Source organism: Pseudopontixanthobacter vadosimaris (assembly GCF_012979275.1).
Taxonomy (GTDB): Bacteria; Pseudomonadota; Alphaproteobacteria; order Sphingomonadales; family Sphingomonadaceae; genus Pseudopontixanthobacter; species Pseudopontixanthobacter vadosimaris.
Map to the genome: position 1 here is coordinate 1 of NZ_JABASZ010000011.1, position 42,285 is coordinate 42,285.

The window sequence follows — 42,285 nt, forward strand, 5'->3', positions numbered from 1 at the left end:
AACCGCCGCCGCCGAAGCCGCCATCCCGGCCCGAATTGGCCGCCGCATTGAGCGCGCTCCACAGCACGACCTGGCCGATGCCGGACGCCATGCCGCCGCGATAGCGCCTGCGGCTGCCCCGAGCGCCGCCGCCGCCGAACAGGAACATGAAAGCGACGATCAGCACGATCCAGAAGAAGACTCCGCCGATGTTCGCTTCATCCGAACTTCCGCCGCCCTGCGCCTCGGCTGCGGCGGCAGCTTCGGCGATGGCTTCCGCCGTGGCCGGCTCGGCATCGAGTATCTCGCGTATCTGCGTGACCGCCGCCACTATTCCGCCGGTGAAATCGCCTTCACGAAACGCCGGCACCATCGTGTCGCGGATGATCCGCCCCGACAGAGCATCGGTCAGTCGCCCCTGTACGCCGCGAGCGGTCGCAATGCGGATTTCCCGTTCCTGCTGCGCCACCAGCAGCAGCACGCCTTCCTCGGTTTCGGCCCCGCCGATGTCCCATGTCTCGACCAGCGTCTGAGCGTAATTTTCGATGGGCTGCCCGCCGAGGCTGGGGACGGTGACAACGATGATCGCCCGCCCGGTCGCCTGGTTATAGGCGCGTAACTCGCCTTCCAGCGCCGCCTGCTGCGCCGGGTCGATGATGTTCGCCGCGTCGAGCACCGGTCCTTCGGGGCGTGCGGGGATGTCCTGGGCCGCTACTTGCCCGATCGCCAGAATACAGGCCGCACAGGCGGCGAGCACCAGCTGAAGCAGAAGCGAGTATCTTCGCGCTGCAGGGCAGGCATTCGGATGGATCGCGTTCAGCGCGGTCAGTTCCCGGCTCCCGCTGTGCCGCCCATGCCGTCGAAGTTGACCGTTGGCGCATCCTGCGCGCCCGGCGCGGCGGAAAACGGCTCCATCCGTTCCGCGCCGTGGATGATATTGGCCCCGATTGAGGAGGGAAAGGTGCGGATTTCCGTATTATAGGCCTGCACGGATTCATTGTAGCGCGTGCGGGCGACGTCGATCCGGTTCTCGGTGCCTTCAAGCTGCGTCATCAGATCGGCGAAGCGCGCCTGGCTCTGCAATTGGGGGTAGTTTTCCACCACCGTCCGCAATTGGCCCAGCGCCTGGGTCAACTGATTCTGCGCATCCTGAAAGCGCTGGAACTCGGCCGGGTCGGACAGATCGTCGCTGGTGATGTTGATGCTGGTGGCGCGGGCGCGCGCGTTGGTGACATTGCTCAGGATCTCGCTTTCCGAACCGGCGGCAGCGCGGACCGTAGCGACAAGATTGGGCACGAGATCGGCACGGCGCTGATAGGCGCTTTCCACATCGCCCCAATCGGCCAGCGCCGCTTCTTCCAGCGTCGGAACGGAATTGATCCCGCAGGCCGACAGCGCGAGCGATGCGCCGATCAGGCAGGCGGTGCGGCGAATTGTCTTCATCTTCATGACCATGTCCTTGCTCTGGCCAGCCGTTGCCAGCCCTGTGCGGCGGCCCGTCAGAACGCCGCAGATATCTGTATTGCCGGATTAGCACACCTTGGCAGCGAGGCAACAGGGGGAAAGCGCATGCCGCACGCCCTTGCACCCTTGCTGCGGCGATGGCATCGGTGCGATGAGCGGCCCGCTTCCGGCGCGGCGCTTTCGGCATCTATTGGCGGGACGATCGTGTGACGTTTCTGGACGAATTCAAGAAATTCATCGCACGCGGCAATGTCCTCGACCTGGCCGTCGGCGTGGTGATCGGGGCAGCCTTCGGCAAGATCACCACCTCGCTCACCGAAAGCATCCTGATGCCGCTGATCGGCTGGATCTTCGGCGATGTCGATTTTTCCAACTGGTTCATCCGGCTGAGCGAAATTCCCGCCGGTTACACTGGTGCCGCGGACAATTACGCGCAATTGAAGGAAGCCGGGGTGGCGATGATCGGCTATGGCGATTTCCTGACTCAGATCACCAATTTCCTCATCCTCGCTTTTGCGTTGTTCCTGATCGTCCGCATGGCCAACCGGATCATGGATTCGGCCGAGGAAAAGAAGAAGGAAGCCGAAAACACGTCGGATGTGCAGGAGGTCGCGACCGATCCGCAGCTCGACGTGCTGAACGAGATCCTGGCCCAACTGAAGCAGGACGGCAGGGCGGCTCCGCCAGACACTTCACATTAAGGAAATATCGCCTATATGGGTGCTGTCGGTTTCGGCCGGCTATGGCGATAAATTGCGGTGTGCAATAAGCACAACGGACCCGGGGGCAGTACCCGGCGGCTCCACCACAAATCGCGCGAAAGCGTGGTTTCTGACGGGGCCGAACTAGGATCGACGTGTGCCCAAAAGCACTGTTTTCGCCCGGGTTGAGAATCCCCGTTAAAAGCTCGCAACACACAAGTGCCAATGACAATGAAGCACTCGCAATCGCCGCGTAATTTTAAGGCCTAGCGGCCTGAATTTACAAAGCTAAGCGCGGTTGGACTCACCGGGCAACAGAAGAGTTACGGGGCTCCGGGGGTAGCTAGCAACAGAAACCCCCACCTTGGATTCCAGTGCAGATGTACCGCAGGAAAGCCGCCTTTTCACGCCCCTGTAGCCATCGCGCGCTATTTCGCAGGCGCATCTTCCCCCGCGCGCTGCTCATTCTCCAGTCGCACACAGTCGAGGATCTTGGCGCCGCCCAGGAACACCGCGCCCGTGCAGGCGAGGAACAGCAGCACGCCGCCCATACCGGGAAATTCGACCAGATACGCCTTTCCACGCTCCACCGCGCCCAGCGCCAGGGCGAAGATGATCATGAACGCTTCCCAGCGTGTCTTGATCGTGAACAGTCGCTTTATCCTGGGCAGCACATCGAACCTTTCGTTAACGACCTGCAACGCAAACACCGTGCCATTGCCCGCATGCCGTGCGATGCGATGGTTAACACCGCCCGCGACGTTAACGCATTGTAAACCACGCCGGCACTCTGTCCATACTCCGCGCCCGATCAGGCGAGGTCGCCAAGATCCAGAAGGTCGAGAAGCGCGGCGCGGGCGGCGACCACCTGCTGTGCAAGTGCGGGATTGCCGACCGCCGATGGTTCGATGCATTCGGGCCAGTGCCTCTCGACGACGCGTGCGATGGCGTCGGCCTTGCCTTCATCGAGCAGGAAGCGCGGATCGACCGTGGCGGGGTCGCAGGCGACGCGCAGCCGCAGGCAGGCGGGCCCGCCGCCATTGGCCATGCTCTGCGTGACGTCGACGGGGGTGACCCTGCGGATCGGTCCATTTCCTGCCTCCATCCGGTCGAGAAAACGGCGGACCGCCGCGCTGTTCCAGCTTTCCATCGGCACCACCAGCGCCATGTTCCCATCCGGCAAGGTCACCAGCTGTGCGTTGAACAGATAGGTCGCGATGGCTTCGGCAAGGCTGACGTCGCTTGATGGAACCTCCACCACCTGCAGTTCGGGAAACGCTGCGCGGATCGCCTCATAGGCACCTTCCCGCTCGGCGAAGGCTTCTTCATGCGTGAACAGCACGCGCCCGTTGGCGACGGAAACGACGTCGTTGTGAAACGCCCCTGCTTCGATAGCGGCAGGGTTCTGTTCGATGAAGATCGTGCGCTCCGGCGAAAGGCCGTGCAGCCGGGCGACCGCGCGGCTGGCCTGAAGGCTCTGCCGCGCCGGAAAAGCGCCGCCGGGGCGGCCATAGACGAAGACTTCGACGCCGGGAGCCGCATGTTCGGTGCAAAGCCGCATGTGATTGGCGGCGCCCTCGTCGCCGAAGAACGGGGGCACGGCATCATGCAGGGCAAAGGCGGAGTCGTCGGCGAAAGCCACGGCAAGCTGCGCCTTCGTGTCCCGCCATTCCTGCGCCCGGTGCGGCATGGTGGCGAGGTTGGCCGGGGTGAGGTGGCAACGCCCGTCCGCCGTATCGGGCGCGGGGCTTACCGTCGCCGCATTCGCCGTCCACATGGCGCTGGCCGACCATGCCGCGGCAACGAGCGGCCGGTTCTCGCGCTCTGCCGCATCGCTTTGCGTCAGTCCCAATCGGGCGAGGAAACTCTCGTTCGGGCGGGGCAGGGGCAGGAGAAAGCCCTGCGGCAAACCCAATGCCATGTTGGCGCGCATCTTCGCCAGCCCCTGCAGCGCCGCCGCACGGGGGTGCGATATGTCGCCTGCATGGCTGGTCGCGGCGAGGTTGCCGAGGCTGAGACCGGCATAATTATGCGAAGGGCCGACGATGCCGTCGAAATTGATCTCTCGCAGTCTGGCGTGATTCATCGTGCAACGCTCCAGATCGTGTCGCCGGGTTTCACATCCAGCAGGTCGGCCGCGCTGGCATCGATGGCGATGGTGCCGTCCTCCTGCATTTCGCGCGCGCCGTAGCAGGCGCGGAACCCGGTCAGCCGGCCTGTGGCCAGCAGGGCTTTCTCACCCTTCGCCAGCCGGACTGCGGAGATCTCCGCCCCATTTGCCTCGCGCACGCTCTTCACGGCATCGGTACGGGCGATCATGCTGGGGCCGCCATCGAAAATGTCGACATATCCTTCGTAGGAGAATCCCTCGTTCTCCAGCATCCGCATGGCCGCGCGGCCCGATGGATGCGGTATGCCGATGGCGCTGCGGGCAGCCTTCGACAACATGGCGACATAGATCGGGTGCTTGGGCATCAGATCGGCAATGAACTGGTTGCCCGTGACCGAATTGAAATGATCCGCCTCCTGGAAGGTCATTCCGAAGAACCGGCCCGCCACCCCGTCCCAGAACGGCGATCCGCCCCCTTCGTCGATGATGCCGCGCAATTCGGCCAGAATACGATCCGCGAACCGAGCGCGGTGCATGGCAATGAACAGGTAGCGGCTGCGCGCCAGCAGCAGGCCCAGACCACCCGCGCGCTCGCCGGGGTGCAGGAACAATCCGCCAACCTCGGCGCAGCCTTCGAGGTCCGTTGTCAGGCTGAGCAGCTCGGCCCGTACCGTGCGGTCCAGTTCCTGGCTGTGCTGGGTGATCGTGTTCAGGCGATAGGAATAGAACGGCCAGCGCTGGCCCACCTGGCTGAAGATCTGGCAGGTGCCGCGCACTTCGCCCGATTCGGCATTTTCCAGCACCAGCACGAATTGTTCGTCGGCAAGGGTATCTTCCTGCCTCTGGAATGCCGTCGCTGCGCGGGCCAGCTTTCCGCTCAGCGAATCGCGGTCAGGCGGCAGGTTGGTGAAGCCGCCGCCGGTCAGTTTCGCCATTTCGTAAACGGGTTCGAGGTCGTCCGCCCGCGCGGCCCGCAGGCGGAAGGTCACAATCTGTCTCCCGATGCGATTTCCCGCAGGACCAGCGCCGAGAGAGCCGCCCTTTCGCGCAAAGAGGATACGATCATGAATTCATCCGACGAATGGATCTTCCCCCCGCGCACGCCCATGGTGTCGACCACCGGCACCCCGCAGGACGCGATATTGTTGCCGTCACAGACGCCGCCGGTGGCTTGCCAGCCGATGTCCTGCCCCAGCATCCGCCCGCAATCGTGGACGATATCGAACAGCTTCTGCGCGCGCCCGTCGACTGGCTTGGGCGGACGGGTCACGCCGCCATGCAGTTCCACGCCGACGTCATGCGCCTGCCGAACCCGGCCCATCAGTTCCTGTAGTTGCGCTTCGAAGCGTTCCCCGGCGCTGGGTTCGCGGGGGCGGATGTTGAAGCGCAGGACGGCGATATCGGGCACGACATTGTTGGCCGCGCCGCCGTCGATCTTCGCGGGGTTTACCGGGCAGTCCTGCGTTTGCGCTTCCTTCAGTCCCACGGCAAGGGCGGCTGCGGCGACCAGCGCATTGCGCCCGTCCTGCGGGTTGCGCCCGGCATGGGCGCTGCGCCCGCGCACGATCAGCGAATAATTGCCGGTGCCGCCGCGGGCATGAGCCAGCGTGCCATCGGGCAGCGCGCTGGGTTCATAGGTCAGCGCCGCCGCCTTGCCCTGCGCCAGCGTCTCGATCAGGCTGCGCGACGACAGCGATCCCGTCTCCTCGTCCGAATTGACGAGAACGTCGTAGCCGACCTTCGCCGCGGCGTCAGAACCCTCGAACGCCAGCAAGGCGTGCAGCATGACGGCGAGCCCGCCCTTCATGTCGGCAGTGCCCGGGCCGTTGATGATGTCCTCATCCGTGCGGGTCAGCGACTGGAAGGGATGATCCGCCGGAAAGACGGTATCCATATGGCCGGTGAGCACGAAGCGCCGTTCGGCGTCAGGGCGCACGCGCAGCACAAGATGCTTGCCGTGTTGCTTTGCAAACTCCTTTCCGTCCGCGTCTATCGCCGTGACCTCGGCCGGTTCGACAAGCTCGACCTCGCCGGGGAGAGCGGAAAACGCATTCGCCAGCCGGTCCGCCATCGCCGCCAGCCCCTCCAGATTGGCGGTGCCGCTGTTGATCGCGGCCCAGTCCTCCACCTGTTGCAGCATGGCGGAATGGTCAATCATCTCGAACAGCGGAGCGGCGGCGGGGTCGATCTTTGTCATGCCCGGCGTCTAGCCCCAGGGCGGCGCGCGGCCAACCCCGTTGCAAATATCTGCGCACCTGTTCATAAGTCCGGCCGTTCCTCCCCGGAAAGTCAGATCGCCGACCAGACTGCCCGCCTTCACCGGCGGCGCTGCGGCCATGAATCTTGGGCAAGGAACGATTGCATGACCAAATATACGAACCGCGCAGGCCTGAAGGTCGATCCGCAACTGGCCTCCTTCATCGAGGACGAGGTGCTGGCGGCCACCGGCAGGGACGCGGAAGAGTTCTGGAGCGGCTTTGCCAGGCTGCTGGAGAATTTCGCACCCCGTAACCGGAAGTTGCTGGCCACGCGAGAGGATTTGCAGGCGAGGATCGACGAATGGCACCGGCAGCGCCGGGGCCAGCGCCACGATGCGGACGCCTATCGCGCCTTCCTGACCGAGATTGGCTATCTCGTGCCGGAACCCGGCGCTTTCACCATCGGCACGAAGGCCGTGGACGCCGAGATCGCGACCATGGCCGGGCCGCAGCTGGTGGTCCCGGTGCTGAATGCGCGCTTCCTGCTGAATGCCGCCAATGCGCGCTGGGGCAGTCTCTACGACGCCTTTTATGGCACCGACGCACTGGATGCCGAACCTGCAAGACCGGGCGGATATGACGAAGCACGCGGTGCTGCGGTCATCGCCAGAGGGCGCAATTTCCTGGACGAGGCGCTGCCTCTCGCCTCCGGAAGCTGGTCCGATGTGACGGATGTGGCGAAAGCGGAACTGGCGGACCCTGCACGCTTCGTGGGCCGGACGCAGCGCGGCTTTCTTTACCGCAACAACGGCCTGCATATCGAGATCGTAGTGGATCCCGGCAATCCGATCGGTTCAGGCGACAGGGCCAGCATCGCCGATATCGTCCTCGAAGCGGCGCTGACCACCATCGTCGACCTGGAAGATTCGGTCGCGGCCGTCGATGCCGAGGACAAGCTGGTCGCCTATCGCAACTGGCTCGGCGTCATCCGCGGCGATCTCGAGGAACGCTTCGAGAAGGGCGGCAGGAGTGTCACCCGCGCCCTGGCGGAGGACCGGCAGGTGACCTTGCCCGATGACAGCACCGAAAACCTGCCCGGACGCAGCCTGCTGTTCGTGCGCAATGTCGGCCACCTGATGACCAATCCGGCGATCCTCACCAGCGACGACGCAGAAGTGCCCGAAGGAATCATGGACGCGGTGGTCACCAGCGCGATCGGTGCCATCGACGTCGCCGGAAAGGGGCGCTTCGCCAACAGCCGCGAAGGCAATATCTACATCGTGAAGCCCAAGATGCACGGGCCTGCGGAATGCGCCTTCACCAATGATCTGTTCGACGCAGCGGAAGATCTGCTGGGCCTGCCGCGCCACACGATCAAGGTCGGCATCATGGACGAGGAACGGCGCACCAGTGCCAATCTGGCCGCCTGCATCCACGCGGTGAAGGACCGGATCGTCTTCATCAATACCGGTTTCCTCGACCGCACCGGCGATGAAATCCACACCTCGATGCAGGCCGGGCCGATGGTGCGCAAGGGGGCGATGAAGAACAGCGCCTGGCTGCGCGCCTACGAGGCTCGCAATGTCGCCATCGGCCTGGCGCACGGCCTGTCCGGCAAGGCGCAGATCGGCAAGGGCATGTGGGCCGCGCCCGACCGGATGGGCGCGATGATGGAGGAGAAGATCGCCCATCTGCAGGCCGGCGCCAACACCGCCTGGGTGCCGTCGCCCACCGCCGCGACGCTGCATGCGCTGCATTACCACGCGCTCGATGTGTTCGCACTGCAGGAGCGGTTGACCGCCATTCCCGGTCTGCATGAATTGCTGACCATTCCGCTGGCGGAAGGCACGAACTGGAGCGAGGAAGAAATTCGCGACGAACTCGATAATAATGCGCAAGGATTACTCGGCTATGTGGTGCGCTGGGTGGGGCAGGGCATCGGCTGTTCCAAGGTGCCCGATATCGACGACATAGGCCTGATGGAAGATCGCGCCACGCTGCGTATTTCCAGTCAGCACATGGCCAATTGGCTGCTGCACGGTGTCTGCACGCGCGAACAGGTAATGGATTCGCTGAAACGCATGGCGGCAAAGGTGGACGCGCAGAACGAGGGCGATCCCGGCTATGTCAGAATGGCGCCCGATTTCGACGGAGTGGCGTTCAGGGCGGCCTGCGACCTGATGTTCGAAGGCGTTTCGCAGCCCAGCGGCTATACCGAACCGCTGCTTCACGAATGGCGGGCGAGGGCGAAGGCGGTCTGCTGAAGGTTCAGGACAGCTGACGCGCCAGCGCCACGAATTCGGCGATGGTCAGGGTTTCGGCGCGGCGCTGCGGGTCGATCCCATTTTCCTCCAGCGCTGCCAGCGCGCCGGGCACGCCTTTCAGGCTCTGCCGCAGCATCTTGCGGCGCTGGCCGAAGGCGGCTGCGGTGACTCGTTCCAGAACACCTGCCGACACGCCCTGCGGCATGTCCGCCGGCGTGACATGGACGATGGCGCTCATCACCTTGGGCGGCGGGGTGAAGGCGCTGCGATGCACCTTCAGCGCAAGCCTCGCGCCGGATCGCCACCGTGCCAGCACCGACAGCCGGCCATATTCCGAACTGCCCGGGGCCGCGACGATGCGCTTTGCCACTTCCTGCTGGAACATCAGCGTGAGCGAGCGCCATGCAGGCGGCCATGCCTCACCCCCCATCCATCCGGTGAACAGGGCCGTGCCGACATTGTAGGGCAGATTGGCGACGATGTCGTATTCGCCTTCGATCAGGCTGGCGGGCGTGATCTTCATCGCATCGCCCTGGATCACCCGCAGGCGACCGGGATAGGCCTGCTCGAGTTCCGCCAGGGCGGGCAGGCAGCGGGCGTCCATCTCGATGGCGGTAACAGCCGCCCCTGCGCGCAACAGCGCACGGGTCAGCCCGCCGGGGCCGGGGCCGATCTCCAGCACTTGCCGTCCCGACAGATCGCCCGGAATGGCGGCGATCCGGTCGAGCAATTGCGCGTCGAACAGGAAGTTCTGGCCGAGCGCCTTGGACGCGCTGAGGCCGTGGCGCGCAATCACCTCACGAAGGGGCGGCAGGTCGCTCACAAGTCCTTCTGTTCTGCCAGACGGCGTGCTGCACATTCGCCCGCCATGCGGATCGCGGCGATGGTCGCCCCCGCATCGGCCAGACCCTTGCCCGCGATGCCGAAGGCGGTGCCGTGATCGGCTGAGGTGCGGATGATCGGCAGGCCGAGCGTGACGTTCACGCCCGCATCGAAATCCAGCGCCTTCAACGGGATCAGCGCCTGATCGTGATACATGCAGACCGCCACATCGTAACTGGCGCGCTGCCGGGCCGCGAACAGCGCATCGGCGGGATGCGGGCCGCTGACATCGAACCCTTCGGCGCGCAGACGGGCGATGGCCGGGGCGATGATCCGTTTTTCCTCGTCTCCGAATTTTCCGCCTTCGCCCGCATGGGGGTTGAGACCCGCCAGCGCGATGCGCGGGCTGTCGATGCCGAAATCGCGGGTCAGCGCGCGGGCGGCGATGGCGGTGCGGCGGTGGATAAGCTCCGCCGTCAGCAGGCGCGGCACCTCCGCCAGCGGGCAATGCACGGTCAGCGGGATGGTGCGCAGCGTCGGCCCGGCCAGCATCATGACCGCATCCTGCGGCGCGATGCCGCAGGCATGGGCGAGATATTCGGTCTGGCCGGGATGGCCGAAGCCGATCCCGGCAAGGGCATGTTTGGCGACCGGGCCGGTGACCAGCGCGGCAGCGGCACCGGACAGAGCGAGACCGCAGGCTTGCTCCAGCGATGCGAGAGCGAGCGCTGCGCCTTCAGTGAATGGCTTGCCCGGTTGCCATTTGACATCGTGATGGCTGGCAAGAGGCAGGACGGGCAAACCTTCGTTGAAAGCGTCAGCTGCGTCGCCCGCATCCGAAATGCAGACGATGGGCACGTCGATACCGGCATGGCGCGCCGCCGCCGCCAGCAGACCGGCACCGCCTGCAACGAAGAAGGGGGGCAGCCCGCAGGCCTCGCGACCTGCCCATGCCGCCGCAATCAGTTCCGGGCCGATGCCCGAAGGATCGCCGAGCGACAGGACGAGCGGCGGGGCAATGATGGCGGCGCTCTCCGTCCGGTCAGTTATACTGGATCAGCGCATCGTTGCGCAGATCGCGCAGATAACGCTGGGCGCGCTTGTTCACCCGTTCGTCCTCGAGCTGCGACATCAGCGTGTTGAAATCCGGCCCGGCCTGTTCCTGCGGATCGTCCCGGCCGCACAGCAGCAGCACGCGCACGCCGTCCTCCACCGAACCGAAGGCCGGGCTGGCCTGCCCGATCTGAAGGTCGAGCATCGTCTGCTGCAATTGTTCCGGCAGTGCGCGAACGCGAATCTGGTTTTCGACCACCTCGGCCCCGATCGATTCGGCGGCACGTTCGGCATCGCCGCAACCACGGATCGACTGCACCGCACCGGCAAATTCCGCTACCCGCCCCGATGCCTGTTCCTGCGTGCTGCCGGGTGCGAAAGTGATCGAGATCTGCTTCAGCGACAGCAGCGCATCGCGCGGGTCGGCCATCAGCACCTGCCTGCGGTCGATCAGGTAAAGGATCGACAAACCGCCCGGAATGGCGATCGGGCCGACCAGCTGGCCGGGCTGCATTTCCTTTGCCACCGTGGCGAGTTCGCCCGGCAATTGGCCGAGCCGCACGAATCCCAGATCGCCGCCGACCGCCGCCGTCGATGCTTCGGAAAACTGCCGAGCATAAGCGACGAAGCTGCCGCCCTGACGCAATTGTTCGATGATCCGCAGCGCATTCTGTTCGACCGCCTCGGCATTTTCCGCCGTGGCGGAAAGGAAAATCTCGCCCAACCGGTATTCCTCGGTGCCGCGCGAGGCTTCCAGCCGCTGCAGCATCTCGTTCACCTCTTCTTCGGCGACATTGATGAAGGGTGAGACATTCCGGCCGATCAGCCGCTGCCAGGCCAGTTCGCCGCGAATCTGCCGCTTGAGCGAGGCGGCGGAGGAACCGATGGAGGCGAGATATTCATCCATCGCTTCGGGCCGGGTGCCGAAATTCTGCGCCGCCAGACGATTGTAACGCTGGTTCACCTCATCCTCGGTAATCGGCATTTCCTGTGCCGCCGCTTCCTGGATCTGCAGCGTCTCGTCGATCAGATTGCGCAGGATCTGCTGGCGCAGGCGCTGCAATTCGGCTTCGGGGATCTCGCCCTCGGACGTCGATGCCACCAGCGCGACGCGGTGGTCCACATCGGTGCCGGTAATGACGGCGCCGTTCACCATGGCGGTCGCCTTTCGCAGATCGGGATCGTTCTGCGACAGCATCGTGACATTCGCGGGCAGGTCCAGCGAGTTGCCCGACACCGCATTGGATGCAGACCCCGCAACTTGCGCGGAGGCGGCCAGGGGGGCTGCCACCAGGCCGAAGGCCGAGAGGCCGGCCAGCGCACGGCCAAGGCCGCATTCAGTCTTGAAGAAGGTTCTGATCACGTAAATCCATCCATTTGCCGCGCCGGGCATGGGCGCCGGCCTTGCTTGCCGCCAAGTGCCGCCGAGCGGCTTAACCGAAGCTGAGTGCAGCGCCGGATAGCGTGTTTGCCACTCTCTGCCAACTCGCGCGGCCAGGCGGTAAGCGGCCAGGCGGTAAGCGATGTGTCCCGCCCATGGCCAGCCGCATCAGCGGAAACCGAGGTTACGCAGCGCGAAATAGAGCTGGAACGTATCGCCTCGCCTTGCATCTCCCTGATCTACATAGTCGCGGCGCCAGGTAAGGCCGAGTTCCAGGCAATCGTCCTGATAGGCGAAGCCGAGCCTTGTGCGGATCGGCTGGAACCCGTCCGACCCGGAAAGCGGGTCTTCATCGCTATTCGTCAGATTGACCACGCCCGACCCGAAGACCGACCAGTAATTGGCAAAGGCGACGCGGGCCGCGACACGGGCTTCCTCGCGGTCCTGCAGATCCTCGATCTCGCGGGCGATGTCCCGGTCGAGCCGGAGATAACCCACCTCGACATAGGTGCGGGCGCTGCCCAGGGCCGCGTCGAATTCGTTGCGACGCACGTTCAGGCTGTCCTTGTCGAGGCGGAAGCGATGCGTCAGCTTCACAAGGTCGCGGTACCGTAATTCGGTCCGGCCGACGACGTCCGAAACCCGGTCGGATAATCCCGTGCCGTCCGGCAGGATGTTCCTGTCGGCATCGAGCCGGTAGGATTGACCCAGGGTGGACCTCGCCCGCCAGCCGGGGCGGGTGAACTGCCAGTCGAAGCCATAGGCGACGCGCGCACCATCCTCGAACCGGTCGTAACCCGGAAAGCGGTTGAGCGAGAAGAGATTGGTATCCTCGAGATCAATGGCACGCGAATCCTCGTTCGGGATCGCCAGATTGCGGATCGGCGGGGTGGCGACGAGCTGCACGCGCGGGGTCAGCACCTGGGTTCCGCCGAAGATCGTGCCGATCAGGGGATATTGCACATCCACCGCGCCCAGCGCAACGGCGCGGCCCTGCCATCCGGGCCTGCCGCGATAGAGGGCGGTCTGCGTCAGGGCATTCTCGTCCGAATGGTACAAATCGCCCCGGGCGAGCGCGGTGAAGGTGACCGCCTGTCCGAAGCGCGTAAGACGGCGCAAGTCCCACCGGCCACCTGCAAAGGCGCGCTGCGTATCCTGTCCGTCGTCGCGGAAGATGGCCAGCGTGTTCGCATGCAGTTCGATCTGCCCGCCGAGCAGCGGGTCGGCGAGCCGGCGACGGTAATCCACGACCGGCAGGGCGAGGGGCACCTGCCCCTGCCGCGCATCCAGTCGCAGGGTCTGCGTGCCCCATCCTGCCGCCTGGAAATAGGAATCCTCGTCCACCCGTTCGAGCGAGAAGGTGGAGCGCAGGCGATCCTCGCGGCTGATGTCGTAGCGGCGCAGGAAAGTGCGGTCGCTGGCGATACGCACGACGCTGTCGAAGCTCCAGTTCTCGTCAAGCTGGAACCGGCCGTTGGCGAAGAAATAGCCGCGCAGATCATCTTCGGTAATCTCCTCCTCGACGGCCGGATCGAAAGCGGCGATCCGGCGGCTTTGCGTCAGATAGCCGGTGATCTGATAGGCGCCGCGGTCCGTCAGATGGCGATATTGCGCCGACGCCATCGGCGGGGCATCGGTAAACAGATAGGCGCTGCCGGTAAGATCCCGGTCATCCGCCAGCCGCCAGTAATAGCTTCCGCTGATCTCGAAACCGTTGGATTGCGACAGGCGCACGTCCGGAATGAGGAAGCCGGAGGCACCGCCGCCATCGGTCCGCAGGGCAAGGCCGGGCAGGGGCAGCAGCCTGGCACCGAAGATTTCCAGATAGGCGCCGGTGAAACGCACGCGGTTCCGGTCCGGATCGTAGGCCGCCTGAGTCGCGGTGATCCGCCAGGACGGTGTCTTGTCGCAGCCCTCCGGCCCCGTTACGGCGCAGGCGCTGTAGGCCGCATCGGTCAGCACGATATTGCCATTGTCCAGCCGCTCGCCCTGCCGCGCCGCCAGCCTGCCGCCCTCCACCAGGGCGAGCAGCAGATTTTCCATCGCACCCGTCTCGAAACGGTCGGTCATCTCGAGGCGGTCGGTAAAGATGCGGTTGCCGCTTGCATCCTGGAAGCGGACATTGCCCTGCGCCGTGACGATCCCGCTTTCCAGGTTCCAGCTGACATTGTCGGACAGCACCGTTCCATCGGCGCTGCGCACGAAGATATTGCCGCTGCCGCTGATCTGGCCGGAGGCACGATCATAGACGATCCTGTCGGCGCGGACATAGCGCCCCTCCGCCGTCAGGACGACATTGCCGGTCGCGACGACGGTGTCGAGAGTGTTGTCGTAGCTGATTTCGGCGGCGGAAAAATCCACGCTTTCCGGTGGTTCGAGAGCGCCGGGCGACAGGGTAGGCACTTCGGGCAGGGGAACCCCGTCATCCGCGTCTTCCGGATCGGGCAATTCGGGGCCGACCGGCTGCGGCAGGCCGGCATTTTCCTCTCCCGCATAGATCGGATCGCGCGGATCGGGCAGCTCCACCGGCTCGATCGCGGTGTCTGTGCCGGGGGCCGCGCCTTCCTGCGCGGCGAGCGGCGCGGCGGAACAAAACGCCAGCAGGACCGCTGCACCTGTAAAGGGAAAAAGGGTGACGGAACGCCGCGCCTGCCCGTTGATCGAGCTGCCCGCGAGGGCTGGCAGAACGGACGGCGGCGGCGTGGGCATGGCTTGCCTATGTCACCGCCGCGCCTTAATCGCAATCGCCATTGCAGGCTCGATCACGGGCCCCTGAAAACAGAGATATACCGGAGACCTTGATGAAATTCGAAATTCAGAGCGATGCCTCGGCAAATGCCGCTGCAAATGCCGACGTGATCGCATACGTCGTCCATAAGGGCGACATGCCTGCCGATGCCGAAGGTGTGCTGCGCGAAGGGGCGGAGGCCGCACGGTTCAAGGGCACTGCCGGGCAGATTTTCGAAACTTTCGTGGAGCGGGGCGGCAAGACGCGCCGCGTGGCGCTGGCAGGATCGGGCAAGGCCGATGCCGATGCCGACGACCGCATGGCGAAGCTGGAGAAAGCGGGCGGTTCCATCGCAGCGCGCTATAATTGCAGCGGCGTGAAGGTGATCGAACTGAACTTCGCCGGCAGCGGCCTCGATGCTGCCGGTGCGGCGGCGGTGATGCTGGGCCTGCGCCTGCGCGGCTGGCGTTACGATGTCTATCGCACCACGCAGAAAGACGACCAGAAGGTTACGCTGGAAAAGGTGGTGGTGACCGGCGCGCCGGACGGCCTCGACGCCGCCTGGCAGGATGCCGGTGCCGTGGCGACCGGCGTCGAATTCGCCCGCGAACTGGTGTTCGAACCTGCCAACGTCGTCTACCCGGTCAGCTTCGTCGAACGCTGCCGGAGCCGCTTCGAGGGCACCGGCGCGGAACTGACCGTACTGGACGAGGAGGCGATGGAGAAGCTGGGCATGAAGGCCCTGCTCGGCGTCGGCCAGGGCAGTGCGCAGCCCTCGCGCGTGCTGGCGATCCGCTGGAACGGCGGTGCCGAAGGCGATGCGCCCACGGCTTTCGTCGGCAAGGGCGTGACCTTCGACTCGGGCGGTATCTCGATCAAGCCCGGTGCTGGCATGGAAGACATGAAATGGGACATGGGCGGTTCCGCCGCCGTGGCCGGGTCGATGCTGGCCATGGTGAAGCGCAAGGCGAAGGCGAATCTGGTCGGCGTCGTCGGTCTCGCTGAAAACATGCCCGACGGTGCGGCCCAGCGCCCGAGCGACGTGGTGAAATCCATGTCGGGACAGACGATCGAGATCGTCAATACCGATGCCGAAGGGCGGCTGGTGCTGTGCGATGCGCTGCACTGGACGCAGCAGACCTTCAAGCCGAAGCGGATCGTCGACCTGGCGACTCTGACCGGCGCGATGATCATCTCGCTCGGCTCCGAACATGGCGGCGTCTTTTCCAATGACGACACGCTGGCGGAGGAACTGCTGGCGGCGGGGAAGGAAAGTGGCGACAGATTGTGGCGCTTCCCGCTCTCGCCTGCTTACGACAAGCTGATCGACTCCCACATCGCCGACATGAAGAACACCGGCCCGCGCGGGGCAGGTTCCATCACGGCGGCGCAGTTCCTGCAGCGGTTCATCGCCAAGGACACGCCCTGGGCGCATTGCGACATCGCCGGAATGGTCTGGGCGGACAAGGCCGGTGCCACCCATGACAAGGGTGCGACCGGTTACGGCGTGCGCCTGATCGACCGCTTCGTCCGCGACAGCGTCGAGGGCTGAATGAAGCGTGGCCCGCATGCGGAAGAAGGGCGATCTGCCGAGCAGGATCTGCGCCGCATGCGGGCTGCCGTTCACCTGGCGCAGGAAATGGGCACGCGACTGGGAGAATGTCCGCTATTGTTCCGACCGCTGCCGGGGCAAGGGGTCGAAACCGGGTTGATGCGTGTCGGGGCGGCGAACGGCGCGAAAGCGTGGCATGCGCGTTGATTTCTACCAATTGAGCCGCGATCCGGCGGAGAAAGTCGTGCCGCTGCTCGCCCGCGCCACGTTCAAGGCCGGGGAACGCCTTCTGGTGGTGTCCGGCGACGCGGCGCAATTGCAGGGCATCAGCGATGCGCTGTGGGATCAGGGCGGCGGCAGCTTCCTCGCCAATGGGCTGGCCGGGGCAGGGCAGGAGGAGCGGCAGCCCGCGCTGCTGTCCCGCACCATGGAAGCGAGAAACGGCGCGAGATATTGCGCCCTTGCCGACGGGCAGTGGCGCGAGGGCGCCGACGATTTCGCCCGCGTGTTCCTGCTGTTCGGCGATGCGCATCTGAAGGAGGCCCGCGCCTGCTGGCGGATGCTGGACGGGCGCGACGGACTGGAGCGCAATTTCTGGAAGCAGGAGGGCGGAAAATGGACGAGGGCGGCATGATCTGCGCAAGGATCCTGCCAGTGCGCCTCGCCGCCACGATGGCGGTGGCCCTGACGCTCGGCGCGTGTGACGAATCGCCCGAAGAGGCGGCGGAGGACGTGGTGGGTGATCGCGGTTTCTTCACCGTCAATCCCGAAACCCGTGAAACGATGTCGGCCATCCCCCTCGACGGGCAACCCGACACGGTGATGGTCTCGGGCGGAGAACTGGCCGGGCCGCTACCCTTGGGCTTCACCATGCCTGAAGGCGCGAGAGTGCTCGATTCCACTTTCGTCTCGCGCGGCGAGAAACGGAGCGCGCTGGTGATCTTCGAGATTGCCGCCACGCCGGAAGAACTGGCTGCGTTCTACCGCAAGCAGGCGGCATCGGCGGGCATCGAAACCGATGTCACGCTGGATGGCGAGGCTGGCCGCCTCGTCGCAGGGCGGCAGGGGACATCGCGATTCTCGCTGAACGCGGCGCGCGAGGGCGATGTCACGGCGGCGCAACTGATGATCAGCGACGGGCTGGATTGATCGGGATACTTGCCGTCAGCGCCGCAGGTCGCTAGGGGCGCGCGCAATCTCCACCCGTTCATTCAAGACAGGAAATCTACCATGGCGGTTACCCGCACCTTTTCGATCATCAAGCCCGATGCCACCCGCCGCAACCTGACAGGCGGCGTCACCAAGATGCTGGAAGATGCCGGCCTGCGCATCGTCGCATCCAGGCGCATCCGCATGAGCGAGGACCAGGCGAAGAGCTTCTACGAAGTGCACAAGGACCGCCCCTTCTACGGCGAACTGGTCGATTTCATGACGAGCGGCCCGGTCGTCGTGCAGGTTCTGGAAGGCGAGGATGCCGTGAAGCGCAACCGCGACATCATGGGCGCGACCAACCCGGCCGAAGCCGAGGAAGGCACGATCCGCAAGACCTATGCCGAAAGCATCGAAGCCAATTCGGTGCATGGGTCCGACAGCGACGAGAATGCGGCGAAGGAGATCAGCTTCTTCTTTACGGAGGACGAAATCGTCGGCTGAACGGCCTGAGTTCCGGGTGCCGGCGAAAAGCGGATCGCGACTTTTTGCCGGTATTTCCGCGTTTTAACATTTGAATATTCACGCATTGTTCCGGGGGCGCTATGTCGGAAACATGGCACCGGGGAATTCATTGCATCGGCCGCGAGGGCCCGGGCTGCGCCGCGCATTTCATTGCGCGTATCGACGCGCGTGGGGCGGGCTTTCGTCATGATGCGCTTCCGTCAGAAGCGAGTCGCCCGTGATTTCATCCAGGCGTTGAACGACAGGGACGGCGATCGGGCGATCGGGATGCTCGATCCTGCCATCACCTACATAGACAGTCGCGGTGTCACATTGATCGGGCGCGACGATGTCGCCGAACTGATCCGCAGGCTTCTGGATGTTCCGAGCCGGTATATCCAGACGATCGAGGATATCAGCATGCGCAAAGGCGAATTGCTGATCAGTGCCAGCGTAACCGCGGACGATGCGGAATTTACCGGCAAGGTCCTGATCCGCATGGTTCAGGATGCCGGGAAGATCGCGGTTTACCAGAGCTATCGGTCCAGCCCGCCGGTGTCCATGGCGATGCTGCTGGTGCCGGAACTCGCCAGGCGTGGACCGGATGGCGACGAAACCGCAATTCCGGTGTAGAAATCTAGCTGGTAATTTCGCCGGATCGGGCCAGCTGGTGCCGGTGCGCGTGATGCGTGCCTCGCCCGGCGAGCCGCTGCTCCTGTTTCATGGCATTCATCGCCGCCGGTGACAGCTGCATGCCGAGTTCGGCATAGATCCGCCGGACCGCACTGCGCCAATCGGCCGAAATCGCGCTGAAATCGACTTCCGCGACCGGCCCGTCATGGCGCGCCAGCGCAGAGCGCATCCTCTCGCGGCGCAGCGCGATCTTGCCGGCCCATTCATCTTCGATCCACGCAAGGTCCACCGTATCGGACTGGATGGTCATCTGGTTGGCCACCAGCGAAGCGGCACTACGCGCCACGTCCGCATCCTCGCGCCGGGCGATCACCAGCCGGGCGCCGGGGAATTGCCGCAGCAATTCGGGCAGGTCCTCGGCAAATTGCGGCACCTTCATCACGCGCGGTCGGTCGGCATTGCCGTGGAAGGCGGCGTCGGTCCGCAGGATGCGCGCGAATTCGGTATAGATGGACCCGGCATCGCGCCCTTCGCTGAAACGGCTGTAGGACGGGATGCGCCATTGCGCTTCATAGGCAGCGGCGTCGAGGGCTGATGCGAGCCAGCCGAGTTCCTCATCCACCCGGCCCGCGCCGAAGGGGTGGATCGTATCGATCCACGGGTTCAGCCTGCGGCCGCAGAACAGCGCGAAGCCGCTCCGCAGCGGGCGCAGGTCGAACCGCGACGGCACGGGGTTCCAGCTGTCGCAAAACCGGGTGGCGGCATGGGCCGGGTCGGCGGCCAGCAGCCGGTGAATGCGCGTGGTGCCCGCGCGCATCTGGCCGATGATGATGATGGGATCGGCAAGCGGAGTGTTCGCCCGCGCGGGTTCGTCGCGCCACAGCCGCCCCAGGCCATGGCGTTGCCGAACGACCCGCGCCAGCTGGCCATGGGCGATGGCGCGGCCCAGATTGTTGAGGCGGGCCTCGGCCTTCAGCGCGGCACACAGCCGCTCCAGCCGCAGCCGGAAATCGGCCGCCTCCGCTGCACTCCGCCCGCCGCTCTCGTCACTTGCCAAAAAATTGCCGCGCCCGGCTTGCAGGATCGCCTCGGCATCGAGCGACGGGCGGCTGAGCAGCCCGCCCTCCCAGGCGCGGCCCAGCCAGCGGTCCAGCCTGTCCACGAGGGGCGTTCGGGCGAGCAGATGGGAGCGCGGCGGCGGCATCAGCCCTTATCGGCCATTCCGGATCGCATCCGTGCAGCCAGCCGGTTGACGACATGGGGATAAAGCTGGTGTTCGGCGATCAGCACCCGCGCCGCCAGGCTGTCTGCCGTATCTTCAGGCAGGATCCTGACCTTGAGGCATCCCAGGATCTCGCCCGCATCGAGTTCGGCGGTGACGAGGTGTACGGATACGCCCGCTTCGCTGTCGCCTGCCGCAAGCGCGCGTTCGTGGGTGTGCAGCCCGCGATATTTCGGCAGCAGCGACGGGTGAATGTTGATCAGCCGTCCGGGGAAGCGTTCGACGAAAGCTTCGGTCAGGATACGCATGTATCCGGCCAGCACGACGAGTTCGGCTCCCGACCGCTCGATCGTCGCGGCCATGGCGGCATCATGCGCCGCCCGTTCCTGCCCGCAATGGGACAATGCGAATGTCGGCACATCCTCCCCGTCGGCGAAGCGCAGGCCCGGCGCGTCGGGATCGTTGCTGGCGACCAGGACGATCTCGTAAGCGGCCCCCGGCAAGCGGCTGGCGTGCAGCAGCGCCGCCATATTCGTGCCGCTGCCCGAGATCAGCACGGCGACTTTCACCTTGTGCGATCCCGGCGCGGCATCGCCGCCTGCGTCAGCCCTCATGCGTGGCTTCCCAGTCCGACCTTGCCGCCCATGTGCCCTGGCTGCCGCGCACCGTGCAGCCGCGCTGGCCCGCCTCGATCATCCCTATACGCGAGACATCCTCGCCGCAGGCGGTGAGCGCCGCAGCGACTTCGTCCACGAGGTCGGGCGCTACCGCCAGCACCATGCCGATGCCGCAATTGAAGGTGCGGGCCATCTCGGCCGGTTCGATCCGGCCCTGCGCCTGAAGGAAGGCCATCAGGCGGGGCTGGTCCCAGCTATCCGCATCGACCACGGCACGCGCGCCTTCGGGCAGGATGCGCGGGATGTTCTCCAGCAGGCCGCCGCCGGTGACATGGGCCAGCGCGTCCACCTTCCCCGCCTTCAGCAGCGGCAGAAGCGAAGCCACATAGATGCGCGTGGGTTCGATCAAGGCGTCGATCAGCAGTTGTTCCTGGTCGAACAGCGCGGGGCGGTCGAGCTTCCAGGACAGATCCGCCGCCAGCCTCCGGACCAGCGAATAGCCGTTGGAATGCACGCCGGAACTTGCGAGGCCGAGCAGGACATGGCCGGGCGCGACCTCTTCCCCGGTAATCTGTTCGCCGCGCTCCACCGCGCCGACGCAGAAACCGGCCAGATCGTAATCGCCCGGACCATACATGCCGGGCATTTCGGCGGTTTCCCCGCCGATCAGCGCGCAACGGGCGATACGGCAGCCTTCGGCGATGCCGGCAACGACGCGGGTCGCGACATCATTGTTCAATTTGCCGGTGGCAAAATAGTCGAGGAAGAACAGGGGTTCCGCGCCTTGCACGATCAGATCGTTCACGCACATGGCGACGAGGTCGATGCCTACGCTGTCATGCCGGTCATATTCGATTGCCAGCTTCAGCTTGGTGCCCACGCCGTCATTGGCCGCGACCAGCAGCGGATCGGCATAGCCGGCGGCGCGGGGGTCGAAAAACCCGCCGAAACCGCCAAGCTCCGATGTCGCGCCGGGGCGGGCGGTGGCGCGGGCAAGCGGCGCGATGGCCCTGACCAGCGCGTTGCCCGCGGCAATGGACACGCCTGCCTCTGCATAGGTATAGCCGCTTTCGCCGGCGGGTGCGCCGCCTGAATCACTGGTTCCTTCGTCTGTCATAATGGCGGGCATAGACTTTCACGCTTGGATTTCCACGCTTCATTCGGCAAAAGGCGGTCAGTTTTCCCCGATGAGCGATTCCAGCCACTCCACCCGGCCCCAGCGCGGCACAGGTTCCCTGCGGACCATGAAGCGCGCGGCGATGCCTTTCCTGCTCGGGCTGACGGTGCTTGCCGGTGCCGCATTGGTCGCGCAGGTCGGCGGCGATCGCGGTATCGCGCCCGTCGCCAGCAGCAGCGACATCAGTATCGGGGGGGTCGAGGTCGATACCAGCGGCGACACCGCGGAAGAGGCGCGCGCCGCCGGTTGGCAGGAAGCGGCGAAGCTGGCCTGGGAACGTATCGACGGGCCGGAAATCTCCGACTCGCAGCTTGAAGGGCTGGTCTCGGCCATCGTGGTCGAACGCGAACGGATCGGGCCACGGCGCTATATCGCGACACTTGGCGTCATCTTCGACCGGCAGCGGGCCGGGCAGTTCCTCGGCGCGGGCGGGCAGGCGGAGCGGTCGGCACCGATGCTGCTGGTTCCGGTGACGATTTCGGGCGGGGTCGAGCTGGTGTATGAAATGCGGAACCCATGGCAGCGGGCCTGGGCGGAATACCAGACCGGCGGCAGCCGTATCGATTACGTGCGCCCCTCCGGCGCAGGCGGCGATTCGCTGCTGATAAGCGCGGGGCAGGTGAGCCGCCGCAGCCGCACGTGGTGGCGTGTCGTGCTTGACCAGATGGGCGCATCCGACGTGCTCGTGCCCATCGCACAGCTTCGCTACAAATATCCGGGCGGTCCAGTCGAAGGCACTTTCACCGCGCGTTACGGCCCCGACAGCCGCTTCCTCGAGACCTTTACCATGACGGCGGACAGTTCGGCCCAGCTCGATGCCATGCTCGCCCGCGCAGTGGTCCAGTTCGACCGCATTTTCCAGCGGGCGCTGGCGCGGGGCACGCTGGCCCCCGATCCGACGCTCAATCTCGATACGCCGGAACTGGACCCGGCGCTGCAGCGGCTGATCGAAATGGGCCGGCAGGCAGGCGAGCAGGAACGCGCTGCCGCCGCCGCCGAGGCGCAGGCCCGCCGCGAAAGGGCGAATGCCGCAGCAGCGCGGGAAGCGCGCGAGGAAGCACCGACCATCACTTTGCCCGAAATACCCGCGCAAACCAGCAGCCATACCGTGCAGTTCAGCACGCCGGATGCGGGCGCGGTGGATGCGACGCTGGCCGCGGTGCGCAGCGCAGCGGGCGTGCGCGGTGTTTCCACCACCAGCCTGGCCCTCGGCGGCACATCCGTCATGTCGGTCAGCTTCGCCGGCGACCTGTCGGCGCTTGCGGCGGCCTTGCGGGCGCGGGGCTTCACCGTCTCGCAAGGGGCGAACTCGCTCTTGATCAGTCGCTGAGAAGCCGCGCCGGTGTCGCAATTCGCGCTTCCGCTGACGCAAAAGCCGGGCCGCGAACCGGCGCGGATCGTGATCGGCAATGCCAATGAAGCTGCTATCGAGGCACTATCCAGCCCGTCCGGCTGGCCATACCGCACCGCGATCCTGTCCGGCCCGCCGCGTTCGGGCCGGTCGCTGCTGGCACGCTGGTTCGCCGCGCAGCCGGGCAACGAAGCGGTGGACGATGCCGATGCGCTGGATGAAACCGCATTGTTCCACCGCTGGAACCGGGCGCAGGAGAGCGGCGATGCGCTGCTGCTGGTGACGGGCGCGGAACGCTGGGACATTGCGCTTCCCGATCTGCGGTCGCGCATGGGCGCGGCGCTGCCTTTGCAGATCGGGGTGCCCGACGATGCGATGGTTGCCGCACTGATCGAAAGCCATGCCGCGCAGGCGGGTCTTGCGCTGGGCGAAGGCGCGCTTACCTATCTCGTGCCGCGTGTCATGCGCAGCTTTGCCGGAGTCGAGACCCTCGTGGCCGCGATCGACAGGCTGAGCCTGGAACGCAAGAGCGCGGCCACCATGTCGCTTTGGCGTGAGGCGCTGGAAGCGGTAAGCGACGCAGAAGCAGGGGCGGAACGGCAGCCACGCTTGATCTGACGGTTATTAGGTGAGAGACTTGCCCCGTGTTCGACCATCTCGTCTCCTATCTGGACTCGATCCGCGCGCGCGACCCCGCGCCGCGTTCCCGCTGGGAAATCCTGCTCTATCCCGGCGTATGGGCCATGGCGCTGCACCGCGTCGCGCATTGGCTGTTCGAGGCCGACCTGTTCTTCCTGGCGCGGCTGGTGAACCATTTTTCGCGCATGATTACCGCCATCGACATTCACCCTGGCGCGGTGATCGGGCGCAATCTGTTCATCGATCACGGGTTTACCGTTATTGGCGAGACTGCCGAAATCGGTGATAATGTCACCATCTATCAATGCGTCACCCTGGGCGGAACCAACCCGACCAACGGCGTTCCGGGCAAGCGTCATCCCACCCTGCGCGACAATGTCATCATCGGGTCGGGTGCGCAGGTGATCGGCCCGATCGAGGTGGGGGAGCGCGCCCGCATCGGCGCCAATGCGGTGGTCACCGACGACGTGCCCGAAGGGGCGACGATGATCGGGATGAAGGCCCGTTCCACGCTGGTGCCGGTGGAAACCTGGATGCGCGGCTTCATGCCCTATGGCACGCCCTGCGATGAAAATACCGCTCCCCGGCCGGAGGACAAGCGGTTGATCGCGCTCGAGGTGCAGGTGAAGGCGCTGCATGACGAGCTGGAGCGGCTGAAAGCGGTTGACGAGGATGCGGCGCGGCGCAGCGGGACGGACAGTTGATGACCGGTCTTACAGGCACGGTGCTCCCGTTTCCGGGGCAGCCAGCCGCGCAAATCGCCTTTGGCCGTGACGAATTGCAGCGCATCCTCGACCTGTACGGGCGAATGGTGGCGGCGGGCCAATGGCGCGATTACGCCATGGATTTCACGCGCGACGCTGCCCTGTTCGATGCCTTCCGCAGGGCCGCCGAACGCCCGCAGACCCGGATCGAGAAGCGTCCGTCGCTGCGGGGTAAGCAAGGCATGTGGACACTGTATGGCGAACAGGGGCAGGTCCTGAAACGCGGCCATGAACTCGGCGGCATTCTCGCGCCGGTGGAACGCCGCCTGTTGAAAGCTGTCGATGCCTGACTGCGGCGCGCCGTGACGATAAAAAACCCTCGCGCCAAACCCGGCGCGAGGGTCTTATCCTGCGAGTTGTAAAGCTCAGCCGCGCGCGGAGGAGGGCGCCGCGTCCTTGCCCAGCACGTCCTGCATCGCCTTCAGGATCGCGCCCGACTGTTCGGCACCCGATTGCGGGGCATGCAGATTGTTCTTTTCGGAAATCTTTTCCCAATTCGCCGCAAAGCCTTCGACGGTGCGCTCGTCATCCTTGAGCCAGACGGCATCGTTCATCATCACCCAGGCGGAATGGAACCCGCCCGCGCCCGCACCGACGATGGCATTGGTCGGCGCATCCTCGCTGACGAGGAACAGGGCGGCCGGCACGACATTTTCAGGGCCGAACAGCTTGAAGGCTTCTTCGGGGAAGAGATCTTCGGTCATCCGCGTTCCGGCGACCGGCGACAGGGAATTGACCTTGATGTCGTATTTCGCGCCTTCGAGATGCAGCGTCTTGGTCAGGCCCGCGAGGCCCAGCTTCGCCGCGCCGTAATTGGCCTGGCCGAAATTGCCGAACAGGCCGGTGGAGCTGCTGGTCATCAGGATGCGGCCATAGGCCTGGTCGCGCATCGTGTCCCATACCGCCTTGGTGGCATAGGCGCTGCCGAGCAGGTGGACGCGGACGACGAATTCGAAATCATCGGGGCTCATCTTGGCGAAGCTCTTGTCGCGCAGCACGCCGGCATTGTTGATCAGGACGTGGACGCCGCCCCATTTCTGCTTCGCATCGGCGACCATCTCTTCCATCTGGTCATATTCTGTCACCGAAGCGCCGTTGGCGATGGCTTCGCCGCCGGCCTTCTCGATTTCCTCGACTACCTGCGCGGCGGCGTCCGACGTGCCGGTGCCATCGCGCGATCCGCCGAGGTCGTTCACCACGACCTTCGCACCGCGGCGGGCGAGTTCCAGGGCATATTCCTTGCCCAGGCCGCCGCCTGCTCCGGTAACGATGGCGACGCGGTCCTTGAAGGAAATGCTCATGTGATCGGTCCTCTTGGTCTGAAAAATTGAAGTTCCGCGCCGGAATGCCACCCTTTCCGGTCCGCTTCAACCATGCTCGCCGTGGTCCGCCATGCCGTAGGGGCAGGGCGTTGCAGACGCGAGGCAGCTCAGCTGCGGAGCGATTCCAGCGCGGCAATACAGTCGGCCATCGTGTCGATGACCGCATCCGCGCCCAGATCCTGCGCGGGCCGGTCGCAATAGCCATAGGCAGCAGCAATCACCGGCACACCGGCAGCGCGGGCCGAACCGATATCATAGCTGCTGTCGCCCACGAAAGCGGCGCGCGCGGTGCCGGCATCCGCGCCGGCCAGGCGGCGGATTATCTCGAAGATCGGGTCCGGCGCGGGCTTCGCGCGGCCCTTGCCCATGGTGTCGCCGCCGATCACCGCCCCGAAATGATGGTCGAGCGACAGTTTCCGCAGGATGTCGGCGGCGAAGCTTTCGAACTTGTTGGTGACCACGGCCAGCTTCACGCCGCGCCGCGCCAGTTCTTCCAGCGTGTCCACCACGCCCGGATAGGGCCGGGACAAATCGGCATTATGCTCGCCGTAATAGGCGAGCAGCGCCTTGTACAAGGGGCGGAAATCCTCGTCGGATATGCCGCCCGTCTCCTCCAGCGCGCGGCGCAGCATCAGCTTGGCCCCGCCGCCGATCAGGCTCTCGATCCGCTCCACCGGGACTGCCGGGCGGTTCGCCAGCTGCAAGGCATGGTTTACCGCCGCGCCCAAGTCCTGATGGGTGTCGAGCAGGGTGCCATCAAGGTCGAAACCGACGATATCGAAGAGAAAATCAGCCATCGCGGCACCGCGTGACGCAAGCGGCTTCAAACCGCAAGAAAATGATGGCAATGCACCCACCATGACCAGACACGCCAATATCGCCGCCATCATCCTCGCCGCCGGCAAGGGAACCCGGATGAAATCCGCCACGCACAAGGTACTGCACCCCATCGCGGGCAGGCCGATGATCGACCATCTGCTGGCATCGGTAAATTTGCTTTCGCCGGAGGAAACTGTCGTGGTGGTCGGTTCGGGCCGCGACCAGATGGAAAGGGCGCTGGAGGGACGCGCGAAAACCGCTTTGCAGGAACCGCAGGAAGGCACCGGCCATGCGGTGCAGCAGGCAAGGGACGCCCTGCGCGATTTCGATGGCGACGTGCTGGTGCTCTACGGCGATGTGCCTTTCGTCCGTCCGGAAACCATGGCGGCCATGCTCGACCGCCTGCATGCGGGCGATGCGCCGGCAGTCGTCGTGCTGGGCTTCGAACCGGCGGATGCGCTGCAATATGGCCGCGTCATCGCCGATGATGCCGGACGGATTGCAAAGATGGTGGAATATAAGGACGCCAGCGAGGACGAACGCGCCTGCGCCCTGTGCAATTCGGGCCTCATGGCCGCGCGCAGCGCCGATATGTTCGACCTGCTGGACCGCGTCGGCAATGAGAATGCCCAGGGCGAATATTACCTGGTCGACATCGTCAATGTCGCCAATGCGGACGGGCGGCATTGCGCCGTGGTGAAGACCGACGATCCCGGTGAGGTGGCGGGCATCAACAGCCGCGCCGAATTGGCGGCGGCAGAGGCGCAGTGGCAGGAATACCGGCGCGAGGAAGCCATGGCCGAAGGGGCCAGCCTGAAGGCACCCGAAACCGTCTTCTTCAGCTGGGACACGCAGCTGGGCCGGGACGTCACCATCGAACCCAATGTTGTCTTCGGGCCGGGAGTCAGGGTCGCGGATGGCGCGACGATCCGCGCCTTCACCCACCTGGAAGGAGCCACCCTGGGCGAAGGCGTCACGGTCGGCCCCTATGCGCGCCTGCGGCCCGGTACGGTGCTTGGGAAAGGCGCCAAGATCGGCAATTTCGTCGAGATCAAGAACGCCACGCTCGGCGAAGGAGCGAAGGCGAGCCATCTCACCTATCTCGGCGATGCCGACATAGGCGCGGGCGCGAATATCGGGGCGGGTACGATCACCTGCAATTACGACGGCTATTTCAAGCATCGGACCGAAATCGGCGACCGTGCCTTCATCGGCTCCAACTCCTCGCTGATCGCGCCGCTGCGAATCGGGGCGGATGCCATCGTGGCTGCCGGGAGCGCGGTGAGCCGCGATGTGGCCGAAGGCGAATTGCGGATGGTCCGCAGCGACCAGCTGGTGAAGCCAGGCTGGGCCGACCGCTTCCACGACACGATGAAGAAGCGGAAGGAACAGCAGAAGAAGTGATTCGCTCCTGATGCCAGACGATAGCGACTCTGCCGGGCAGGACGCGCTTACCTGCTGGCTCTGCGGCCGCCCGTTCGCCACGCGTATCCAGCAGCATCATACCGTGCCCAAGGCGAAGAAGGGCCGCGACACGGTGCCGGTACACCCAATCTGTCACCGGGCGATCCACGCGAATTACAGCAATGCCGAACTCGCCCGCATCGGCAGCGATCGCTCCCGCCTGATGGAAAGCGAACGGATCATGAAATTCGTGAGCTGGGTGCAGGACAAGCCGCCCGACTTCCACGCGCCTACCCGCTGATCCTCAGCTGCGTGCGGGCCGCGCATTGGCGATGGCCAGCGCCGAGCCGATGGAGAGCGCATCTTCGACAATGCCAGTCGCGGTCTGGCCCCAGCGGCGCATCGCCCATTTGCGCGCAGCCAGCCCGACATGCGAAGAAATCAGCGCCGTGCCGATGCCCACCGCAGCACCCACCAGCCTCTGCCTGGGCGGCGCAAGCGTCGCCCCGGAGAAACCGCTGGTGATGGTCCGCGCCAGCAGGCCGAGGAAGACAGTGCGATCAGGCGCGCTCTCCATCTTGTCGCCCGCCATTTCGGCCGCGGCCATTGCCACGCCGCCGGCGGCGATGACCGGATGTTCGAGCAGCCGCGCCTCGGCATTGTCGTAAGGAAGTCTGCCCTGGCGCGCGGCACCTGCCAGCGCAGCCAGCGGCGACATCGATCGTTGCCCGGCGACAAGGCCCATCAGAAGAGAACGCAGCATAAATTATCCTTTCCTTTTGCGCTGCCAACGGGCGAACGGCGGTATTCGATCCGGCGGCTGAACCGAAATCCTTGCAAATTCATCGTGGCCGGCAGATGCTGCGCCCAGAAACCGGGCCTACGGATCACGGCGCGATGAAGCATGAACCGGCGGCTGACATCACCGGAGAAGGACACCGCCATGCCCGATCTTTCGCGCCGCCATCTGCTCGCCGGAACCGCCGCCGTGGGCGTGCTTGCCGCCACGCCTGCAATTGCGCAGCGGCCCGCGCCGGGCACACCGCGCGACCTGTCGGGCAAGTCCATCCTCATAACCGGCACGTCGTCCGGCTTTGGGCGGCTCGGGGCAGAACATTACGCCCGGCGCGGGGCAAAAGTGTTCGCCACCATGCGGAACCTGCCACGGGTCGAGGCGGCACAGCTGGCTGACCTCGCCCGCGCCGAGAGACTCGACATCCACATCATCGAAATCGATGTCCTGTCCGATGAACAGGCCGCGCGCGGCGTCGCCGAGGCCGAGCGGATCAATGGCGGACCGGTGGATGTGCTGGTGAACAACGCCGGTATCGGCATCACCGGCCCGGTCGAGGTGCAGGACATGCAAGCTACGAAGCTGATCTTCGACACCAATGTGTTCGGCGCGCACCGCATGGCACGGGCGGTGCTGCCCGGCATGCGGCAGCGCGGCAGCGGGCAGATCATCCAGATCAGCTCGCAGCTTGGCCGGGTGATCATGCCCCATGGCGGGCATTATTCGGCCACCAAGTTCGCGCTGGAAGCCTTGAGCGAACAGCTCGCCTATGAACTCGTTCCGCATGATATCGATGTATCGATCATCGAACCCGGCGGCTATCCGACCGAGGTCTGGGTCAATCGCAACATCTACACCGGCGCACTGAAGGCGCGAGCGGAGGAAGAACATCTTGCAGGCTATCCGCAAATCGTCGCCAATATGGGTGAAGAAGACGGATCGGGCCGCTCCGCCGATCCGATGGAAGTGCCGCGCGCCATCGAGCAGTTGATCGCCATGGCGCCGGGCACCCGTCCGCTGCGCCAGCCGGTCAGCGGCGGCAATATTCCGCAGGTGGAGATCAACCGGGTCACGGCGGAAACGCAGATCGGCTGGCTGGGCGGGTCGCCTTACGGCCCGGCGATCAGGGCGGTGCTGGGCTAGCGCGTCGATCGCCCTCCTTCGCGCCTGCGGCCTGGCCGGAACCGGCGCTTACCGCGCGGCTACTGGCGCAGGTGGCTGAGACCGTCACCATGAAGAGACGGATATCGCGCCCGCAGGCGGAACGATGAGCACCGGGCAGATGTCCCATGTCGCACACGGTCACCGGCGGTAAGGGGCCGGCGGCCGGTCCCGCCCACAGCCCGCCCTCCCGGTCCTTTGGCAATCCGGAGCATCGCGCTCGATCTTTTTCAGGCGTCACGCCTGGCTTGTCCGCCAATCGCTCGACCGGCGGGGCCAAGCCCTGCACTAGTCAGCCAATTGCCGGAGCAGATAGACATTCTGCAAGGCCAGCAATCTGGCGCGCTGTTCATTGTCCACGCCGCCCGAATGGCCGCCGACCATGTCCTCGTAATAAAGATAGTCGTCGCCATTCGCCTTCATCCGCGCCGCAGCCTTGCGGCCATGGGCGGGGTGCGTGCGGTCGTCGGCGGTGCTCGTGATGTAGAAGGGCTTGGGAAAGTCCTTGTCCTCATTCAGCTTCTGATAGGGGGAATAGGGTTCGATCCACGCCCTTTGTTCCGCGATGCGGGGGTCGCCATATTCGCCGATCCACGAAGCTCCGCGGCCGATCTCGTGATAGCGCAGCATGTCGAACAGGGGGATCTGCACGATGGCGGCATCGAACAGATCGGGGCGCTGGGTGAAGGCGGTGCCGACCAGCAAGCCCCCCTGGCTGCCGCCCTGGATGCCCAGATTATCAGGCGTGGTGAAGCCGCGCTCCACCAGATCTTCCGCCACGGCGATGAAATCGTCCCAGGTGCGCTGCTTGTTTTCACGAATAGCGGTCTGGTGCCAGCCGGGGCCGAATTCGCCGCCGCCGCGAAGATTGGCGAGGACATAGGCACCCCCGCGTTCGAGCCACAATTTGCCCGTCGTACCCAGATAGCCCGGCAGGCGCGGCACCTGGAAGCCGCCGTAACCTGTCAGCAGCGTGGGGGTGTTGCCGCTGCCCTTCATGCCCGCAGGCTTGACGATGAAATAGGGGATGGCGGTGCCATCGGCGCTGATCGCCTCGTGCTGCTCGACCGTCGCGCCGGCAGCGTCGAACAGGACGGGCGAGGATTTCAGCGCCTCGAGGTTCTGCGTCTCGCCATCATAGAGGAAGAGGCGGGTGGGGCTGAGGAAATCGGTGACATTCAGCATCAGCGTGTCGGTCAGATCGTCCGACGATCCGATGCCGATGGTGGCGTTTTCCGGCAGGTCCAGTTCCTGCTGCTGCCATGCGCCATTTGCGCGATCGAAGCGCACCACCTTGCCGCGCACATTGTCGAGCAGCCCGACGTAGAGACCGTCCGACGTGATTGCCGCACCCTGCTTGGTCTGGCGCTCGCCCGGCGCCCAGACCAGCGTGCGCTTCGCGTTGTTCGGGTCGGCCTTCCATTCGTCAAGGCTTGCGGAAATGATCGAGTCTGCGGGAAAGGTCTGTCCGCCCACGCTCCAGTCCACATCGGTCGAGATCAGCACCTGATCGTCCACCAGCCCGTAAGGCGCGGCCTTTTTCGGCAGATCGAGCACGACCCATTCGCCGTCCTTCCACAGCTGATATTCGCGCTCGTGGAAGCTGAGCCCGCGATAGGCGAGGCGGGCACGTTCGACGCCGTCCTTGTCGCGCAGCAAATAGACCCCGGCCGACACATCGGTGGGTTCGCCCCGGAAGATTTCCTGCGCCTGCGAGATGTCCTGCCCGCGCTTCCAGATGCGCGCCGTGTAGGGATACAGGCTTTCCGTCAGCGTGCCTTCGCCGAAATCGCGCCCGACGAGCAGCGTGTCCTTGTCGATCCAGGTGATCCCGCCCTGGCTTTCGGGAAGGGTGAAGCCGCCCTCGACGAAGCTCTTCGTCACGCGGTCGAACTCGCGCATGACAGTCGCATCCTTGCCGCCATCGGAGAGCGCAACCATGCAGTGCCGGCCTTCCGGCGGCAGGCAGGTCATGCCGCCATAGACCCATTCGCGTCCCTCGGCAGCGGCCAGAGCGTCGACATCGAGCACCGTTTCCCATTCGGGCTCGTCGGTGCGGTAGCTTTCCAGGGTCGTGCGCCGCAGGATGCCCTTGGGATTGGCCTTGTCCTGCCAGAAATTATACATGCCGTCGCGCGCGAAGCCGACATAGGGAATGCGGTCGTCGGAATCGAGGATCGCCAGCGCTTCGGCCTTGAGTGTTTCGAAACGCGGGTCGGCGGTGAGTTCGGCTTCCGTCCGCGCATTCTCGGCGCGCACCCAGTCCAGTGCCCGGTCGCTGCGGGCCTCTTCCAGCCAGATGAAGGGATCGGTGCTCTCGTCCGGCACGCCCGTAGTGCTGGCGGGCGCGGTGGTCTGTGCGGCTGCGGGGGTCATGCTGGTTCCCAAGGCAATGCTGGCGGCGGCGGTGGCCATCGCGCGTATGAATGTTCTTTTCATGATCTGCTTCCCTGACGTCTGCCTGGCGGCAAATTGCCCGCAAGGCGCATGAAAGGCAACAGGGGGAGGGCCGCGCATCCTCAATAATATGGCCGAAGAAAAGGGCGGCAAATGGCCGCCCTTCGTTATCGGCATCCTCAATAATATGGCCGACGAAAAGGGCGGCAAATGGCCGCCCTTCGTTATCTGTCGCAAGCGATCCGGCCTCAGCCCTCGACATGCTCCGCCAGCACGGTCAACCCGCCATCGCCGACTTCGGCGAAACCGCCGCGCACGGCGATATTTTCCGGCGTCGCGCCCGGGGTTCTGACGATCTGCACATTACCGTCGCGAATGGTCGACATGAACGGGGCATGCCCCTCCAGCACGCCGAATTCTCCGTCGGTGCCGGGGACGATCACCATGTGGACATCTTCCGACCGGACGAGCGCGGCGGGCGTGACGAGTTCGAAATGCAGGGGCATGATCTGTTCGCTTCTTTCGCTCAGTTTATCCGGGCCTTGCGCCTCAGGCCTCTTCGGCCATCTTCTTGGCCTTGGCGACGGCATCCTCGATCCCGCCGACCATGTAGAACGCGCTTTCGGGCAGATGGTCGTATTCGCCATCGACGACCGCCTTGAAACTGGCGACGGTGTCTTCAAGCTGCACGAATTTGCCGGATATCCCGGTGAACACCTCGGCCACGTGGAAGGGCTGGCTCAGGAATTTCTGGATCTTGCGGGCGCGCTGAACGGTCAGCTTGTCCTCTTCCGATAGCTCGTCCATGCCCAGAATGGCGATGATGTCCTGAAGGCTCTTGTATTTCTGCAGGGTTTCCTGGACGCGGCGGGCAGTGTCGTAATGCTCCTGCCCGACGACGCGGGGTTCCAGAACGCGGCTGGTGGAATCAAGCGGATCGACGGCGGGATAGATGCCCAGTTCCGAAATCGCGCGGTTCAGCGTGGTGGTCGCGTCGAGGTGGGCAAAGGAAGTAGCGGGGGCAGGGTCGGTAAGGTCATCGGCGGGAACGTAGATGGCCTGAACCGAGGTGATCGAACCCTTGTTGGTCGAGGTGATGCGTTCCTGCAGCGCGCCCATGTCGGTCGACAGCGTCGGCTGGTACCCCACGGCGGAAGGGATACGGCCGAGCAGGGCCGACACTTCGGAACCCGCCTGCGTGAAGCGGAAGATGTTGTCGACGAAGAACAATACGTCCTGGCCTTCCTCGTCACGGAAATATTCCGCCATGGTCAGGCCCGACAGGGCAACGCGGGCGCGCGCACCCGGAGGTTCGTTCATCTGGCCGAAGACCAGCGCGACTTTCGATCCTTCGGAGATCGCCTCGCCGGCATCGTTCTTCGCGATGACCCCTGCGTCGAGGAATTCGTGGTAGAGATCGTTGCCTTCGCGGGTGCGTTCACCCACGCCGGCGAAGACGGACACGCCGCCGTGACCCTTGGCGATGTTGTTGATCAGTTCCTGGATCAGCACGGTCTTGCCGACACCGGCACCGCCGAACAGGCCGATCTTGCCGCCCTTGGCATAGGGAGCGAGCAGGTCGATGACCTTGATGCCGGTGACGAGGATGGCGCTTTCGGTCGACTGGTCGACGAACAGCGGCGCCTCGGCATGGATCGGCGCGCTGCGTTCGGCACCCACGGGGCCGCGCTCGTCGATGGGCTCGCCCACGACATTCATGATGCGGCCGAGCGTCTTCGGGCCGACCGGAACGGTGATCTGGCGGCCGGTGTTGATGACTTCCTGCCCGCGCGTGAGGCCTTCGGTGGCGTCCATGGCGATGGTGCGAACGGTATTTTCACCGAGATGCTGCGCGACTTCCAGGACCAGCGTGTTGGTGCCGTTCTTCGTTTCGAGCGCGGTGAGGATTTCCGGCAGTTCGCCTTCGAACTGGACATCGACGACAGCGCCGATGACCTGGGCGATGGTGCCATTCGTGGTCTGGTTGAGTACGGGGGCGGTAGCCATGGTGTCTTCCTTGCCTTGACGTAGCTTGCAGCGCTTTTCGCGCCGGCGTTTCTGTTATCGCTACAGCGCTTCCGCGCCAGCGCTTGCTCTTTCGCTACAACGCTTCCGCGCCAGCGATGATTTCAATCAGTTCGGTCGTGATCGCGGCCTGGCGGCTGCGGTTGTACTGGATGGTCAGATCGTCGATCAACTCGCCCGCATTGCGCGTGGCATTGTCCATCGCGGTCATCGAAGCGCCCTGTTCCGACGCGTTGTTTTCCAGCAGCGCGCCGAAGATCTGCGTCTTCAGATAACGCGGCAGCAATTCCTCGAGGATCGCTTCCTCGTCCGGCTCGTAATCGACCACGGCGCCTGAATCGCGGACCGACGAGTCGAGTTCCGGCGTGGGAACGGGGATGATCTGCTGGCCGGTCGGCTCCTGGGTCAGCGCGCTCTTGAAGGTCGAAAAGTAGAGATGCGCAATGTCGAACTTGCCGTCATGGAACATGTCGATCAGTTCCGCCGCGATCCGCTCCGCTTCGCCATAGCCGGGTTCGCGCACGTCGGTCGTGTCGAATTCATTCTTCACCTGGCCGGGAAAGGCGCGCTTGATCGGCGCGCGGCCTTTCTTGCCGACCAGATAGAATTCGACCGATTTGCCTTCGGATTGCAGGCGCCGCGCGTGCGAGAGCGCGGCGCGAACGATGTTGGAATTGAACGCCCCGGCCAGGCCCTTGTCACTATTGGCGACGACCATCAGATGCCGCCGGTCCTCGCCCGTGCCGGAAAGGAGCAGCGGCGCGCTGTCGCCCGAAACCTTGGACGACAGGCTGGCCATCACCTTTGCCAGACGCGAGGCATAGGGGCGCGCAGCCTCGGCCGCTGCCTGCGCCTTGCGCAGCTTCGCGGCGGCGACCATCTGCTTGGCCTTGGTGATCTTCTGGGTCGATTTGACCGAGTTGATCCGCCCTTTGAGTTCCTTCAGCGAGGCCATGTCGGCTCCCTGTTTCTATCGGTTTGCGTGATCAGGCGAACTGCTTGGCGAAAGTGTCGAGCGCCTTGACCGTACGGGCCTTGACATCGTCATCGAAATTCCTCGTTTCACGAATGTCGGTCAGGATGTCGGCATGTTCGCTGCGCATGTAGCCCAGCATGGCGGTTTCGTAATCCGTCACCCGGTCCACCGGCACGGCGTCGAGATAGCCATTGGTGCCGGCAAAGATCGACACTGTTTGTTCCTGGAACGGCATGGGCGAGAACTGCGCCTGCTTCAGCAATTCGGTCAGGCGCGCGCCGCGGTTCAGCAGCTTCTGCGTCGATGCGTCGAGATCGGAACCGAACTGGGCGAAGGCCGCCATTTCGCGGTACTGCGCCAGTTCCAGTTTGATCGAGCCGGACACCTTCTTCATGGCCTTGGTCTGGGCGGCACCGCCGACGCGGCTGACCGACAGGCCGACGTTGATGGCCGGACGGATGCCCTGGTAGAACAGATTGGTCTCCAGGAAGATCTGCCCATCGGTGATCGAGATCACGTTGGTGGGGATGTAGGCGGACACGTCGCCGGCCTGCGTCTCGATGATCGGCAGCGCGGTAAGCGAGCCGGCACCCTGCGCGTCGTTCATCTTCGCGGCACGCTCGAGCAGGCGGGAGTGCAGGTAGAACACATCGCCGGGATAGGCCTCGCGGCCCGGCGGGCGGCGCAGCAGCAGCGACATCTGGCGATAGGCCACGGCCTGCTTCGACAGATCGTCATAGACGATGACGGCATGCATGCCGTTGTCGCGGAAGAATTCGCCCATCGCGCAGCCGGTGTAGGGGGCAAGATATTGCAGCGGCGCAGGCTCGGAAGCCGTTGCGGCCACGACAATGGAATATTCCATGGCGCCATTTTCTTCCAGGCTCTTCACGATCTGGGCGACGGTGGAACGCTTCTGACCCACGGCGACATAGATGCAGTAGAGCTTCTTGCCTTCATCGTCGGTGGCGTGGCCGTGCTTCTGGTTGATGAAGGTGTCGATGGCGACGGCGGATTTGCCGGTCTGGCGGTCACCGATGATCAGTTCGCGCTGGCCGCGGCCAACCGGAACCAGCGCGTCGATGGCCTTGAGGCCGGTTTGCACGGGTTCGTTCACCGACTGGCGCGGGATGATGCCCGGTGCCTTCACCTCGACGCGGCTGCGCTTTTCAGCGACGATCGGGCCCTTGCCGTCGATCGGATTGCCGAGCGCGTCGACCACGCGGCCGAGCAGGCCCTTGCCGACAGGCACGTCGACGATGGTGCCGGTCCGCTTGACGGTGTCGCCTTCCTTGATGCCGCTGTCGGACCCGAAGATCACGACGCCGACATTGTCGGATTCGAGGTTCAGGGCCATGCCCTGAATGCCGCCCGGAAACTCGACCATTTCGCCGGCCTGGATGTTGTCCAGCCCGTGGATGCGGGCGATACCGTCACCGACGGACAGGACGGAACCGACTTCGCTGACTTCGGCCTCGGTCCCGAAATTGGCGATCTGGTCCTTGATGACCTTCGAGATTTCTGCGGCGCGGATTTCCATGGGATACCTTTCCTGAACGGTCTTAGGACCGCTGGCCTTTCATGGCTTGAGCAAGGGAGTTGAGGCGGGTGCGGATCGAACCGTCGATACGGCGCGATCCGATGGTGACGACGAGGCCGCCGAGCAATTCGGGATCGACCTCGTGGGAGAGTTTCACGGTCCGGCCCTCGCGCGCGGTCAGCTTGGCGCGCAGCGCGGCGAGCTGCGTTTCGGACAGGGCATGGGCGCTGGACACTTTTGCCGTGATCTCGCCCCGCTGCGCGGCGGCGATAGCGGAAAAGGCGCGGATCATCGCGGGCAGGTCGGACAGGCGGCGGTTCTGCGCCAGCACGCCGAGGAAATTGCGCGTGAGCGGCCCGATGCCGAGCAGGCCCGCGACGCCGTTCAGCGCCCCTTCGGCAGCCTTGCGCGATACCTGCGGGTTGCGGATCAGCGCGCGCAGGTCGGCCGATTCGCGGATCGCGGCGTCCAGCTTCTCAAGGTCGTTCTCGACCTGCGTGACGGTGCCGTTCTCGGATGCGAGATCGAACAATGCCACGGCATAGCGGCCTGCCAGGCTAGCCTGAATACCGGCGGAAATCTCCACGCGTCTCTGTCCTCTCGGGTCCGGTTGGAACGATGGCGTATCACCGCAGCGACGACGGGGTCGTCCGGGTAATCAATGGCGCGCGCCTAGCACCGGCATGGCACGGATGCAAGTTGCAAGGACAGTGGAAAGAGCCTTCGCGCTAACCTCCCTCGGCGCGGCAGTCATAGACCAGCCGTTCGTTCGGCGCACCGGGCAGCAGGGCGGCGACGGCGGACTGGCGTTCGCCCAGCAGCGTCGCCGGTTCGTCGCTGCCGCAGGCAGGCGCGGAATAGGCGGCGCGGGCGGACCGTGCAGCCTCCATCGCCGCGCGCGGCAGCAGATAGCGTTCCATCCGGTAGGTCCGGCTGCCGGGATCGTAGCTGTTCACCGACACTGCCGCCTCTTCATTCGGCACGAACAGGCGCGACCATGTTTCGCCCAAAAAGCCATATTGCGTGCGCCCGTTGACGCATCCTTGCGCCTCCCACGAAAAGGCGATTTCCTCGTTCGCAGGCCCGGTCACCCTGCTGCGGGAAGGATCCAGCGTGCAGATCAGATTGGCGGCGGCGGAATTTGCCGCCTGCGGACCGGCGCTCCCAACCTCGCTGCCTTTCTGCCCATCCGCCATCGCGGCGATGACGCGGCGGTCGATTTCGGCAAGTCCGGGCCGCGACAGCCATATGCCGGCAGAGGCCGCCGCGGCCAGCACCGCTACCCCGGCGAATGCCAGCATCGGCACGCGGCTGCCCGCGTGTCGTTCGAAATCGTCCTCGTCCGGTTCGCTTTCGTCGGCCCTCTTCTGCCCGGCACGCCAGCCCCGCCCCGCAGCGGCCAGTGCGGCCACCATCAGCAGGGCCGCGAATGCCATGGCGTTCTCGCGTTCCTGCGCCACGGCCATTGCGGCCTCCAGCTGGACGCGCTGGCGGCGGCTGCGCTGCGCCTCGGCCTCCTCCGACAATTGCAGGCGCGCGGCGCGCTGTTCGGCATCGCGGCGCGTCTGTTCCGCCGCGTCGAGCTCAGCCAGGCTGCGGCAGGGCAAGGCATTGACCACGGGCCGCACGCCGTTTTCGCGCAGGAAGGGCAGCAATTCGCGGTCCGAAACGGCGAAATAGAATTCCGCATCCGACCCGTCTGAATCGGCGCCGAAGCTGTTGACGCCCAGCACCCTGCCGCATCCGTCGAGCAGCGGACCGCCCGAATTCCCGCGCGCGATGGGGGCCGTGTGAAGGATCGTATCGAACTGGCGCGATGGCCGGGTGCCCGACAGAAAGCCCCGGCTTTTCACCGGCGGCTGCGACTTGAAGATATCGCCATTGCCCAGCCCCTGCGCCCTGTCGACATTCATCGGGTAGCCGACTGCCGACACCTCGCCGCTATCGCTGGTGCCGCCGCCCGCGATGCTCAGCGGCGGGAGGCGGAGGTCGCCCTCGATCGCCAGCAGGGCAAGATCGTTGCGGGGGCTGACGGCGATCACACTGGCATATTCGGCATCGTCGCCTTCGGACGGCACGATGCCGATCCGCAGGGTCTCGTCCGCCTGCGCCTGCAGCACCACATGGGCATTCGTCACGATGCGGGTCGGCGAAACCGCGAAACCGGTGCCGTGGCTGATCGGGTAAATTTCCTCGCCGTCACTGCCGATCACCACGACACGGACGACGCCACGCGCCGCCGCTGCGACATCGGCAGGTTCGGCGCGGGCCGGGGCAAGCGCAGCGAAACCGGCGAGCAGCAACGCGGCAAGCGCGGCCACCAGGGCAAAGGGCATGATGACAGGATGGAAGCGGCGTAGCATGATGCGGCAGATGCTTAGGCGAATCGCCTGCCTCCCGGCAAGCAAAGGCTTATGGCGACATCGCTCCACATGGCGGAACCAGGCTCATTTCAGGAAAGGGCCAGATCATGCGTATAGCCAGAAACGCAGGCAAGACCATTCACCATGCCGTGGCAGGCAGCGCCTATGGCCCGATGCTGGTTGCCGCGAGCGAGGACGGCATCTGCCGGCTCAGCTTCGGAGAGGACGAGCAGGACCTCCGCCGCCACTTCCCCAAGGCCGAATTGCGCGGAGGCGACGCTGCATTCGATGCTCTGGTGTCGCGCGTGCAGGCGGTGGTTGCGGGCGAGGATGACGGCGCCGACATTCCGCTCGATCAGCACGGAACGGAATTCCAGCAGCGCGTCTGGGCGGAACTGCGCGCCATTCCCGCAGGCAGGACGCGGTCCTACCGCGATATCGCGGAACGCCTCGGCAACCCGCAGGCGACGCGGGCGGTCGGCGGAGCGAACGGGGCGAATGGCGTCGCCGTGCTGGTGCCCTGCCACCGGGTGATCGCGCATGACGGCACGCTCGGCGGCTATGCCTATGGCGCGGAGATGAAGCGCAGCCTGCTGGCGCGCGAAGGCGTGATGTTCGCCCCGGCGCGCTAGTCCAGCTTGGGCGGCATGCCGGGTTCGGCCTTCGCCATGGCGCGGGCATAGGCCGGACGTTCACCGATGCGCTGGAGATAGGCGCGGATGTTGGGATAGGCCTCGATCGAGGTGCCGCGCGACAGGCGCGCGGTGGTGAGGCCGTAGCCCATCATAATGTCGGCGGTGGACAGCATCGCGCCGCCGAAATACGCCGCCTCGCCCAGCCGCTGCTCCACCATGGCCCAGGCCTTTTCGGTCCGGTCGGCCACGAATTGCCCCGGCATCGGGTTCTGCGCTTCGGCCATGGTCAGCATCAGCTGCATCATGCCATTGGTCATGAAAGTGCCATTGGCGAAGTGGAACCAGAACAGGTGATCGGCAAAATCGCTGTTGCCGGGGGATGGCACCAGCGCCTCCCCGCCGGGATAAGTGGCCACCATATAGTCGATGATCGCCCCGCTTTCGCCCAGCACCAGGTCGCCATCGGTGATGACCGGCGCGATTCCCATCGGATGCAGCGCCTTGTAGTCATCGGGCGCGAGGCGGTTGTCGGCGCGGCGTTCGTAGCGTTTGAATGCGTAGTCCAGCTCCATCTCCTCCGCCAGCCAGACGATGCGTTCGGATTGCGACAGGCCCAGATGGTGGATGGTCAGCATGACAGGCGGTTCCTTCAGATGTTGCTGGCAGATGTTGCCGGCAGATGGTGCCGGTTTCAGATGTTGCGGGCCCAGCCCGATGCGGGGGTGAGCGTTTCGAGGATGGCTTCGGCGCTGTCCAGATAGGCCTGTTGCTTCTCTTCGTCCATCCGGTCCCAATTGGCGTAGATGCGGCCCACGCGGTGATTGCTCTCCAGCCGGTCCCTGTGCCGGGTCATGAAATGCCAGTAGAGCGGGTTGAACGGGCAGGCGCCTTCGCCGGTCTTCTTACGCGGCGAATAGATGCATTTGCCGCAATAATCGGACATCCTGTTGATGTAATTTCCGCTGGCGGCATAGGGTTTGCTCGCCAGCTTCCCGCCATCGGCATAGAGGATCATGGCCGAGACATTGGGCAGTTCGACCCATTCATAGGCATCGGCATAGACCACCAGATACCAGTCCTGCACGTCCTGTGGATCGATCCCGGCCAGCAGCGCGAAATTGCCCAGAACCATCAGGCGCTGGATATGATGGGCATGGGCATTGTCCCGGGTGGAACGGACGCAATCGGCGATGCAGGCCATGTCGGTGGCGCCGGTCCAGTAGAATTCCGGCAGCGGGCGGTGTGCCTCCAGCGCATTCGCGGTCTGCAGACCGGGCATGAACAGCCAGTAGAAGCCGCGCACATATTCGCGCCAGCCGATGATCTGACGGATGAAGCCCTCCACCGAATTGATCGGTGCCTTGCCGTCATGCAGCGCCTGCTGCGCCCTGAGGCACAGTTCCATCGGGTCGAGCAGGCCAAGATTGATGCTGGTGGACAGCATGGAATGGTAGAGCTGGTCCTCGCCCATCACCATCGCGTCCTGATAGGGGCCGAAGCGTTCGATCCGTTCGGCAAAGAACACGTCGGCGGCGACTTCCGCTTCCTCGCGCGTCACCGGCCAGCCGAAATCGTCCAGGCTGCCGAAGTGAGTGCCGAAGCGGCTTTCGACCAGTTCGATGACTTCCTGCGTCATCGCATCGGGCGGGAAGATGGGGCGCGGCGGCGGGTCCATCTCATCCGCAGGCGGCTTGCGGTTTTCCTTGTCGTAATTCCATTCAGTGCCTTCTGGCTTTCCGCTATCGGTCATCAGCAGGCCGGTGCGGCGGCGCATCTCGCGGTAGAAGGTCTCCATCCGCAGGCTGGCCCGGTCCTCCGCCCATTCGCGAAAGTCGGCGATGGAGCAGATATAGCGGTCGTCGGGCAGGATCGTCACCGGGCAATCGAACCTGCCCGCCCATTCCTCCATGGCCTGCTGCACGCGCCATTCGCCCGCCTCCACGACGCATATCTCGCGCGGGTCGTGCCGTTCCACCGCGCGGGCGACTTCGCCGGTGAAGCTGTCGGTGTTTTCCTCGTCGCTTAGGCGGGTGTATTCCACCGTCCAGCCGGCATCCTCCAGTTCGGCCGCGAAATGCCGCATGGCGGAAAAGATCAGCGCAATTTTCTGCTTGTGATGTCTGACATAGGTCGCTTCCTCCCAGACCTCCATCATCAGGATGATCGTATCGTCCTTTTTGCGGCCCCGCAGGGAAGCGAGATTGCGGGAAAGCTGGTCGCCGAGAATCGGCACGAGGATGGGCTGCGTCATGCCGCTACAATCCGGCACCGGCGCGCCCGGTTCCGCGCCTGCCCGGCAATCGCCAGGCTGTTAGACGAAACTGTAAGGATCCACATCCACGCTGACCCGCACCCCTTGCGGGAACTGGAGGTCGCCCAGCCATTTGCGGATCACGTCCTGCAGATTGGCGCTGCGGCGGGCATTCATCAGCAGGCGGTAGCGATAGCGGCCGCGCAGCAGCGCCATGGGGGCGGGCGCGGGGCCGAGGATCGCCACATCGGGCAGGTCGGGGCGGGTGCCGCCGATGGCGCGGGCGGCCTC

At 65.0% G+C, this 42,285-nt stretch carries 42 protein-coding genes, 1 other RNA gene and 1 pseudogene; 17 read left to right on the forward strand and 27 right to left on the reverse strand.

All coding sequences use genetic code 11. The features are described from left to right. Positions 1 to 736: TPM domain-containing protein (locus HG250_RS01830; protein WP_170002266.1), on the reverse strand; the 736-nt coding region annotated here is incomplete at its 3' end. Between the two features lie 68 nt (positions 737 to 804). Then, positions 805 to 1,428, reverse strand: coding sequence for a LemA family protein (locus HG250_RS01835; RefSeq protein ID WP_420821302.1), 624 nt, complete (start codon positions 1,426 to 1,428; stop codon positions 805 to 807). 221 nt (positions 1,429 to 1,649) lie between these two features. Between HG250_RS01835 and mscL the strand changes: the two genes are divergently transcribed. Further along, complete coding sequence (gene mscL, locus HG250_RS01840) at positions 1,650 to 2,144, forward strand: large conductance mechanosensitive channel protein MscL (protein WP_170002268.1); 495 nt, start codon at positions 1,650 to 1,652, stop codon at positions 2,142 to 2,144. Then, positions 2,131 to 2,472, forward strand: a transfer-messenger RNA (tmRNA) gene (gene ssrA, locus HG250_RS01845). The genes mscL and ssrA overlap by 14 nt, the downstream gene beginning before the upstream one ends. Before the next feature lie 100 nt (positions 2,473 to 2,572). Here ssrA and HG250_RS01850 read toward each other — a convergent pair. The 4 genes from HG250_RS01850 to HG250_RS01865 all read right to left on the reverse strand — a co-directional run bounded on the left by HG250_RS01850 (position 2,573) and on the right by HG250_RS01865 (position 6,451). Next, positions 2,573 to 2,764, reverse strand: a complete 192-nt coding sequence (locus HG250_RS01850; protein ID WP_205763494.1) for a hypothetical protein — start codon at positions 2,762 to 2,764, stop codon at positions 2,573 to 2,575. A 191-nt stretch (positions 2,765 to 2,955) separates the two neighbouring features. Then, the gene (locus tag HG250_RS01855; protein ID WP_170002270.1) at positions 2,956 to 4,230 is read right to left on the reverse strand and encodes an N-succinylarginine dihydrolase; all 1,275 of its coding nucleotides are present in this window, start codon (positions 4,228 to 4,230) and stop codon (positions 2,956 to 2,958) included. Next, a complete protein-coding gene (locus HG250_RS01860) occupies positions 4,227 to 5,243 on the reverse strand; it encodes an arginine N-succinyltransferase (RefSeq protein WP_170002272.1) in 1,017 nt (338 codons plus the stop codon). Before HG250_RS01860 ends, HG250_RS01855 begins: the two co-directional genes overlap by 4 nt. After that, the gene (locus HG250_RS01865) at positions 5,240 to 6,451 is read right to left on the reverse strand and encodes a hydrolase (protein WP_170002274.1); all 1,212 of its coding nucleotides are present in this window, start codon (positions 6,449 to 6,451) and stop codon (positions 5,240 to 5,242) included. The genes HG250_RS01860 and HG250_RS01865 overlap by 4 nt, the downstream gene beginning before the upstream one ends. A gap of 165 nt (positions 6,452 to 6,616) precedes the next feature. Here HG250_RS01865 and HG250_RS01870 point away from each other — a divergent pair, with 165 nt between their 5' ends. Continuing rightward, positions 6,617 to 8,716, forward strand: a complete 2,100-nt coding sequence (locus HG250_RS01870) for a malate synthase G (RefSeq protein ID WP_170002276.1) — start codon at positions 6,617 to 6,619, stop codon at positions 8,714 to 8,716. Between the two features lie 4 nt (positions 8,717 to 8,720). Here the strand turns inward: HG250_RS01870 and rsmA are convergent, their stop codons facing one another. From rsmA to HG250_RS01890, 4 genes are all read right to left on the reverse strand, one after another. After that, positions 8,721 to 9,539, reverse strand: a complete 819-nt coding sequence (gene rsmA / locus HG250_RS01875; protein ID WP_338103819.1) for a 16S rRNA (adenine(1518)-N(6)/adenine(1519)-N(6))-dimethyltransferase RsmA — start codon at positions 9,537 to 9,539, stop codon at positions 8,721 to 8,723. After that, positions 9,536 to 10,558 carry a 4-hydroxythreonine-4-phosphate dehydrogenase PdxA gene (gene pdxA / locus HG250_RS01880; protein WP_170002345.1) on the reverse strand — a complete coding sequence of 341 codons (1,023 nt, stop codon included), beginning with the start codon at positions 10,556 to 10,558 and terminating at the stop codon, positions 9,536 to 9,538. Before pdxA ends, rsmA begins: the two co-directional genes overlap by 4 nt. Positions 10,559 to 10,580: 22 nt before the next feature. Continuing rightward, on the reverse strand, positions 10,581 to 11,954 hold the full coding sequence (locus tag HG250_RS01885) for a peptidylprolyl isomerase (protein ID WP_338103820.1): 1,374 nt from the start codon (positions 11,952 to 11,954) through the stop codon (positions 10,581 to 10,583). A gap of 186 nt (positions 11,955 to 12,140) precedes the next feature. Next, on the reverse strand, positions 12,141 to 14,681 hold the full coding sequence (locus HG250_RS01890) for an LPS-assembly protein LptD (protein ID WP_170002282.1): 2,541 nt from the start codon (positions 14,679 to 14,681) through the stop codon (positions 12,141 to 12,143). Between the two features lie 92 nt (positions 14,682 to 14,773). Between HG250_RS01890 and HG250_RS01895 the strand changes: the two genes are divergently transcribed. From HG250_RS01895 to HG250_RS01920, 6 genes are all read left to right on the forward strand, one after another. Further along, positions 14,774 to 16,252: a leucyl aminopeptidase gene (locus tag HG250_RS01895; protein ID WP_170002284.1), complete on the forward strand. Its 1,479-nt coding sequence runs from the start codon at positions 14,774 to 14,776 to the stop codon at positions 16,250 to 16,252. 16 nt (positions 16,253 to 16,268) lie between these two features. After that, positions 16,269 to 16,412, forward strand: coding sequence for a DUF2256 domain-containing protein (locus tag HG250_RS01900; protein WP_205763497.1), 144 nt, complete (start codon positions 16,269 to 16,271; stop codon positions 16,410 to 16,412). Between the two features lie 36 nt (positions 16,413 to 16,448). Beyond that, positions 16,449 to 16,886, forward strand: a complete 438-nt coding sequence (locus tag HG250_RS01905) for a DNA polymerase III subunit chi (protein WP_170002289.1) — start codon at positions 16,449 to 16,451, stop codon at positions 16,884 to 16,886. Then, on the forward strand, positions 16,868 to 17,401 hold the full coding sequence (locus tag HG250_RS01910; RefSeq protein WP_170002291.1) for a hypothetical protein: 534 nt from the start codon (positions 16,868 to 16,870) through the stop codon (positions 17,399 to 17,401). The genes HG250_RS01905 and HG250_RS01910 overlap by 19 nt, the downstream gene beginning before the upstream one ends. 81 nt (positions 17,402 to 17,482) lie before the next feature. Next, positions 17,483 to 17,905, forward strand: coding sequence for a nucleoside-diphosphate kinase (ndk, locus tag HG250_RS01915; protein ID WP_170002293.1), 423 nt, complete (start codon positions 17,483 to 17,485; stop codon positions 17,903 to 17,905). Between the two features lie 207 nt (positions 17,906 to 18,112). After that, positions 18,113 to 18,538, forward strand: coding sequence for a nuclear transport factor 2 family protein (locus HG250_RS01920; protein ID WP_170002295.1), 426 nt, complete (start codon positions 18,113 to 18,115; stop codon positions 18,536 to 18,538). A gap of 4 nt (positions 18,539 to 18,542) precedes the next feature. Here the strand turns inward: HG250_RS01920 and HG250_RS01925 are convergent, their stop codons facing one another. From HG250_RS01925 to purM, 3 genes are read right to left on the reverse strand one after another with little or no spacing between them, the layout of a single operon-like run. Next, the gene (locus HG250_RS01925; protein ID WP_170002297.1) at positions 18,543 to 19,742 is read right to left on the reverse strand and encodes a sulfotransferase family protein; all 1,200 of its coding nucleotides are present in this window, start codon (positions 19,740 to 19,742) and stop codon (positions 18,543 to 18,545) included. After that, positions 19,742 to 20,374 (reverse strand): phosphoribosylglycinamide formyltransferase, encoded by a 633-nt coding sequence (gene purN / locus HG250_RS01930; protein ID WP_170002299.1) that lies wholly within the window; start codon positions 20,372 to 20,374, stop codon positions 19,742 to 19,744. Before purN ends, HG250_RS01925 begins: the two co-directional genes overlap by 1 nt. Then, positions 20,364 to 21,494: a phosphoribosylformylglycinamidine cyclo-ligase gene (gene purM, locus HG250_RS01935; RefSeq protein ID WP_170002301.1), complete on the reverse strand. Its 1,131-nt coding sequence runs from the start codon at positions 21,492 to 21,494 to the stop codon at positions 20,364 to 20,366. The genes purN and purM overlap by 11 nt, the downstream gene beginning before the upstream one ends. A 70-nt stretch (positions 21,495 to 21,564) precedes the next feature. Between purM and HG250_RS01940 the strand changes: the two genes are divergently transcribed. Genes HG250_RS01940 through HG250_RS01955 form a run of 4 tightly spaced genes read left to right on the forward strand, consistent with a single transcriptional unit; the run spans position 21,565 to position 24,598 of the window. After that, positions 21,565 to 22,884: a heavy-metal-associated domain-containing protein gene (locus HG250_RS01940; protein ID WP_240956854.1), complete on the forward strand. Its 1,320-nt coding sequence runs from the start codon at positions 21,565 to 21,567 to the stop codon at positions 22,882 to 22,884. A 12-nt stretch (positions 22,885 to 22,896) separates the two neighbouring features. Continuing rightward, a complete protein-coding gene (locus tag HG250_RS01945) occupies positions 22,897 to 23,523 on the forward strand; it encodes a P-loop NTPase family protein (RefSeq protein WP_170002303.1) in 627 nt (208 codons plus the stop codon). A gap of 26 nt (positions 23,524 to 23,549) precedes the next feature. Beyond that, complete coding sequence (gene epsC, locus HG250_RS01950; RefSeq protein WP_170002305.1) at positions 23,550 to 24,248, forward strand: serine O-acetyltransferase EpsC; 699 nt, start codon at positions 23,550 to 23,552, stop codon at positions 24,246 to 24,248. Continuing rightward, positions 24,248 to 24,598: a DUF2794 domain-containing protein gene (locus HG250_RS01955; protein WP_170002307.1), complete on the forward strand. Its 351-nt coding sequence runs from the start codon at positions 24,248 to 24,250 to the stop codon at positions 24,596 to 24,598. The genes epsC and HG250_RS01955 overlap by 1 nt, the downstream gene beginning before the upstream one ends. 75 nt (positions 24,599 to 24,673) lie before the next feature. Here HG250_RS01955 and HG250_RS01960 read toward each other — a convergent pair whose 3' ends face one another. Next, entirely contained in the window at positions 24,674 to 25,609 is a 936-nt protein-coding gene (locus HG250_RS01960; protein ID WP_170002309.1) for an SDR family NAD(P)-dependent oxidoreductase, read from the reverse strand. 128 nt (positions 25,610 to 25,737) lie between these two features. Then, the gene (locus tag HG250_RS01965) at positions 25,738 to 26,427 is read right to left on the reverse strand and encodes an HAD hydrolase-like protein (RefSeq protein WP_170002311.1); all 690 of its coding nucleotides are present in this window, start codon (positions 26,425 to 26,427) and stop codon (positions 25,738 to 25,740) included. 61 nt (positions 26,428 to 26,488) lie between these two features. Between HG250_RS01965 and glmU the strand changes: the two genes are divergently transcribed. Further along, entirely contained in the window at positions 26,489 to 27,853 is a 1,365-nt protein-coding gene (gene glmU / locus HG250_RS01970) for a bifunctional UDP-N-acetylglucosamine diphosphorylase/glucosamine-1-phosphate N-acetyltransferase GlmU (RefSeq protein WP_170002313.1), read from the forward strand. 10 nt (positions 27,854 to 27,863) lie between these two features. After that, on the forward strand, positions 27,864 to 28,154 hold the full coding sequence (locus HG250_RS01975; protein ID WP_170002315.1) for an HNH endonuclease signature motif containing protein: 291 nt from the start codon (positions 27,864 to 27,866) through the stop codon (positions 28,152 to 28,154). A 3-nt stretch (positions 28,155 to 28,157) separates the two neighbouring features. Here HG250_RS01975 and HG250_RS01980 read toward each other — a convergent pair whose 3' ends face one another. Then, positions 28,158 to 28,616, reverse strand: coding sequence for a DUF4126 domain-containing protein (locus HG250_RS01980; RefSeq protein WP_170002317.1), 459 nt, complete (start codon positions 28,614 to 28,616; stop codon positions 28,158 to 28,160). Continuing rightward, positions 28,598 to 28,798 carry a hypothetical protein gene (locus HG250_RS01985; RefSeq protein ID WP_170002319.1) on the reverse strand — a complete coding sequence of 67 codons (201 nt, stop codon included), beginning with the start codon at positions 28,796 to 28,798 and terminating at the stop codon, positions 28,598 to 28,600. The genes HG250_RS01980 and HG250_RS01985 overlap by 19 nt, the downstream gene beginning before the upstream one ends. On the opposite strand from HG250_RS01985, the gene HG250_RS01990 reads away from it, so the two are divergent. Then, complete coding sequence (locus HG250_RS01990) at positions 28,797 to 29,789, forward strand: SDR family oxidoreductase (RefSeq protein WP_170002321.1); 993 nt, start codon at positions 28,797 to 28,799, stop codon at positions 29,787 to 29,789. The genes HG250_RS01985 and HG250_RS01990 overlap by 2 nt on opposite strands. Positions 29,790 to 30,095: 306 nt before the next feature. Here the strand turns inward: HG250_RS01990 and HG250_RS01995 are convergent, their stop codons facing one another. The 7 genes from HG250_RS01995 to HG250_RS02025 all read right to left on the reverse strand — a co-directional run bounded on the left by HG250_RS01995 (position 30,096) and on the right by HG250_RS02025 (position 39,108). Then, a complete protein-coding gene (locus HG250_RS01995) occupies positions 30,096 to 32,246 on the reverse strand; it encodes a prolyl oligopeptidase family serine peptidase (protein WP_170002323.1) in 2,151 nt (716 codons plus the stop codon). Positions 32,247 to 32,452: 206 nt separating this feature from the next. Next, positions 32,453 to 32,710, reverse strand: a complete 258-nt coding sequence (locus HG250_RS02000) for an ATP synthase F1 subunit epsilon (protein WP_170002325.1) — start codon at positions 32,708 to 32,710, stop codon at positions 32,453 to 32,455. Between the two features lie 43 nt (positions 32,711 to 32,753). Beyond that, entirely contained in the window at positions 32,754 to 34,211 is a 1,458-nt protein-coding gene (gene atpD / locus HG250_RS02005; protein ID WP_170002327.1) for a F0F1 ATP synthase subunit beta, read from the reverse strand. Positions 34,212 to 34,305: 94 nt separating this feature from the next. Next, a complete protein-coding gene (locus tag HG250_RS02010; protein ID WP_170002329.1) occupies positions 34,306 to 35,184 on the reverse strand; it encodes a F0F1 ATP synthase subunit gamma in 879 nt (292 codons plus the stop codon). Between the two features lie 31 nt (positions 35,185 to 35,215). Then, positions 35,216 to 36,745, reverse strand: coding sequence for a F0F1 ATP synthase subunit alpha (atpA, locus tag HG250_RS02015; RefSeq protein ID WP_170002331.1), 1,530 nt, complete (start codon positions 36,743 to 36,745; stop codon positions 35,216 to 35,218). A 22-nt stretch (positions 36,746 to 36,767) separates the two neighbouring features. Further along, the gene (locus HG250_RS02020) at positions 36,768 to 37,331 is read right to left on the reverse strand and encodes a F0F1 ATP synthase subunit delta (protein ID WP_170002333.1); all 564 of its coding nucleotides are present in this window, start codon (positions 37,329 to 37,331) and stop codon (positions 36,768 to 36,770) included. Between the two features lie 142 nt (positions 37,332 to 37,473). After that, positions 37,474 to 39,108: a S1C family serine protease gene (locus HG250_RS02025; protein WP_240956855.1), complete on the reverse strand. Its 1,635-nt coding sequence runs from the start codon at positions 39,106 to 39,108 to the stop codon at positions 37,474 to 37,476. A gap of 107 nt (positions 39,109 to 39,215) precedes the next feature. Between HG250_RS02025 and HG250_RS02030 the strand changes: the two genes are divergently transcribed. Further along, positions 39,216 to 39,740 (forward strand): methylated-DNA--[protein]-cysteine S-methyltransferase, encoded by a 525-nt coding sequence (locus HG250_RS02030; protein WP_170002335.1) that lies wholly within the window; start codon positions 39,216 to 39,218, stop codon positions 39,738 to 39,740. Here the strand turns inward: HG250_RS02030 and HG250_RS02035 are convergent. From HG250_RS02035 to HG250_RS02045, 3 genes and pseudogenes are all read right to left on the reverse strand, one after another. Further along, positions 39,737 to 40,378: a glutathione S-transferase family protein gene (locus tag HG250_RS02035; RefSeq protein ID WP_170002337.1), complete on the reverse strand. Its 642-nt coding sequence runs from the start codon at positions 40,376 to 40,378 to the stop codon at positions 39,737 to 39,739. The two genes, HG250_RS02030 and HG250_RS02035, sit on opposite strands and share 4 nt — an antisense overlap. 56 nt (positions 40,379 to 40,434) lie before the next feature. Further along, the gene (locus tag HG250_RS02040; RefSeq protein WP_170002339.1) at positions 40,435 to 41,994 is read right to left on the reverse strand and encodes a cryptochrome/photolyase family protein; all 1,560 of its coding nucleotides are present in this window, start codon (positions 41,992 to 41,994) and stop codon (positions 40,435 to 40,437) included. A 60-nt stretch (positions 41,995 to 42,054) separates the two neighbouring features. Continuing rightward, positions 42,055 to 42,285 (reverse strand): annotated as a pseudogene (locus HG250_RS02045) (primosomal protein N'); the annotation flags it as partial.

Bases quoted from the DNA above. Each gene is read 5' to 3' on its own strand.
- HG250_RS01835 (WP_420821302.1), bottom strand. From the start codon at position 1,428: ATGAAGATGAAGACAATTCGCCGCACCGCCTGCCTGATCGGCGCATCG.
- HG250_RS01850 (WP_205763494.1), bottom strand. From the start codon at position 2,764: ATGATCATCTTCGCCCTGGCGCTGGGCGCGGTGGAGCGTGGAAAGGCG.
- HG250_RS01855 (WP_170002270.1), bottom strand. From the start codon at position 4,230: ATGAATCACGCCAGACTGCGAGAGATCAATTTCGACGGCATCGTCGGC.
- HG250_RS01865 (WP_170002274.1), bottom strand. From the start codon at position 6,451: ATGACAAAGATCGACCCCGCCGCCGCTCCGCTGTTCGAGATGATTGAC.
- HG250_RS01870 (WP_170002276.1), top strand. From the start codon at position 6,617: ATGACCAAATATACGAACCGCGCAGGCCTGAAGGTCGATCCGCAACTG.
- HG250_RS01890 (WP_170002282.1), bottom strand. From the start codon at position 14,681: ATGCCCACGCCGCCGCCGTCCGTTCTGCCAGCCCTCGCGGGCAGCTCG.
- HG250_RS01895 (WP_170002284.1), top strand. From the start codon at position 14,774: ATGAAATTCGAAATTCAGAGCGATGCCTCGGCAAATGCCGCTGCAAAT.
- HG250_RS01900 (WP_205763497.1), top strand. From the start codon at position 16,269: ATGCGGAAGAAGGGCGATCTGCCGAGCAGGATCTGCGCCGCATGCGGG.
- HG250_RS01905 (WP_170002289.1), top strand. From the start codon at position 16,449: ATGCGCGTTGATTTCTACCAATTGAGCCGCGATCCGGCGGAGAAAGTC.
- HG250_RS01910 (WP_170002291.1), top strand. From the start codon at position 16,868: ATGGACGAGGGCGGCATGATCTGCGCAAGGATCCTGCCAGTGCGCCTC.
- ndk (WP_170002293.1), top strand. From the start codon at position 17,483: ATGGCGGTTACCCGCACCTTTTCGATCATCAAGCCCGATGCCACCCGC.
- HG250_RS01920 (WP_170002295.1), top strand. From the start codon at position 18,113: ATGATGCGCTTCCGTCAGAAGCGAGTCGCCCGTGATTTCATCCAGGCG.
- HG250_RS01925 (WP_170002297.1), bottom strand. From the start codon at position 19,742: ATGCCGCCGCCGCGCTCCCATCTGCTCGCCCGAACGCCCCTCGTGGAC.
- purN (WP_170002299.1), bottom strand. From the start codon at position 20,374: ATGAGGGCTGACGCAGGCGGCGATGCCGCGCCGGGATCGCACAAGGTG.
- purM (WP_170002301.1), bottom strand. From the start codon at position 21,494: ATGACAGACGAAGGAACCAGTGATTCAGGCGGCGCACCCGCCGGCGAA.
- HG250_RS01940 (WP_240956854.1), top strand. From the start codon at position 21,565: ATGAGCGATTCCAGCCACTCCACCCGGCCCCAGCGCGGCACAGGTTCC.
- HG250_RS01955 (WP_170002307.1), top strand. From the start codon at position 24,248: ATGACCGGTCTTACAGGCACGGTGCTCCCGTTTCCGGGGCAGCCAGCC.
- HG250_RS01960 (WP_170002309.1), bottom strand. From the start codon at position 25,609: ATGAGCATTTCCTTCAAGGACCGCGTCGCCATCGTTACCGGAGCAGGC.
- HG250_RS01965 (WP_170002311.1), bottom strand. From the start codon at position 26,427: ATGGCTGATTTTCTCTTCGATATCGTCGGTTTCGACCTTGATGGCACC.
- glmU (WP_170002313.1), top strand. From the start codon at position 26,489: ATGACCAGACACGCCAATATCGCCGCCATCATCCTCGCCGCCGGCAAG.
- HG250_RS01975 (WP_170002315.1), top strand. From the start codon at position 27,864: ATGCCAGACGATAGCGACTCTGCCGGGCAGGACGCGCTTACCTGCTGG.
- HG250_RS01980 (WP_170002317.1), bottom strand. From the start codon at position 28,616: ATGCTGCGTTCTCTTCTGATGGGCCTTGTCGCCGGGCAACGATCGATG.
- HG250_RS01990 (WP_170002321.1), top strand. From the start codon at position 28,797: ATGCCCGATCTTTCGCGCCGCCATCTGCTCGCCGGAACCGCCGCCGTG.
- HG250_RS01985 (WP_170002319.1), bottom strand. From the start codon at position 28,798: ATGGCGGTGTCCTTCTCCGGTGATGTCAGCCGCCGGTTCATGCTTCAT.
- HG250_RS01995 (WP_170002323.1), bottom strand. From the start codon at position 32,246: ATGAAAAGAACATTCATACGCGCGATGGCCACCGCCGCCGCCAGCATT.
- HG250_RS02000 (WP_170002325.1), bottom strand. From the start codon at position 32,710: ATGCCCCTGCATTTCGAACTCGTCACGCCCGCCGCGCTCGTCCGGTCG.
- atpD (WP_170002327.1), bottom strand. From the start codon at position 34,211: ATGGCTACCGCCCCCGTACTCAACCAGACCACGAATGGCACCATCGCC.
- HG250_RS02010 (WP_170002329.1), bottom strand. From the start codon at position 35,184: ATGGCCTCGCTGAAGGAACTCAAAGGGCGGATCAACTCGGTCAAATCG.
- atpA (WP_170002331.1), bottom strand. From the start codon at position 36,745: ATGGAAATCCGCGCCGCAGAAATCTCGAAGGTCATCAAGGACCAGATC.
- HG250_RS02025 (WP_240956855.1), bottom strand. From the start codon at position 39,108: ATGCTACGCCGCTTCCATCCTGTCATCATGCCCTTTGCCCTGGTGGCC.
- HG250_RS02030 (WP_170002335.1), top strand. From the start codon at position 39,216: ATGCGTATAGCCAGAAACGCAGGCAAGACCATTCACCATGCCGTGGCA.
- HG250_RS02035 (WP_170002337.1), bottom strand. From the start codon at position 40,378: ATGCTGACCATCCACCATCTGGGCCTGTCGCAATCCGAACGCATCGTC.
- HG250_RS02040 (WP_170002339.1), bottom strand. From the start codon at position 41,994: ATGACGCAGCCCATCCTCGTGCCGATTCTCGGCGACCAGCTTTCCCGC.